The sequence below is a fragment of the Pseudomonas sp. GW821-FHT09D08 genome (assembly GCF_059416305.1).
On record NZ_JBWKOX010000006.1, the window covers coordinates 47,228 to 104,898 of the forward strand.

Here is a 57,671-nt window from a genome sequence, read left to right on the forward strand (position 1 = left end):
TCGCAAGGTCGTGGAAGTTCGAGTCTTCTCCTGGGCACCAAATTCAGATCAAACCCGCGAAAGCGGGTTTTTTCGTTTCAGGCTTCTGATTTTTAACGAGAAAATCGATTTATATTTTTCGAATCAGGGGTTTACAGATTAAAAAGCCCGCCGTATAGTTCGCCCCATCAACAGCGGCAACGCTGCTTGATAATGCCCAGGTGGTGAAATTGGTAGACACGCCAGCTTCAGGTGCTGGTGATCGCAAGGTCGTGGAAGTTCGAGTCTTCTCCTGGGCACCAAATTCAGATCAAACCCGCGAAAGCGGGTTTTTTCGTTTCCGGGGTTTGAAAACTCCACCAGCAATTTCCCTCCTTCGGCGCACTTGAGAAGTTTTATCGTTTATCCTTGCAATGATTTGTTGCACTCAAGTGAGGAAAACCCCGGATGATGATCCGCGATACCCGTCTCAAGACATCCCTTCTGCGTGGCCTGACCATCACTCTGCTCGGCCTGACCCTACTCTCCCCCGCCGCCTATTCCGCCGACAAGGTCTCCCTGACCCTGTACAACGGCCAACACAAAGAAGTCGGCGATGAACTCGCCAAGGCCTTCGAAGCCAGGACCGGCATTCACGTCAACGTACGCAAGGGCAGCAGCAACCAACTGGCCAGCCAAGTCGTGGAGGAAGGCGACCGCTCCCCTGCCGACGTGATCTACACCGAAGAATCGCCGCCATTGAACAAACTTGGCGAGCAAGGCCTGCTGGCCAAGATCGATGCAGGCACGCTCGACGTCCTACCCAAGGATTACGTCGGCCGTAACGGCGACTGGATGGGCGTGACCGCACGCACCCGCGTCGTAGCCTTCAACCCCAAACTGATTGCCGAGAAAGACCTGCCCAAGTCGGTATTGGATTTCGCCGGCCCCGAGTGGCAAGGCAAGGTCGGCTTTGTACCTACCAGCGGCGCCTTCCAGGAACAGGCCGTGGCGATCATCAAGCTGCACGGCCGTGAAGCCGCCGAAGAATGGCTGACCGGTCTGCGCGCCTTCGGCAAGGTGTACAGCAACAACATGGTCGCCCTGAAGGCCGTGGAAAACGGCGAAGTAGCCACCGTACTGGTGAACAACTACTACTGGTTTGCCCTGAAGAAAGAAAAAACCAACCTCGATTCCCAACTGCACTACTTCACCGATGGCGATGCCGGCGGCCTGATCACCGTGTCTTCGGCGGCCGCGCTGAAATCCAGCAAGCATCCCAAAGAAGCCCAGCAACTGCTGGCGTTCATGGCCAGCGAAGAAGGCCAGCGCGTGATTACCACGACCTCGGCCGAGTACCCGCTGCGCAAAGGCATGGAATCCAACCGCGGCCTTAAGCCCTTCAGCGAACTGCAGCCGCCGAAAGTCACACCTGCCGACCTGGGCAACGCAGAAGAAGCCCTGGACCTGGAACGTGAGGTTGGCTTGAACTGATGAACCCATCGCTACCCACACCCGCCCTGCGCGGGGGGTTCAGCCCGCGCCGCAAGCGCCCTTCGATCTGGCTGCTGCTCCCCGTCCTGCTACTGGTTGGCCTGAGCCTATTGCCACTGGTGTATGTCGGGCTGAAGGCCTGGCAAGCGGGCTGGGAGCAGGCGGTGCATCTGCTCTGGCGCCCCTATGTGTTCGGGCTGCTGCGCAATACCTTGGCGCTGATGGTCGGCGTGACGGTGGCGTGCGGCGTGATCGGTCTGTCCCTGGCCTGGCTGCTGGAACGCAGCAATCTGCCAGGGCGCCGCCTCTGGGGTGTGGTCCTGTGCCTGCCGTTCGCGGTGCCGGCGTTTGTCAGCAGCTTCACCTGGGTATCCCTGAGCGCCAACTTCGAAGGGCTCGGCGGCGCGATCCTGGTGATGACCCTGTCCAAATACCCGCTGGTGTTTTTGCCAGTGGCCGCAACCTTGCGCAACCTGGACCCCTCCCTTGAAGAATCGGCCCGCACCCTGGGGCTGAATCGCTGGGGCATATTCCTGCGCATCACCCTGCCCTTGCTATGGCCGTCGCTGCTGGCCGGGGCACTGCTGATTGCCCTGCATATGCTGGTGGAGTTCGGCGCGCTGTCGATCATCGGCCTGCAAACCTTCACCACCGCGATCTACCAGCAATTCGAGTTGGAATTCAGCAATGCCAATGCCGCGATGCTTTCGGCGGTATTGCTGGTAATGTGCCTGACCCTGCTGTGGCTGGAACTGCGCGTGCGCGGCAAGGGCCGGCACGTGCGCATCGGCCAGGGCGCGGCGCGGCATGCGGCGCAGGTTCGCTTGGGCAAGTGGGCGCCACTGGGCCAGCTGTATTGCCTGGCGCTGGCGATCATCGGCAGCGGCATCCCCTTGGGCATGCTCGGCTATTGGCTGGCGGTGGGTTCATCGGCGGCATTTCCAGTGGCCGAGATTGGCGAGGCATTGCTGTCCTCCCTGGCGCTGTCGCTGGGGGGCGCGGCGCTGTGCCTGGCGCTGGCGGTACCGGTGGGGCTGCTGGTGGTGCGCTACAAGGGCCGACTGGCAATCTGGGCCGAGCGCCTGCCGTACCTGCTGCACGCCCTGCCCGGTCTGGTGATTGCGTTGACACTGGTGTATTTCGCCCTGCATTACGTGCCGGCGCTGTACCAGACGTCGGCGTTGCTGCTGATCGCCTATGCCTTGTTGTTTCTTCCATTGGCCCAGGCGCCGATCCGCACGGCCTTGAACAAGGCGGCGCCGCAGCTGGAAGAGGCTGCACGCACGCTGGGGGCATCGTCGCTCAGTGCGTTTTGCCGAGTGACGCTGCCGATTATTTTTCCGGCATTGGGTGCGGCATTTGCGCTGGTGTTCCTAGACGCCATGAAGGAATTGACGGCGACGCTGCTGCTCAGCCCCACCGGGCTGAATACCTTGGCGACTGCCGTGTGGGCGCACACCTCGAATGTGGAGTTTGCGGCGGCGGCGCCTTATGCGGCGCTGTTGATAGTGGTGTCGGGGTTGCCGGTCTATCTGCTGACAACTCGGATGTACCTGAGCCGCTGAGATCGCTATCGGGGGCAAGCCCCCGATGAGACCAGAACAGACGACGCTAAGCCCGGAACTGCCCCAAGCTCGCCTTCAACTGCGCCGCCAACCCATCCAGCACCTTGCCACTGGCGGTAGTCTCCACCACCGCCTGCGCCGCACGCTCGGCCTGGGCATGGATCACCTCGACCCGGCCTCGTACCGCATGGGCGCCCTGGGCCTGATGCTCGGCGGCGCGGGTCGCCAGACCAATCGCTGCATGCACCTGTTCCACCGAGGCCTGCACCGTCTGCTGCAAGCGCACGCTGTCGCGCAGCACCAGCAAACCTTCGTTGGCCTGGCGCCCGGCCTTGCCGATGGTTTCCACCGCCTCCCGCGCGCCCTGCTGCAACGCAACGATATGCGCCTGGATATCGCCGGTAGAACTTTGGGTCTTACTGGCCAACGCACGTACTTCGTCCGCCACCACCGCAAAGCCCCGCCCGGTCTCGCCCGCACGCGCGGCTTCAATGGCCGCGTTGAGCGCCAGCAGGTTGGTCTGCTCGGCGATACCATGGATGACCGTCAGCACCACTTCGATCTGCTCGCTTTGCTGGGCCAGGCGCTCGATAACCTGGGACCCGGCCTGGACCTGCCCCGCCAACGCCTCGATCAAACTGCCAACTTCGGCCGACGTGCGCGAGTTCTCGTCCGTCGCCTGACGAATATCCACCACCTGCTGCAACGCCGCCTGCATGGCGTGGCTTTCGGCCTGGGCCTCGTCGGCCATTTGCGACAGCGCGCGCAAACTCTCCGCCACCTCATCACGCTGCAAGCCAGCGGCCGCATCGGCGCCGGCATTGCGCAAGGTCATGGCGCCGATTTCCACGCCGGTACGCTGGGCCACATCGCCCGCCTCGCGCACGATGGGTTGCAACTTATCCACAAAGCGATTGACCGCCGAGGCCATGTCGCCGATTTCGTCCTTGCTGTTGATCTGCACGCGCTTGGTGAGGTCGCCCTCGCCTGCTGCCAGGTCATCCATGGCCGCGATAAGCAGTTTCAGGCGATTGACCACACGACGACCGAGAACCACGGCGATCAGCAGCAATACGCCGAAACCGACCAGCGCCAGCCCCATACCGATGCGCCAACGCAAGGTGCCGGCAGCCTCCTGCACGGCGCCGGTGGTGTTGACGGTCATCTGGGTCGCAGTGGCTTGCGCCGACTGCAGGCGAGCGCCCATGGCCGCCGCGCTATCCGCCGCCGCACCTTTGAGGCTGTCGCCGACCAACTGATCACCGCTGGCTATCAGTGCGGCAAAACGCTTGTCCAGCGCTTGCAGATCGGCCTCGACGGACGCGGTCGACACCCCCATGAGTACCTTGCCAATCTCCACGCCGTTAGGGCTGATGGACGCCTCGACGTAGAACACCGAAGGATCGTTCTTCGCGGCATTCAGGACCTTGTCCAGGGCGCGATCGCCTTGGCCTTTTTCCAGCAACGCCTTGTTGATCGGATTTTCGCGATTCAGATAACGAGTCAGGTGCTCACCCGCCGCGTCGTCATAGACCACGAACAGCACGTTGGGATTGCGCTGGGCGCGCCGGGCAAACTCGGACAGCGTTGGCACATCGCTGTCCCACATGGCGCGGGGCGCCACCGAGGCCAGCAGTTGCGCCATATCGTTGGCGGAGTCTTGCAGGTCTTTTTCCAGAGTCGCACGCAACTGTTTCTGCTCTGCCTGCAGGCGCTCGGAAAGCCCGGCGGTCAGACGCTGACGGGTACTGGTGGACAAGCTGTCCAGGCTCGACGTGACTTCCTTGCCGGCCTGGGCCAGTTCACCGGACAGCTTCTGGCTGTCGATGCCCAGGCGATTGCCTAAATCGGCCTCCAGCGCCGTGACTGTGCTCCGGGTGAGAGCGACCGCCACCAGCACTTGCACCAAAAGAGCGATACCTAGGGTAACGAACACCGGCCGCAACAGACGGCTTTGTAACAATGAGAGAACGGCAGACATCGGGAATCCCTCCATCACGGGTGCCATTAATTTGATAGCACCGCGAAAGAAAGAAACATAGCAAGGGTCGTGCCGCTTGGCATGCAGATACGACAAAGGGCTCCCGAAGGAGCCCTTTGCTTTTTACATCAATAGCTTATTAAGCGAACGGGTGACGCAGAACGATGGTCTCGTTGCGATCCGGGCCCGTCGAAATAATGTCAATCGGCGCACCGATCAGCTCTTCAACGCGCTTGATGTAGGCACGGGCATTGGCTGGCAACTCTTCCAGGGTCTTGGCACCCACGGTCGACTCGCTCCAGCCCGGCACTTCTTCGTACACAGGCTGCAGGCCCACGTAGCTGTCGGCGTCAACCGGGGCAACGTCCTTGCCTTCGGCATCTTTGTAGCCGACGCAGATGTTGATGGTTTCCAGGCCGTCGAGTACATCCAGCTTGGTGAAGCAGATGCCCGAGATGCTGTTCACATCGATCGCGCGACGCAGGATAACGGCGTCGAACCAGCCACAGCGACGAGCACGGCCGGTGGTCGCGCCGAATTCGTGACCCTGCTTGGCCAGGTGCGCACCGACTTCGTCGAACAGTTCAGTCGGGAACGGGCCCGAACCTACACGGGTGGTGTAGGCCTTGGTGATGCCGAGGATGTAGTCCAGGAACATAGGACCAACGCCCGAACCGGTAGCGACGCCGCCGGCAGTGGTGTTGGAGCTGGTCACGTACGGGTAGGTACCGTGGTCGATGTCCAGCAACGAACCCTGGGCGCCTTCGAACATGATGTCCTTGCCGGCGCGACGCAGGTCGTGCAGCTCGGCGGTCACATCCAGCATCAGCGGCTTGAGCAGCTCAGCGTATTCCTTGCACTCGGCCAGGGTCTTGTCGAATTCGATGGCTGGCTCTTTGTAGTAACCCACCAGCATGAAGTTGTGGTAATCCACCAGTTCACGCAGCTTGTCTTCAAAGCGCGGCATGTTGAGCAGGTCGCCCACACGCAGGCCACGACGCGCGACCTTGTCTTCGTAGGCCGGGCCGATGCCGCGACCGGTGGTGCCGATCTTCAGCTCGCCACGGGCCTTTTCACGGGCCTGGTCCAGCGCAACGTGGAAGGACAGGATCAGCGGGCAGGACGGGCTGATACGCAGGCGCTCGCGCACCGGTACGCCTTTCTCTTCCAGCTTGGTGATCTCACGCAACAGGGCATCCGGCGCAACCACGACGCCGTTGCCGATCAGGCACTGCACGCCTTCGCGCAGGACGCCCGACGGGATCAGGTGCAAGACGGTTTTTTCGCCGTCGATGACCAGGGTGTGGCCAGCGTTGTGGCCGCCTTGGTAGCGCACTACGGCGGCAGCATGTTCGGTCAGCAGATCAACGATCTTGCCTTTGCCCTCATCACCCCATTGGGTGCCCAGGACTACGACATTCTTACCCATAACACTTGTCCTCATTCGCGCAAACTTGGTGCCGGCGATGGCCGGCAGGAAAACTCAAGAAGCCAGTGGCGATACTTGCCAAAGCCCGTTCTGCAGAATCAATTGCCGGTCGCAGTCCGCTTCACGGGCGGCGGCCAATGGCTGCCCAGGCAATGCCTGGACAACACGCTGACCCTCACTGCGCAACTGGCAAACCTGCTGCCAGAGTGCTGCGTCCGTACTGTCGGGCATCCAGATGCCACCAGACGGCAGCTCGACCTCAGCACGCCCCAGGGTCACCAGGGTTTTCAAATCGGTGGAAAAGCCGGTGGCCGGACGCGCACGACCGAAGTCGGCGCCGATGTCGTCGTAACGACCACCTTGGGCGATGGCCTGGCCAACACCCGGCACAAACACCGCGAACACCACACCGGTGTGGTAGTGGTAGCCGCGCAGCTCGCCCAAATCAAAATACAGCGGCAACTGCGGGAACCGCGCCGACAACCGCTCAGCAATCGCCAGCAGGTCATCCAGTGCAGCCAATACCGGCGCCGGCGCCTTGGCCAGGCGTTCACGTGCAGCCACCAGCACTTCACGGCCGCCACACAGGTTGACCAGTGCACGCAGCATCTCGGCCAGATCCGCAGGCACGCCAGCGGTCAGGGCGATGACTTCATCGATCGCCTTGCGCTGCAGGGCATCGAACAGCTGTTGCTCGGCTTCACCGGACAAACCGGCCGCACGGGCCAGGCCACGGTAGATACCCACGTGACCGAGGTCCATGTGGACATCTGGCACATCAGCCAGTTGCAGCATGGCCAGCATCAGGCTGATCACTTCAACGTCGCTGCTCGGGCTGGCATCACCGTACAACTCCGCGCCCAACTGGATCGGGCTGCGGGAGGACGACAAGGCACGCGGTTGAGCGTGCAGCACGCTGCCGGCGTAGCACAGGCGGCTCGGGCCTTCGCGGCGCAGGGTGTGCGCATCGATGCGTGCCACTTGCGGCGTGATGTCGGCACGGAACCCCATTTGCCGGCCCGATTGCGGGTCGATGACCTTGAAGGTGCGCAGATCCAGGTCCTGGCCCGCGCCGGTCAGCAGGGATTCCAGGTACTCGATATGGGGGGTCACGACAAACTCGTAACCCCAGCTCTGGAACAGATCCAACACCTGGCGACGCGCTACTTCAATGCGCGCAGCTTCTGGTGGCAGTACTTCTTCGATGCCATCTGGCAGCAGCCAGCGGTCTACCGTTGCCATTACGCCATTCCCCTATGATCCGGGCGGCCAGCCCTCGGCCGAGCCTTGAGTGAAGCAGAAAATACCCGCCCCCTGCATAAACCACGCGCAAGAGCGACGTGACGAACGACCTGTTAACGGCCTCGTCGGGCACTTTCCTCGAAAAACCTGTCACGCCTGCCGAATCAAACATGCAGACGCAAAAAAGCCGGGAATTTCCCGGCTGCCGCATCATACACCCGTTTTCTGAAAGGATCACCCCGCCAGGCGTTTTAGCCGCCCGACGGAGTGCGCCCTACAAAATCACGGGCTGGTTACTTGGACTTTTCCAGGTAGCGGAAGAAGTCGCTGCTTGGGTCCAGCACCATGACGTCGGTTTTGTTCGCGAAGCTTTCACGGTAGGCACGCAGGCTACGGTAGAACGCGTAGAACTCCTGGTCCTGGCCGTAAGCCTTGGCGTAGATCGCCGCAGCTTGAGCATCACCGTCACCACGAGCCTCTTCAGACTCGCGATAGGCTTCTGCCAGCAGTACACGACGCTGACGGTCGGCATCCGCACGGATACCTTCAGCCAGCTCGTTACCCTTGGCACGGTGCTCACGGGCCTCACGCTCACGCTCGGTGCTCATGCGCTCGAACACGCTGCGGTTCACTTCCTTCGGCAAATCGATGGCCTTGACCCGAACATCGACAACTTCGATGCCCAGCTCTTTTTCCGCCATCGTGTTCAACGAACGGGTGATATCCGCCATCAGCGCATCACGTTCACCAGACACCACCTCGTGCAGGGTGCGCTTACCAAACTGGTCACGCAGGCCCGATTCCAGACGGCGCGACAAACGCTCGTCGGCAATCTGCTTGAGGCCGGAGGTCGCAGTGTAGAAGCGCTCGGCGTCCTTGACGCGCCACTTGGCGTAGGCGTCAACCATCACGGCTTTCTTTTCCAGGGTCAGGAAGCGCTGTGTCGGTGCATCCAGGGTCATCAGGCGGGCGTCGAACTTGCGCACCTGGTTGACGTAGGGGACTTTCACATGCAGGCCCGGCTGGACATCCGCCTGGACCACGCGACCGAATTGCAGCAGCACCGCACGCTCGGTCTGAGCCACGATGTAGAAGCAGTTCCAGGCAGCGATGACCACGACGACGCCCACAATCAGGGCGGTCAGCGATTTATTGCTCATCAACGACTCTCCCTGGTACGTGTTTGCTGTTGCAGCAAGTCAGCGGCCGCACGGGCGCTCGCTTCATTGGCAGCGGCATTGGAACCGGTGGACGGTGCACTGGAGCTGCTGCGACCACCTTCGATCATCTTGTCCAGCGGCAGGTACAGCAGGTTGTTCTGCCCACCCTTGCTGCCGGTCACGAGGACCTTGCTGGTATTGCTGAAGACTTCCTGCATGGTGTCCAGGTACAGACGCTCACGCGTCACTTCAGGCGCCTTGCGATACTCGGCGACCAGCTTGGTAAAGCGATCCGCTTCACCCTTGGCACGGGAGACCACTTCGTCACGGTAACCGTTGGCATCCTCGAGGATACGCTGGGCCTGGCCACGGGCTTCCGGCACGACGCCGTTGGCGTAGGTTTCAGCCTGGTTGCGCGAACGCTGTTCGTCTTCACGGGCGCGGATCACGTCGTCGAAGGCTTCCTGCACTTCACGCGGTGCCGCTGCGCTCTGTACGTTCACCTGGGTGACGGTGATACCGGTGCGATAGGTATCGAGGAACCGTTGCAGACGCTCCTTGATTTCGCTGGCCATCAGCTCACGACCTTCGGTCAGCACCTGGTCCATGGCGGTGGAACCCACCACGTGGCGCAGGGCGCTTTCGGTTGCGTGCTGCAGGCTGATTTCCGGCTGATCGACGTTCAGCACGAAGTCCTGCAGGTTGCTGATCTTGTACTGCACGGTCAGCGGCACTTCGACGATGTTCTCGTCTTCGGTCAGCATCTGGCCCTGCTTGGTGTAGGCACGCTCACGCGTGACGTTCTCCATGTACTTCTTGTCGATCGGCGGGAAATAGATATTCAGGCCAGGACCGACAGTCTCGTAGTACTTGCCGAAGCGCAGCACCACGGCTTGCTCCTGCTCGTCCACGACGTATACGGCGCTGTACAGCCATACGGCCGCCAGCACGACAAGACCCAGGCCCAGCAGGCCGTAGCCGCCGCCCTTACTGGTGCGACCACCTTCGTCACCACCCCGTTTTTTTCCACCACCGAACAACCCATTCAGGCTTTCCTGCAGCTTTCGGAAGGCCTCGTCGAGATCTGGTGGCCCCTTGCGGTCGCCATTATTGCGGCGCTTACCACCCCAAGGATCCTGATTATTCGAGTTGCCACCCGGCTCATTCCAAGCCATAGCGCTCTCCATCTGATAAAGCAAAGACGCACCCACGGCGCGCCGACCAATGCTACAGAATGCCTGCTACTGCGGCACAACCGCTTTCGGAGGCTTTTATTGCAAAGTGTGTTGTTCGATGAACTCTGTCGGTACTACGCCTTCACGGCTGACCAGCCGATTGAGCTCCGAGCGCGGCAATCGAACGGCCAGCAAGCTGACACCTTCTTCGTCGTGTTCTTCTTTCTGTACCGCGCCCAGCTCGAAAAACTGTGCACGCAGTCGAGCAAAACGCTGAGGCAAGCGCAAGGTGCCGACGAACAAATCGCTGCCGAGCAATTCGGCAATGGCTTGTTCAAGCAGCTCCAGACCACTGCCATCGCGCGCCGACAGCCAGACCCGCTGGGGCTTGCCGTTCTCGTCGCGCTGGATTTGTGGCTCAACGCCTTCAAGCAAATCGAGTTTGTTATAGACCTCGAGGATCGGCAAGTCCTGGGCACCAATCTCACCCAGCACGACCATCACCTGTTCAATCTGCAACATACGATCCGGTTCGGCCGCATCGATCACGTGCAACAACAGGTCGGAATTGCTCGACTCTTCGAGCGTAGACCGAAATGCCTCGACCAGCTTGTGGGGCAGGTGCCGAATGAAACCCACGGTGTCGGCCAGGACAATCGGCCCCAGGTCGTCAATATCCAGACGGCGCAAGGTCGGGTCGAGGGTAGCGAACAGTTGGTCAGCCGCGTACACATCCGATTTGGTCACGTTGTTGAACAGCGTGGACTTGCCGGCGTTGGTGTAGCCCACCAGGGACACGGTAGGAATATCGGCACGTGAACGGCCACGTCGCGATTGCTCGCGCTGGCTACGCACCTTCTCCAGCCGGCCCTTGATCTGACGCAGGCGAACCCGCAGCAGGCGGCGGTCGGTTTCCAACTGGGTTTCACCCGGGCCCCGCATGCCGATACCGCCACCCTGACGCTCAAGGTGAGTCCAACCACGAACCAGCCGGGTGCTCATGTGGTCAAGCTGGGCCAGTTCGACCTGGAGCTTGCCCTCATGGGTACGGGCGCGTTGGGCGAAAATATCGAGAATCAGGCCGGTGCGGTCGATCACGCGACACTCGAATACACGTTCGAGGTTACGTTCCTGACTGGGCGTGAGGGTGTGATTGAAGATCACCAGATCGGCTTCTTCGGCATGGACCAGGTCGCGCAGTTCCTCGACCTTGCCGCTGCCAATCAGGAATTTGGCGGTTGGCCGATGACGCGGCACGTTAAAAAACGCAACGGTCTCGGCGCCGGCCGAATTTGCCAACTCCTGAAACTCCTGCGGATCTTCGCGCGCCTCAGGGTCCTGTCCATCCAAGTGAACGAGGATGACTCGCTCACCACCACCGTGGCGCTCAAAGAACAAAGGAGACTCCTATCAGGCGTTACCTGGCTCAGCGTCAGCTGCATCATCACCGGCGGCGCTAGGCAGACGGATTGGACGAACTGGAACCACTGTCGAGATAGCGTGCTTGTAGACCATCTGGCTGACGGTGTTTTTCAGCAGGATCACGAACTGGTCGAACGACTCGATCGTGCCTTGCAGCTTGATACCGTTGACCAGGTAGATGGAAACCCCCACTTTCTCTTTACGTAAAGTATTCAAGTAAGGGTCTTGTAGCGAATGCCCTTTTGACATGTGCCGCACTCCTTTAAGGATCAATAATAAAAAATCGGAAAATAGATAGCTTATGGCCGTCACACCCCCAAGGATAGACGGCAATTGCAAGGACTCAGCTCAATATGGAGACCGTTCCCAAGTATTTCAAGGCGCGTGACAGATTGTCGCTGTCCAGGCTGTCCAACCAGTGCAAATCGCTCCAGCTGCGCAGCCAGGTGAACTGGCGCTTCGCTAATTGGCGCGTGGCAATGATGCCGCGCTCCTGCATTTCGGCTGACGTCAGCTTGCCATCCAGATGATCCCAGACTTGGCGGTAGCCTACAGCACGTATGGAAGGCAACCCTGGATGCAGGTCACCTCTTGAACGCAGTGCTACGACCTCGTCCACAAACCCCTGTTCCAACATAATTGTGAATCTTTGTGCAATTCGTTCATGCAGCACCTGGCGATTTGCCGGAGCGATGGCCAGATTCGCCACAGTATAGGGCAATTGTGACTGTCCAGATGCGCCTGCATCAGCACTTTGCGCAGTTTGTTTCAGCCGCAGTTCAGTCATGGTCTGCCCACTGACCCGCCAGACTTCCAGGGCGCGACTGAGGCGCTGGGGATCATTGGGGTGAATACGCGCGGCAGATACCGGGTCAACCGCTGCCAACTGGTCGTGCAGGGCTTGCCAGCCAAGGCGTGCAGCCTCTTCTTCGAGTTCGGCGCGCACCTGGGCATCGGCGGGTGGCATGTCGGCCAGCCCTTCCTGCAAAGCCTTGTAGTAGAGCATCGTGCCGCCCACCAGCAAGGGGATGTTGCCCCGCGCGGTGATTTGCGCCATGGCGGCCAGGGCGTCGGTGCGGAAATCCGCTGCGGAATAGCTCTCGGCCGGGTCGATGATGTCGATCAACCGATGCGGATACTGCGCCAGCAGCGCTTTGGAAGGCTTGGCGGTGCCGATGTCCATGTCCCGGTAAACCAGGGCAGAGTCGACACTGATCAGCTCGCACGGCAGCACTTTGGTGAGCTCGATGGCCAGGTCGGTCTTGCCGGCGGCCGTGGGGCCCATCAGGAAGATCGCGGGGGGCAAGGCACTCATCAACGGCCGCGCAAGAACAGTTTGTCCAGATCATCCAGGCCCATCTGGGTCCAGGTCGGACGGCCATGGTTGCACTGGCCACTGCGTTCGGTGTTTTCCATGTCGCGCAGCAGGCCGTTCATTTCCGGCAAGGCCAGGCGGCGATTGGCGCGGATAGCGCCGTGGCAGGCCATGGTGCCGAGCAGTTCGTTGATGTGTGCCTGGATACGGTCACTGGTGCCGTACTCCATCAGGTCAGCCAATACATCGGCCACCAGCCGGTTGGCCTCGGCCTGCTTGAGCAGCGCGGGAATCTGGCGAATCGCCAGGGTCTCAGGGCCCAGGCGCTGCAACTCGAAGCCCAGTTTCTGGAACACACCATGATGTTCTTCAGCGCAATCAGCCTCACGCTGGCTGACCGCCAGGGATTCCGGAACCAGCAACGGCTGGCCACTCAGGCCTTCGCTGGCCATGGCGATTTTCAGGCGCTCGTACATGATCCGCTCGTGGGCGGCGTGCATGTCCACCAGCACCAGGCCATGGGCATTTTCCGCGAGGATATAGATGCCCTTGAGCTGCGCCAACGCGTAACCCAGGGGTGGGATATCACCGCCACCTTCCGGCAAGGCCACGGCGCCCGGCTCGGCACTTGGCAGCGGCGCAAAGAATTCACGATAGGCAGCCTGCGCTTCGGCGACCGGCACGGCCGATTGCGGACGCGGTGTGTATTGGTACTGATAACCCGCTCCCGAGCCAGAGCCCGGCGCCGTATAGCTCGGCTGGGGTTGCGGCGATTGCAGCAGGTTTGCCGCCAGGCTCATTTCGCCCTGAGGGCCAAACTCGCCCGCTTCGGGGCCGCTCGGCCGCACCACCGCCGTCACGATGGGCGCAGACAACTGGTCATCCGGGCGCACATCGCCCAGGGCACGGTGCAAGGTGCCATAGAGGAAGTCATGCACCATGCGTCCGTCACGGAAGCGTACTTCGTGCTTGGTCGGGTGCACGTTGACGTCCACTACCGAAGGGTCGACCTCGAAAAACAGCACAAAGGTCGGATGCCGGCCGTTGAACAGCACATCGCGATAAGCCTGGCGCACCGCGTGGGCCACCAGTTTGTCGCGTACCGCGCGGCCATTCACAAAGAAATACTGCAAGTCCGCCTGGCTGCGGGAGAAGGTCGGCAAGCCCACCCAACCCCACAGGCGCAGGCCATTGCGTTCGATCTCAATCGGCAGCGCCTGTTCCAGGAACCCCGCACCGCACACTGCCGCGACACGGCGAGCACGCGCGGCGTCGTCGTTGGCTTCGTGCAGGCTGAGGATGGTCTTGCCGTTGTGGCGCAGGTGAAACGCCACATCGAAACGCGCCAGGGCCAGGCGCTTGATGACTTCTTGCAGGTGATCGAATTCGGTTTTTTCGGCCTTGAGGAATTTGCGCCGCGCCGGGGTGTTGAAGAACAGGTCGCGCACTTCCACCGAGGTGCCCACCGGGTGGGCAGCGGGCTGGACCCGAGGCGCCATGTCGCGGCCTTCGGTTTCCACCTGCCAGGCCTGCTCGGCATCACGGGTGCGCGACGTCAGGGTCAGGCGCGCCACGGAGCTGATGGAAGCCAATGCCTCACCGCGAAAGCCCAGGCTCATCACCCGCTCCAGGTCTTCCAGGTCGCGGATCTTGCTGGTGGCGTGACGGGCCAGGGCCAGCGGCAGGTCATCGGAGGAGATCCCACTGCCATCGTCGCGGACGCGCAGCAGCTTGACGCCGCCCTGCTCCACATCGACATCGATACGCTTGGCGCCGGAGTCGATGCTGTTCTCCAGCAACTCCTTGATCACCGAGGCCGGCCGTTCAACGACCTCGCCCGCCGCAATCTGGTTGGCGAGGCGCGGGCTGAGCAATTCAATGCGCGACCCGCTGTTCAAGACTGATTCGCTCATTACTGTGCCGCCAATTCAGTGCCGGGGATGGTCAATACCTGGCCGATTTTCAACTCATCGCTCTTCAGGTTGTTGGCGCTGCGCAGGGACGCGGCCGAGACCTGGAAACGCACGGCCAGCATGGCCACGGTGTCGCCGGGCTGCACGCGATGGTCGCGCGGGCCCTGGGCGATTTTGCCGGAGTCACGCAGCCAGGCAATGTAGGTGCCCGGCGGCGGGTTCTGCTGGAAGAACTGGCGCACGCCAGCACTGATGGAGCGCGCCAAGGCCTGCTGGTGGCTGGCACTGGCCAGCTTCGAGGCTTCGTTGGCGTTGGAGATAAACCCGGTTTCCACCAGGATCGATGGGATGTCCGGCGATTTCAACACCATGAACCCGGCCTGCTCCACGCGCTGCTTATGCAACGAGGTCACCCGGCCGATGTTGCTCAACACCTTCTGGCCGACGTTCAAGCTGGAGGTCAGCGAGGCCGTCATCGACAGGTCAAGCAGTACACCGGCGAGCATCTTGTCCTTGTCATCGAGGGACACGTTGCCGGCCCCGCCGATCAAGTCGGAACGGTTTTCGCTGTCGGCCAGCCAGCGGGCGGTCTCGGACGTGGCGCCGCGATCCGACAGAGCAAACACCGAGGCACCGAAGGCGGCAGCCGAAGGTGCGGCGTCGGCATGGATCGAGACGAACAGATCGGCGCCCTTCTTACGGGCGATTTCGGTACGGCCGCGCAACGGAATGAAGTAGTCGCCGGTACGGGTCAGTTCGGCGCGGTAGCCTTTCATGCCGTTGACCTGGCGCTGCAGCTCACGGGCGATGGCCAGCACCACATCTTTCTCATGCTGGCCGCGCGAGCCGGAGGCGCCCGGGTCTTCACCGCCGTGGCCGGCATCGATCACCACGATAATGTCGCGCTTGCCGGCCGGTGCTGGCGGCGGTGGTGGCAGCTTGACCTGGGGTTGGGACGGGTTGACCGGTACGGCCGGCACTGTCGCCACGGCCGGGGTTGGCGCCGGCGGCGGCGCGGCATCGGCGGCGTTGTCGAACAGATCGACCACCAGCCGGTTGCCGTATTGGGCATTTGGCGCCAGGGAGAAGCTTTTCGGGGTCACGACCTTTTTCAGGTCGATCACCACCCGCAGGTCGGTCGGCGTGCGCTGCGCCGAGCGCATGGCGGTAATCGGCGTGTTGGCGGTGGACACGTTCAACGGCGCGGCCAAGGTCGCACCATTGATATCGATCACCAGGCGATCGGGCGCCGTGAGGGTAAAGACACTGTGCTGGACCGGGCCAGACAGGTCGAACACCAGTCGCGTGTTATCCGGCGCTCGCCACAGGCGAACACTCTTCACCTGTGAAGCAGCCAGAGCATTGACAGTCATTGCCGCAAGCAACACCCCTACGACAGCAACCAACGCGCGAAAGCGCATACCTAACCCCACCAATTATTTGAATTCCAAAGCCAGAGCGACGCACCACGACTCACCGCGCGCACCCTGGGGCAACAACTTCAGCTGACGTCCGTGACCATGCGGCGTAATGGTAATGGTCAGGTCCGGCTTTGGCAAAAAGCCTGTGCCTTTATCTGGCCACTCGATCAGGCACAGCGCGTCTTCATCGAAGTAATCACGGATGCCCATGAACTCGAGTTCTTCGGGATCCACCAGGCGGTAGAGGTCGAAGTGGAAAGCCCGCACTGCGCCGATCTCGTAGGGTTCAACCAGAGTGAACGTGGGACTCTTGACCGCCCCCGTGTGGCCCAGACCGCGAATGATCCCCCGGGACAGCGTGGTCTTGCCCGCCCCCAGGTCGCCTTCAAGAAAGATCAGGCCTGACCCGGCCGTAACCTGGGCAATACGCTGACCTAACGCCACCATGGCGTCTTCATCGGCCAGGAAAAGAATTACTTCAGACACGGCGACTGTTCCTCCAGCAATTGACGAATGGCGGGTATCAGGTCGCTGGCGGACAGCCCGCGACCAAAGCTGCCCTGACGATCCCCCGCCGTGGCGTGCAACCAGACAGCCAGGCAGCTGGCTTCATAGGCCGGCATGCCCTGGGCCAGCAGCGCACCTACCAGGCCGGCCAAAACGTCACCGAGGCCCGCCGTCGCCATCGCCGGATGGCCTTGGTCACAGCGTGAAACGCGCCCGTCCGGGCTGGCAATCAAACTGCCAGCACCCTTGAGGATAGCCACTGCCTTGAATTTCTGACTCAACGCGCGCGCCACCTTAAGACGGTCGGCCTGAACCTCGGCTGTCGAAATCCCCAACAAGCGCGCCGCTTCCCCCGGATGCGGAGTGATCACGCAATGGGCCGGCAGGCTCACGCTGCCAGTCGCCAGTTGATTGAGCGCATCGGCATCCCAGACCTGCGGCTGCCGTGCATTGGCTGCGACGGACAACAGGCTTTTACCCCAGGCGGCTTCGCCCAGGCCGGGGCCAATGACGATTACCGAGATTTTTTCCAGCAAGCCCATCAACTGGTTGGCCGAACTCACGCCGACGCTCATGACTTCCGGCAAACGCGCCAGCGCGGCCGGCACGTGCTCAAGGCGAGTGGCCAGGGACACCATGCCCGCGCCACTGCGCAGGGCGCTTTCGGCACTCAACAGCGCGGCACCGCCAAAGCCCCGGTCGCCGCCAATCATCAGCAGGTGACCGAACTGGCCTTTATGGGCGTCAGGGGAACGCGCAGCCAGTTGCGGCAAATGGCCGTGCAACAAAGGCTGAACGTCGGTTATTTCGTGTTTTGTCTGCGGCATGCGTCTTCAAGCTCCGATGTCTGGCAGAATTATACGCATCTAACCTGTGGTTTCCCGTGTCTCATGCCCGCTATTACCTCCGATCTGCCCGCCCTCGCCCAATCGATCAAAGACTGGGGCCGCGAGCTGGGCTTTCAACAAGTCGGCATTAGCGGCCTGGACCTGGCCGAGCATGAACACCATCTGCAACGCTGGCTCGACGCGGGCTACCACGGCGAGATGGACTACATGGGCGCCCATGGCAGCAAACGCTCGCACCCGGACGAACTGGTGCCAGGCACCCTGCGCGTGGTGTCGCTGCGCATGGATTACCTGCCCGGCGACACGCAGATGGCGCAACTCCTGGCAAAACCGGAAAAAGCCTACATCTCCCGTTATGCCCTGGGCCGCGACTACCACAAGCTGATCCGCAAGCGCGTGCAGCAGTTGGCCGACCGCATCCAGGCGCAGATCGGCCCTTTCGGCTTTCGCGCCTTTGTCGACAGTGCGCCCGTGCTGGAAAAGGCCATTGCCGAACAAGCCGGCCTTGGCTGGATCGGTAAAAACACCCTGGTGCTCAATCGCAAGGCTGGCAGTTATTTCTTCCTCAGCGAACTGTTTGTCGATTTGCCGCTGCCCGTGGATCCACCCCACGCCACCGAGCACTGCGGGCGCTGCACCGCCTGCCTGGATATCTGCCCCACCAACGCGTTTGTCGGCCCCTATGTGCTGGACGCCCGGCGCTGCATTTCCTACCTGACCATCGAACTCAAGAGCGCGATCCCGGAAGACCTGCGCCCGCTGATCGGCAATCGGGTATTCGGCTGCGATGACTGTCAGATCGTTTGTCCGTGGAATCGTTTCGCGCGACCCACTGCCGAAAGCGATTTCAAGCCACGGCACAACCTGGATAACGCGGAACTGGCGGAGCTGTTCATGTGGGATGAGGATAAATTCCTCAGCAGTACCGAAGGCTCACCGTTGCGCCGTGCCGGTTACGAGCGCTGGCTGCGCAACCTGGCGGTGGGCCTGGGCAATGCGCCGTCGAGCATTCCGGTGCTGGAAGCCTTGAAGGCGCGTCGGGATTACCCGTCGGAGCTGGTGCGCGAGCATGTGGAATGGGCGCTGAACCAGCACGCATCGCGCTAGTGCACGTCGTCGTTGTAGACGAACTTGGGCATTTCCCAGTGAAACCGGATCGCCAGCAGGCGCAATAGAAAGCCGCTGAACAGGGTCAGTAGAATCGCCTGCTCGCTGGGCAGTTCCAGGTAGAGGCACAGCAGGTAGAACCAGGCGGCGAGGAATGACACGCTGGCATACAGTTCACGGCGGAAGATCAGCGGAATGTCGTTGCAGAAGATATCCCGCAGAATGCCGCCGAAGACGCCGGTGATCACCCCGCTGACCGAGGCCACCAGCATGCCGTGGCCCATTTCCAGGGCGGTCATGCAGCCGATCAAGGTGAACGCGACCAGGCCCACGGCATCCAGCGCGAGGAACAGCGAGCGCAGGCGACGCATCAAGGGTGCGATAAAGATCGTCACCAGCGCCGCGATGGAGGTCAGCACCAGGTATTCCGGGTGCTTGACCCACGTCAGCGGGTAGTGGCCGAGCAATACGTCGCGTACCGAGCCGCCGCCCAATGCCGTCACGCAGGCGATCAGCACCACACCAAACCAGTCCATGCCGCGCCGGCCGGCGGACAACGCGCCGGTCATGGCTTCGGCGGTGATGGCGATGAGGTAGAGCATCAGCAGCATGAAGGCGATCCTTGTAGTGAGCGGGCTTGCCCCGCGCTGGGCTGCGCAGCAGCCCCAAATACTTGGCGATGATATCTATAGGGAAAAATGCGGCAACAGCAGTGGGGCCGCTACGCAGCCCAGCGCGGGACAAGCCCGCTCACTACAGAAAGCCCGGACACGGCAAGAAACCGTTTCAAGCCTTGATGAAATGCTTGCGGTAATGCTGCAGCTCGGCGATCGACTCGCGAATATCATCCAGCGCCAGGTGGGTGCTGCCTTTATGGAAGCTGTCCTTGACCTCCGGCGCCCAGCGCGCAGCCAGTTCCTTGAGCGTGGACACATCCAGGTTGCGGTAGTGGAAGTAGCTTTCCAGCGCTTTCATATGGGTATAAAGGAAGCGACGATCCTGGCAGATGCTATTGCCGCAGATCGGCGATTTACCCTTGGGCACCCACTTCTCCAGGAAGGCAATGGTTTCGGCTTCGGCTTCGGCCATGCTGATGCGGCTGTCACGCACACGCTGGGTCAGGCCGGAGTTGCCGTGGGTTCGGGTGTTCCACTCGTCCATGGTGGCGAGCACGGCGTCGCTGTGGTGGATGGCGATCACCGGACCTTCGGCCAAGGTGTTGAGGTTGCTGTCGGTGACAATGGTCGCCATCTCGATGATGACGTCGGTGTCTGGGTTCAGACCGGTCATTTCCAGATCGATCCAAATCAGGTTCTGTGGGTTTTGCATGGCTTGATTCTCTTGGCACCTTGGCGTAGCTGCGCAGTTTAGCAGGCGGGGCCGTGCTAGACTCGCGACCGTTTTACCCAACCTTTGCATTATCGACACGGAACACCAATGGCCAAACGCCAGCTCAATCGTCGCCAAAACTGGCGCATCGAAAAGATTCAAGGTGAACGCGCCGCCCGCGCCGCCAAACGTGAATCCTCCGCCGTGGAAGCGCTCGAGGGCGGCGACCTGGGCCCCGAACAGACGGGCCTGGTAATCGCGCACTTCGGTGTGCAGGTCGAAGTCGAGGCGCTGGAAGGCGAACTCGCGGGCCAGGTGTTCCGCTGCCACTTGCGTGCCAACCTGCCTGCGCTGGTCACCGGCGACAAGGTGGTCTGGCGCGCCGGCAACCAGGGCATCGGCGTGATCGTCGCCCAACTGCCGCGCACCACCGAGCTGCGCCGCCCCGACAGCCGTGGCCAGCTCAAGCCGGTAGCGGCCAACGTCGACATGATCGTGATCGTGTTTGCACCGCTGCCCGAGCCCCATGCCAACCTGATCGACCGCTACCTGGTGGCGGCCGAGCATGCCGGCATTCGCCCGTTATTGCTGCTGAACAAATTCGACCTGATCGACGAGCAGAATGCCCCCGCGCTCAACGCGCTGCTGGCGGTCTACCGCACCCTGGGCTACCCGGTGCTGGAAGTCTCGGCCCATCACGGCAATGGCATGGAACAGCTGCAACAGCAGTTGGACGGACGTATCAGCGTCTTTGTCGGCCAGTCGGGCGTGGGCAAATCCTCGCTGGTCAATAGCCTGCTGCCGGAAGTCGATACCCGCGTGGGCCCGCTGTCGGAGCTGTCCGGCCAGGGCACCCACACCACCACCACGGCGCGGCTGTTCCACTTCCCGGGCGGCGGTGAGTTGATCGACTCCCCGGGCATCCGTGAATTCGGCCTCGGCCACGTCAGCCGCAGCGACGTGGAAGCGGGCTTTATCGAATTCAACGACCTGATCGGCACCTGCCGCTTCCGCGATTGCAAACACGATCGCGAGCCGGGCTGCGCCCTGCTCAAGGCCCTGGAAGACGGCCGCGTGCAGCAGCAGCGAATGAACAGCTATCGGTCGATTATTGCGAGCTTGCCGGAAAGCAGTTACTAAACTGGCGAAACAACAAGGCCGCGATCATCGCGGCCTTGTTGTATATGGCTTAGGAACCCGTCCCCGGCACCGTAGGATCTTTCACCCCACCATCATCAAACAGGTTCAGCTTCTGCCGCAGTTCATGGGCCGGCAATGGCTCCTGCCCTGTCGGGATGGCGTTAGGGTCGGCCGGCACTTCACCTGGCCCGCCCGCTCCCTGGGTTGGCACCGGCGGCGCGACATGTTGGTCACCTTCAATCGCACGCTGGGCCTTTTTGGTCAGCACGACGATATCGATGCGGCGGTTGATCGGGTTGAACGGATCCTTGGGATCAAACAGCTGCGAAGACGCAAAACCCACCACCCGTGCCACTTGCGGGTCCGGATAGCTGCCGGCCACCAGCGCACGACGCGCGGCGTTGGCACGGTTGGCGGAAAGCTCCCAGTTGCCGAAGTCACCCTGGCCCGCGTAAGGCTTGGCATCGGTGTGGCCGCTGATGCTGATCTTGTTCGGCACCGCCTTGATGGTGTCGGCCATGGCCAGCAGGATGTCTTCAAAGTACGGTTTCAAACGCGCGCTGCCAGAGTCGAACATCGGCCGGTTGGCGGCGTCGGTGATCTGGATACGCAAGCCATCCGGGGTGATTTCGAACGAAATCTGATCCTTGAACTTCAGCAGTTGCGGGTTTTCCTCAACCTTGGTCTGCAACTCTTGCAGCAACAGTTCAAGACGCTCCTGCTCGACCTGCTCGGCCATGGCTTCGACGGTATCGCGCTCGATCGGGATTTTTTCCTGCGGTGCTTCGGTCTTGACTTCCGGGTTGATGGTGCGCTCAGGCGCCAACTGCGGCGAACCGCCCAGGTCGATCACGAAGGGCGTGCCGCTTTCCGAGAAGCCAATCGGGTCTTTGAAGTAGCCGGCAATGGCAATCTTCTGTTCGGGCGTGGCGGTGGACATCAGCCACAGCACCAGGAAGAACGCCATCATCGCCGTGGCAAAGTCGGCGAAGGCGATTTTCCAGGCGCCGCCATGGTGCCCCGCAGCGAAGCGCTTGACGCGCTTGATGATTATCGGCTGGTTGTTTTCCATGGCTTAGCGACCGCGAACCGCTTGTTCCAGCTCGGCGAAACTTGGGCGATGCTTCGGGTACAGCACCTTGCGACCGAACTCCACCGCCAACGAAGGCGGCATGCCGGAAGCGGACGCCACCAGGCTGGCCTTGATCGATTCGTACAGGTTGATTTCTTCCTTGGCGTCGTGGGCCAGGGAGGTCGCCAGCGGGCCGAAGAAGCCGTAGGCCGCGAGAATACCGAAGAAGGTACCCACCAGCGCCGCACCTACGTGCATGCCGATAGCCGCCTGGTCACCTTCGCCCAGGGAGGCCATGGTTACCACGATACCCAGTACCGCCGCGACGATACCGAAGCCGGGCATGCCGTCGGCCACACCGGTCACGGCATGGGAAGGATGCTCCAATTCTTCCTTGAGGCTGAACAATTCCATGTCGAACAGGCCTTCAAGCTCATGGGGAGCCATGTTGCCGGAGGACATGATGCGCAGGTAGTCGCAGATGTAGGCGGTCATGCGCTCATCTTTGAGCACGGCCGGGTACTTGGCGAAAATCGGGCTGGCCGCGGCGTCTTCGATGTCGGCCTCGATGGCCATCATGCCTTCGCGGCGGCTCTTGTTGAGGATCTCGTAAACCAGGCCCAGCACTTCCAGGTAGAACGTGTGGGTGAAGCGCGAACCGAACATGCTCAGCGACTTCTTGATCACGTGCATGGTCATGTAGCCGGGGTTCGCCTGCAGGAAGGCACCCAGTGCCGCACCACCGATAATCATCACCTCGAAAGGCTGGATCAGTGCCGCAATTTTACCGTGGGACAGGACGTAGCCGCCGAGCACGCTCGCGAAGACGACGATAATGCCGATAATTTTAGCCATAGGAGATGAGTACTTGCGCCGTCGGGTTCATGGACATATTTGGGGGAACTGGAAAACTCTTGTTCTACTTATCGGCAAAACTGCGCCAGACTATAGCCCGTTAAGGCGAAAAGCCAGTTCGGCCCGCTCCGGGTGTGTTGACCGCAAGTGATGATCGCGCCCCAATCATGGCTAATGAAACGACAGTCCCAACTGCAAAACCTGCTTCTCTAGCCGCTTGGATCAAGCGCCTGGACGAAGTGCTGCTGCCTGTTCCACAGGCCAGCCATGACCGCGTGTGCAAAGCCATCCGCGATAGCCGCAGTTCGTTGCGAGATATTGCCGAGCTGATGCAAAACAGCCCGGCCCTCGTACTCAGCGTCATGCGCGAGGCCAACAGCCACACCCATGGCAGCCTGACGGCGCCAGCGGAAAACCTCGAAGTGGCGCTTAACCGCCTGGGCCTCAAACGCGCCGAGGAACTGCTGGCACGCCTGCCGTCGGTGCCGGCCCCTGAAATTCCCGTAGCGCTGCGCCAGTTGCTGCTGGTCAGCCAGCACGCCTCGCAACAAGCCAATGGATTGTTCGGCAGCCGCCTGGCGCGGCTGTGGCAGGACATTCATTGGGGCAGCCTGCTGTTTCTTTCACCGCTGTGGCCGATGGCCGTTGCCTACCCCAAGCTCCTGGAAGAATGGGAACTGCGGGTCATCCACAAGGGCGAGTCGGCACGCAAGGTCGAACAGGCATTGTTCGGCGTGCGCCTGCTGGACCTGTGCCTCGGCCTGACCGAGACCTGGCACCTGCCGATCTGGGTATCCCAGGGGTATACCTTGCTGCGGACCGAGCAGCGCTTGCTGGTCAAGGCCCTGCACATCGCCCGCGAAGACGACCCTCTTCGTCACCAGCAAATGCTCGACGCCGATCCCAACCTGCGCCGCTGGTTGAATCAGCCGGCCAATACCGTGCTGCTGGCCAACGGCCTGGCGATGTCGGCCCAGGAGTCCTGGACCTGCCCGCACACCCAGCGCTGGCAGTACCTCACCGCGTTGTACCTGCAACAGCCCCTGGGCGAGGTGCAGCAACAGGTGCACCAGCAAGCCGTCACCAGCGCTCGCAGCACCTTGATGCCCGACCTCTGGCACCCGGCGCTGTCGCTGATCTGGCCGTGGCATGTGCACAAGATTCATCGCGGCCTGCTGCCTGCACCACCGCCCACCGCCGAAGCCCTGGCTGTCTGGCGCAAGCGTTGTACCGAACTGCTGGTAGAGCCGAGCCGCTTTGCCAACGCCATGCATTTGACCACGTGCGCCAAGGAGGCCCTGGTGGCCAGCGGCATGCAGCGCGTCATGCTGTTCATGGCCGATCGTGCCCTGAGCACCTTGCGCGTACATCAGGCCGACGGCCTGCCGAAGGACGCCGCCAACCTGAGCCTGGATGTGGTCAACAGCACGCTGCTGCAGCGCCTGCTGGAAAAGTCCGCCCAGGTGCGCCTCACACCGGAAAACCACGCCCAGTTCTCGGCATTGCTGCCGCCGATCCTGCGCCGCCTGTTCACCGGCGAGCACCTGTTGTTGCGGTCCATGAGCTGCAACGGTCGCGTGGTGATGGTGATGGTCGCCGACCAGGGCGGCGGGCCGTTCTCGGAAACCACCGTGCAGGCCTTCGGTAAAACCGCCCAATGCATCGAGAAAGCCCTGCACAGCTTTACCAACCGCAGCGCTTGATGCTTGCGCTACAATCGCCGTCCTTTAATCGCCAACATTCGTGCCCAGGAGACCTCACATGCCTGACTTCTCTGGCTTGCCGCTGGTGATCGAATCCAGTGACCTGCTCGCTCAACTGGATGCCGAACACCTGATTCTGGTGGACCTCACCAGTGCCGCCCGCTACGCCGAAGGGCACATCCCCGGCGCGCACTTCGTTGACCCCAAGCGCACCCAACTGGGCCAGGCGCCGGCGCCCGGCCTGCTGCCCGGCAAGGCCGAGCTTGAGAAACTGTTCGGCGAACTGGGCCACACGCCCGACGCCACCTACGTGGTCTATGACGACGAAGGCGGTGGCTGGGCCGGGCGTTTCATCTGGATGCTCGATGTGATCGGCCACCAGAAATACCACTACCTGGATGGCGGCCTGCTGGCGTGGCTGGAAGGCAAGCACCCGCTCTCCACCGACGTGCCCGCCCCGGCCGGCGGCCCGGTCAGCCTTACGCTGCACGATGGCCCCACCGCCACCCGCGAATACCTGCAAAGCCGTCTTGGGGCTGCCGACCTGGGCATCTGGGATGCGCGTGGCCCGCTGGAATACTCCGGCGAGAAAGTCCTCGCGGCCAAAGGCGGCCACATCCCCGGCGCGGTGAATTTCGAGTGGACTGCCGGCATGGACAAGGCGCGCAACCTGCGCATTCGCCGCGACATGCCGCAGATCCTCGAAGACCTCGGGCTGACCAAAGACAAAGAAATCATCACCCACTGCCAGACTCATCATCGCTCTGGCTTCACCTACCTGGTGGCCAAGGCGCTCGGTTATCCGCGAGTCAAAGGTTATGCCGGTTCCTGGGGCGAATGGGGCAACCACCCCGACACCCCCGTCGAGATTTAAGGTTTAAGGACAGTCAATGAAAAAGCAGTTGTTTATCCTCAGCCAGTACCTGCTGCCGCACCACCTGCTGTCGCGGTTGGCCGGCTGCATCGCCGAGTGCCGCGTGCGCTGGTTCAAGAATGCCTTCACCACGTGGTTCGCCAAGCGCTATCAAGTGGACATGTCCCAGGCCCTGGTGGAAGACGTGACCGCTTACGAGCACTTCAACGCCTTCTTCACCCGCGCCCTGAAAGACGGTGCCCGCCCACTCGACCAGACCCCTGGCGCCGTATTGAGCCCAGCCGATGGCGCGGTCAGCCAGCTTGGCCCCATCGAACACGGTCGTGTGTTCCAGGCCAAAGGCCACAGCTTCAGCGTACTGGAACTGCTGGGCGGTGATGCAGCGGTCGCTGCGCCGTTCATGGGCGGCGATTTCGCCACCATCTACCTGTCGCCGAAGGACTACCACCGGGTGCATATGCCTCTGGCCGGTACCCTGCGTGAAATGGTCTACGTACCTGGGCGGATTTTCTCGGTGAACCAGACCACCGCCGAAAACGTGCCGGAGTTGTTCGCGCGTAACGAGCGCGTTGTCTGCCTGTTCGACACCGAACGCGGCCCGATGGCCGTGGTATTGGTCGGTGCGATGATTGTCGCGTCGATTGAAACCGTATGGGCCGGCCTGGTGACTCCGCCGAAGCGCGAGCTGAAAACCTTCCGCTATGACGAAGCTGCCCGCGCGCCGATTCACCTGGAGAAGGGTGCGGAATTGGGTCGCTTCAAGTTGGGCTCCACTGCGATCGTGCTGTTCGGGCCGGATCAGGTGAAGTGGGCTGAAGAACTGGTAGCGGGTTCGCCGGTGCAGATGGGCCAAGGCATCGCGTTACCTAAAGCCTGACGCCGAACCCAATGTGGGAGAGGGCTTGCCCCCCTCCCACATTTAGTCAGTTACAGCTGACCGTCGCGGTCGCGAAAGCCCAGCAGATACAGCACGCCATCCAACCCGAGGGTAGAAATCGCCTGCTTGGCCGATTGCTTGACCAATGGCTTGGCACGGAATGCCACACCCAAACCGGCAATGGCCAGCATCGGCAGGTCGTTGGCGCCGTCACCGACCGCAATGGTCTGCTCCAGACGCAAACCTTCCTTGTGGGCCAATTCCTTCAGCAGGTCCGCCTTGCGCTGCGCATCGACAATCGGCTCAACCGCGACGCCGGTCACCTTGCCATCCACCACTTCCAATTCGTTGGCGAACACATAGTCGATGCCCAGCTTGGCCTGCAATTGCTTGGCGAAGTAGGTGAAGCCACCCGACAGGATGGCGGTCTTGTAGCCCAGTCGCTTGAGTTCGGCAAACAGGGTTTCGGCGCCTTCGGTCAGGCGCAGCGACGCGCCGATGGAGTCCAGCACGCTGACATCCAGGCCCTTGAGCAAAGCCAGGCGCTCCTTGAAGCTGGCGCGAAAATCCAATTCCCCGGCCATGGCGCGCTCGGTGATTTCGGACACCTGCTCACCCACGCCGGCCGCCTTGGCCAGTTCGTCGATGACTTCGGCTTCGATCAGCGTGGAATCCATGTCGAACACCGCCAAGCGGCGGTTGCGACGGAACAGCGAATCTTCCTGGAAGGCGATATCGACATTCAGTTCCTGGGCCACGCTGAGGAATTCGGCGCGCAGGGCTTGCGGGTCGGCCGGCTCACCGCGCACGGAGAACTCAATGCAGCCCTTGCCCTTGTCGGCCGGGGTGTCCAATGGCATGCGCCCCGACAGACGGTCGATATGGTCGATGTTCAAACCATACTGCGCGGTAATGGAGCTGACGCGCTGCAGCTGTTCGGCGGTGACCTTGCGGGTCAGCAGCGTCACGATATGGCGCTTCTTGCCCTGGCCGGCCACCCACTGCTGGTAATCCGCTTCGGACACCGGGGTGAAACGCACCTGCTGATCGAGCTTATACGCCGTAAACAGGATGTCCTTGAGCACCGATGAGGCCTGCTCGGTGCTGGGGATTTCCACCAGGATGCCGAACGACAGCGTGTCGTGGATCACCGCCTGGCCGATGTCGAGAATGTTCACACCACCCTGGGCCAGAACGCCGGTAATGGCTGCGGTAAGACCTGGGCGGTCTTCACCAGTGATGTTAATCAGGACAATTTCGCGCAAGGCGCACCCCCAGGCTGGAAAAAAACCGCATTCTACCCACTTTCAGTGACCATCGGGCACAGCCAGCGCTTTGCCGGTCTTGGGCCTGTCGCTATACTGCGCGTCAACTTCACGGACCAAGAGCCGAGCTCAAGTGAACCGGCCCACGCCAGTAAAAACCGACAACTTCTTCCTGCTGATCTTCCGGGCACTGCGCCACCGCCGTGTACCGATCGCATTACGCATCGCCAGCCATAACGTGATCCTGGTCGCATTGGCCCTGGTGATCTACGCCTGCGTGATGGGTTTGCAATTCAAGCAGGCCATGCACGAGCAAGCCGACGCCCTGGGCGAGAGCCTGACTACGCAGACCGCCACTTCGGCGACTGAGCTGCTGGTGTCCAACGACATCCTCAGCCTCAACGTGCTGCTCAACAACCTGACCAAGAACCCGTTGGTGGCCCACGCCGCTATTTATAGCGTGGACAACCGCATCATGGCCGAAGCCGGGCAGCGCCCGAAAAACGGCCTGCTGGGCGAAGCCGAAGGCCTGTACCAGAGCAATATCACGTTTCAGGATGTGAAGGCCGGCCAACTGCGTATCAGCCTCGACATGCAGCAGTTCCAGCAGCCGATGACCATCAGCCTGCAAAGCATGGGCATCCTCAGCGCCATCCTGCTGGCATTGGCCCTGGCCCTGAGCCTGCGCCTGGGCCGGCATATCTCCACGCCGCTCATGCAACTGCGCATCTGGCTGCGGGACATCGACGAGCACACCCCGGCTACCGACCGCCAGGATGAAATCGGCGACCTTGCCCGCCAGCTGCACGCCAGCTTCGCCCCGGAACCGGTGGTGCCCGAGGTCGAGCCAGAGCCTGAATACGACGACACCGATTACGACGAAGAGCCCGAGTTCGAAGTGCGCAACCTGCGTGACCCGGGCTTCGACGAGCGTCCGCCGGTGGCGGGCCTCAAGCCTGCACCGCGCCATGCCTTCAAGGCCGAAGAAGACGAGCTGGACGATGAAGACCCCTTCGCCGACCTGCGCGATACGTCAGCCGACAGCCCCGCAATCGCCCCCAAGGCGGCGCCGGTACGCAGCAGCGAGCCGCAGTACAGCGCTGTGCTCGCCGTGCAATTGGGTGCCCAGGACCAATTACGTCGCCTGCCCCGCGCACGCCTGACCGAACTGCTGGAGCGCTACCGCGACTGCCTCGACCAGGCCGCCTCGCTGTACCAGAGCGAACTGCACACCCTCAACGACGGCAGCACGCTGATGCTGTTCCACAGCGAAGACAGCGGCGAAGACTACCTGACCAATGCGATTTGCTGTGGTGAGTTGCTGCGCGCCCTGGGCCATGAATTGCAGATCGAAGTCGCCGACAGCGGCATCACCCTGCAACTGCAACTGGGCCTCACCGTGGGCGACGACCTGTTCGGCATGAGCCAGATCGACCTGCTGCTGACTGAAAACGCCCAGGACGCACTGGCCTTGTCCCAGCACAGCCGCAACCTGCTGCTGGTGGAGCGCAAGATCAGTGAAGACACGCTGATCCGCCAACGCGCGCGTATCCGCCCGATTGCCAGCCCCGAGGGGGCAAGCTGCGTGGAGCGGTTGATGGAACCGTATCCATCGATGCTGGAGCGGCAGTTGGCGCGGATGCATGAGACCCGCACAAAGCCCTGAAGCACACCGCCGGACTAATGTCTCCTGTAGGAGCGAGCTTGCTCGCGAAAAACGTCAACGATAACGCGTTGTTCCTGAATGAACGCGGCGCCTGTGAGTTTTTCGCGAGCAAGCTCGCTCCTACAAAAAGCATTAGGGCTTGCCCCCTCCTACATTTGGATCTCAACAAGCCTCAAGTCAATCGCAGATAAGCAAAAAGGCCCGCTGAATCAGCGGGCCTTTTGCTTGTGTGGCATTCAGATCAGAACCTGAACACTTCCATATCCGTACGGATCGGCGTAGCCATCGGCATCTTCGGCTTTTGCGGCTCTGCCGGCTTGACCTGTACCGGGGCCGACTTACGGGGCGCCTCGGCGATGGGGGGCTGGTTGGCCAGGGGTTTTAGGGCCACCGACAACTGCTGCGCCAATTGCTGCAACAGCACGCCCTGGGCCTGAACCTGGGACGCGGTGGTGCCGGCGTGCTCTTCCTGCAGGTGCACGATGCGGTTATCACGCACCTGGCCGCGACGGTCGATCAAGCGCCATTGCGCATCGAGGATCGCCGGTTGCGATTTACCGGAGTCGAGCCGGGTAATGGTCAGCAACACCTGCACATCCGGGCTGAAGCCGGTGGGCGCAGGTGCCAGGACCACACGCTGGCTGTCCAACTGACCGGCCACCTGCCGTAACATCAACTGGTTGATGTCAGACGATAAACTGCCTGCCCAACGACCATCGGTGGAACCTTGCAGGCTTCCATCGTTCTGACGTTGCAGCAGGGTTTCGCGTTGCAGGTAGTCGGCGACGACCACCGGCCCGAGCAAAACGGCCATGCCAGCGGTCTGGGCTGGCTGAGCTGGACTTCCGCTGTCCAGCTGGTACAGCGACACAGGCTGGTGTGTGCTGCAACCCGCCAACCCCAAAAGGCCAGCGAGCATCAAAAATAGAGGAACGCGTGGAGCAGTCATCATCCCATCCAAGTGGCTGCCACAAGGCGAACCACAATGTAATACTAAAAATAACCTAAACACGCTCGGCCACGCCGGCGCTGGAAAGGCCATATCATCCGTGAATATGCGCCATGACTCCAGCGCCAAAGCGTCGATCTACGCTTTAAATCGTAGATCGAGGGCTCTAATACGCCTTAAACCGGCGTCTCCACCAGCAAAGCATCCACACGCTGGAAGCCGCGAGGCAGTTTATTACCGCGACGACCGCGCTCGCCCTTGTAGTGTTCGAGGTCGTCGGGGCGCAATGACAACGTGCGCTTGCCGGCCTGGAGCACCAGGGTGGAACCTTCCGGGATCACCGCGATGTCGGTCACGTACTCTTCGCGACTGGCCACCCGCTCGCCGGGAATACCAATAATCTTGTTGCCCTTGCCTTTGCCCAACTGCGGCAGATCGCTGATCTTGAACACCAGCAAGCGCCCTTCGGTGGTCACCGACGCCAGCCAGTTGCCTTCGCGGTCTTCCACCGGACGCGGCAGGATGACCTTGGCGTTGTTCGGCAGGCTCAACAATGCCTTGCCCGCCTTGTTCTTGGCCTGCAGGTCTTCACCCTTGACCACGAACCCGTAGCCCGCGTCGGAAGCGATCACATACAGCGAATCGTCATCCGGCAGCAGCACACATTCAAAATTCGCCCCAGGTGGCGGCGTCAGGCGACCGGTCAACGGCTCGCCCTGCCCCCGCGCCGATGGCAAGGTATGGGCCGGCACCGAATAACTGCGCCCGGTGGAGTCAATAAACACCGCAAACTGGTTGGAACGCCCGGCTGCAGCAGTTTTGAAGCCATCACCGGCCTTGTACGACAGGCCAGTGGCGTCAATATCATGCCCTTTGGCTGAACGAACCCAACCCTTTTCCGACAGAACGACGGTAATTTTCTCGTTCGGCAGCAGTTCGGTCTCTGTCAGCGCCTTGGCTTCGGCACGCTGCACGATTGGCGAACGGCGCTCGTCGCCATAGGTTTCGGCGTCCTTGATCAACTCGCTGCGCACCAGCTTCTTCAGCTTGGCTTCGCTGCCCAGCAGCGCTTGCAGCTTGGCTTGCTCCTTGAGCAGCGCGTCCTGTTCGTCGCGCAGCTTCATCTCTTCCAGGCGTGCCAACTGACGCAAGCGGGTGTCGAGGATGTAGTCGGCCTGGATCTCGCTCAGCTCGAAACGCGCGATCAGCTCGGCTTTCGGGTGCTCGGCGGTACGGATGATGTGGATCACTTCATCCAGGTTGAGGTAGGCAATCAGCAAGCCGTCCAACAGGTGCAGGCGGCGTTCGACTTTGTCGAGGCGGAACTGCAGGCGGCGGCGTACGGTTTGTATCCGGAACTCCAGCCACTCGACCAGCAGGTTGCGCAGGTTTTTCAACTGCGGCTTGCCGTCCAGGCCGATGATGTTGACGTTGACTCGGTAGCTGGACTCCAGGTCCGTGCTGGCAAACAGATGCTGCATCAGCACTTCGTGGTCGACCCGGCTGTTGGTCGGGATGATCACGATGCGGCAGGGGTTTTCGTGGTCGGACTCGTCACGCAGGTCAGCGACCTGGGGCAGTTTCGACGGCTTGGCCTGCATCAGCGCGGCAATCTGCTCCAGCACCTTGGCACCGGACACCTGGTGCGGCAGGGCGGTGACGATAATGTCGCCGTCTTCGATGTGATACACGGCACGCATGCGCACCGAGCCCTTGCCGGTTTCGTACATCTTCAGCAGGTCGGCGCGCGGTGTGATGATTTCCGCTTCGGTCGGGTAATCCGGGCCCTGGATATGCTCGCACAGCTGCTCGACCGTGGCCTTGGGCTCATCCAGCAAGCGTACGCAGGCGGTGGCGACTTCGCGCAGGTTATGCGGAGGTACGTCGGTGGCCATGCCGACCGCGATGCCGGTGGTGCCATTGAGCAGGATATTCGGCAAACGTGCGGGCAACACCAGGGGCTCGTCGAGAGTACCGTCAAAGTTCGGCCCCCAGTTCGCGGTACCCTGGCCCAGTTCGCTGAGCAGCACTTCCGAATAGCGCGACAGGCGCGCCTCGGTGTAACGCATGGCCGCGAAGGACTTGGGATCATCCGGCGCACCCCAGTTGCCCTGGCCGTCGACGAGGGTGTAGCGGTAGCTGAACGGCTGGGCCATCAGCACCATGGCTTCGTAGCACGCCGAATCGCCGTGGGGGTGGAACTTACCGAGCACGTCACCGACGGTACGCGCCGACTTCTTGTGCTTGGAATCGGCGTCCAGGCCCAACTCACTCATGGCGTAGATGATGCGCCGCTGTACGGGCTTGAGGCCGTCGCCGATATGCGGCAAGGCACGGTCCATGATCACGTACATGGAGTAGTTGAGGTAGGCATTTTCGGTGAAGTCAGCCAGCGACCGGCGTTCTACGCCATCTAAGCTGTCTGCGAGGATGTCACTCATGCGGGCCTCATCATTGTTTGGTAAGGCGCAGCGGAAATGCCGCCGCGCCGGATCGATTCAAAAAAGTAGCGGCTCATGGCTGGGCGCTCCAGCCGCCGGCGGGGGCGGCAAAACGATAGACCATGGGGCGTTTTTCCCCATCGGCGCGGGGGCCGAAATTATTGTCGATGCCCAGCCAGGCACCGTCTGCGTCCACCACCAGGGCTTCGGCCAGGCCATAGGGCTGGGCGTAACGCCGCTCGGGCGTCAGGGTTTCGTCGGCGAACGACCAGCACAGCTCGACCTTGGCCGTGACCGTGTCGCGCCGGCAGATCTGGAACGCATTGCGCTCCAGGGTAAACAGCTTGCCGTTGAACAGTGACAGATCGGCGAAATCCTTGGACACCGCCTTGGCACCGACGAACTTGGCCGGCTGCATCTCCTGGCCGGCCTCGCTCAGCAACACGCAAGGGCCGTCGCAATCCCACAGGCTTTGCGGGCGCTTGATCGAGATGAGGCCGCGCCGCTCACGCTCCGCAGCCAGCCAGAGCTGATTGCCCTCGGGGTTGACTGCCAGGCCTTCGAACAACGCATTGAAGTGCAGCAACATGCCACTGGCCCGGGCTTCACGCACCATGCCCGGGGCGATCTTCAACCATTCAGGCGCACCGTTCACCGGCACCTGCAGCACCGCCGCATGGGCTTCGCTGACAATGTAGCGATTGCCGGCGGCATCGCAGGTGATGCCTTCGAAATCCAGGTCGCCGCCGCGAATGAACGACGCAGCCTTGGTGCGTGAACGCAGCCCCCAGGGCAACCCGGATTCCGGCACCGGCGGTACATCGATGCTTACCGCTTCGGCTTGCCAGGTCGGCGCACGGGTATCGAGACGGTAGATCTGGTCGTCATCACGATCGGAAACCGTCCACAGCTCCTTGCCACACAGCGCCAGGCCCGACAGGTTCCCGCCGCGCATGCCGTCCACCGGGTGTTCGGACACCAGCTTAAGCTCAGCCACGGGCGCGGCGGCGACCTGAGTCGCCACCAGCCCGCTCAACATCAGGATCGCCAGGGCGAAACCTGTGCGCATCAGCCCAGGACCTCAGCCAGGTTGCCCTTGGATTCCAGCCAGGACTTGCGGTCCGGCGCGCGTTTCTTCGCCAGCAGCATGTCCATCATTTCCGAGGTGGCGGCGAAGTCTTCCAGGGTCAACTGCACCAGGCGCCGGGTGTTGGGGTCCATGGTGGTCTCACGCAGTTGCGGCGGGTTCATTTCACCCAGGCCCTTGAATCGCGTGACCTGCGGCTTGCCACGCTTCTTCTCGGCCACCAGGCGGTCGAGAATGCCATCGCGCTCGGCTTCGTCCAGGGCGTAGAAAATCTCCTTGCCCAGGTCGATCCGGTACAGCGGCGGCATGGCGACGTAGACGTGACCGGCATCCACCAACGGCCGGAAGTGCTGCACGAACAACGCGCACAGCAGGGTCGCGATGTGCAGGCCGTCGGAGTCGGCGTCGGCGAGGATGCAGATCTTGCCGTAGCGCAGCTGGCTCATGTCCGCCGCGCCTGGGTCGACGCCGATGGCCACGGCAATGTTGTGCACTTCCTGGCTGGCAAGGACTTCGCTGCCATCGACTTCCCAGGTATTGAGGATCTTGCCGCGCAACGGCAGGATCGCCTGGAACTCCTTGTCCCGCGCTTGCTTGGCGGAACCACCGGCGGAGTCACCTTCGACCAGGAACAGCTCGGAGCGCATCGGGTCCTGCCCGGCGCAATCGGCCAGCTTGCCCGGCAATGCCGGGCCCTGGGTAATACGCTTGCGCTCGACCTTCTTGCTGGCCTTGAGGCGACGGCCGGCGTTGTTGATCGCCAGTTCCGCCAGGGCCAGGCCCAGCTCCGGGTGCTCGTTGAGCCACAGGCTGAAGGCATCCTTGACCACACCGGAGACAAACGCCGCCGCTTCGCGGGACGACAGGCGCTCCTTGGTCTGGCCGGAGAACTGCGGTTCCTGCATTTTCATCGACAGCACGAACGCAATGCGCTCCCACACGTCTTCCGGCGCCAGCTTCACGCCACGGGGCAGCAGGCTGCGGTATTCACAGAATTCGCGCATGGCATCCAGCAGGCCCTGGCGCAAACCGTTGACGTGGGTGCCGCCCTGGGCGGTGGGGATCAGGTTGACATAGCTTTCCTGCACGCTGTCGCCGCCTTCGGGCAACCACAGCAGCGCCCAGTCGACGGCTTCCTTGTTGCCGGCCAGGCTGCCGCAGAACGGCTCGTTGGGCAGGCGTTCGAAATCACTGACGGAATCTTCCAGGTACGAACGCAGGCCGTCTTCGTAATGCCACTCGACTTTCTCGCCAGTGCCTTTGTCTTCAAAGGTCACCAGCAGGCCCGGGCACAATACGGCCTTGGCCTTGAGCACGTGTTTGAGGCGGCTGATGGAGAATTTCGGCGAATCGAAGTACTTAGGGTCCGGCGCGAAGTACACGCTGGTGCCGGTATTGCGCTTGCCGACGGTACCGATGACCTGCAGGTCGGTGGCTTTGTAGCCATCGGCGAAGGTCATCTCGTACTCGTTGCCGTCACGCTTGACCTTGACCCGCACCAGCGTGGACAGGGCGTTGACCACGGAAATACCCACACCGTGCAAGCCACCGGAGAACTGGTAGTTCTTGTTGGAGAACTTGCCGCCGGCGTGCAGCTTGGTGAGGATCAGCTCGACGCCCGACACGCCCTCTTCCGGGTGAATGTCCACCGGCATGCCGCGACCATCGTCGGACACTTCCAGGGAGTGGTCGGCGTGAAGAATGACGTGCACCGACTTGGCGTGCCCGGCCAAGGCTTCGTCGACGCTGTTGTCGATGACTTCCTGGGCAAGGTGGTTCGGCCGACTGGTGTCGGTGTACATGCCGGGGCGTTTGCGCACCGGGTCGAGGCCCGAGAGGACTTCGATGGCGTCGGCGTTATAAGAGCTAGCGCTGGGAGTGGCCATGGGGTCTCGTCGTGAGTCGTTCGATTAAAAAGTGACCTGCGGCTTTACAGTGCTGCAAAGTCGAAGGATTGATACTGATCTGCGCCAATGCCGGCAAAACTCAACAGCGCCGGCAATTGCCGGGCGAACCCCTGGTAACCATGGTCGCCACCGGCCTGGATGCGCAAGGCACAGGCACGGTAATACCCTTGGGCGAGGCGATAATCCAGTGTTTCATCGCCGGTCTGCAACCACACCTGGTAACGCGCGGCGTCCTGGGGGGCCGGTACTTCCAGCTCGGCCAGCGCCGTGACATGGTCGTGGGTCAGCTCCCAGGTTTCATCGGTGTAGAGGTTCTTCTGGGTGCCCAGGTAACCGTCGAACATCCGATGGGGGCTGACCGCCGGGTTGACCAGCAGTGCCTTGAGGCCATGGCGCTCGGCAAGATGGGTTGCATAGTAGCCGCCGAGCGAGCTGCCGACCAGCAGCGGCCGCCCCAGCTGGGCAATGGCTTCCTCCAATTGAGGAATTGCCTGACGTGGATGGTGATGCAGGGCCGGCACCCGCAGTTGATCGGCCAGGCCGAGGGCATCCATCACGGTCACCAGTTGGCAGGCCTTGTTGGACGCGGGCGCGCTATTGAAACCGTGGATATACAGGATCGAAGCGGACATGCCGGGCTCTCCGTGCTTCAGCCAAAGAGGCGCAGTTTACAGGTAAATCTCAGTAGCCGTTGCTACCGTAATCCACCGTAAACGCGAAGCCGACCAGGCGCTCTACCCCGGTTTCCAGCCGTCCGTCGGCATGCAAATGCAACCAGCGATAACCCGGCGCTTGCTCGCTGACGCTGAAATCCTCACTGCCGGGCGCGAACTGGATGCAGGTGGACGGCGAAGCCAGCAGGCGCACGCCGTTGCGCTCGCGGTCGATCTCCTGGTGCACATGGCCCCAGAGCACGGCCTTTACCTGGGGGAAGCGGTCAAGCACGGCAAACAGGGCCTCGGGATTGCGCAGGCCGATCGGTTCCATCCAGGCACAGCCGATGGGCACGGGGTGATGATGGAAGCACACCAGATGGTGCCGGCTCGGCGCCTCGCTGAGCGCTTGGGCCAACAGTTGCAGTTGCTGGTCCTGCAGGTAGCCGGGCACGGAACCGGGAACGGCGGAGTCCAGCAGGGTAATGCGCCAGTTGCCGACATCCACCACCGGTTCGAGCAAGTCGCTGTGTACGGCGGCATGAGCCATGATCTGCGGCTCGTCGTGGTTGCCGGGAATCCAGCGCATGGGAGCGCCGATGGCCGCGGTCAGAGCGCGAAACTGCTGGTATGACTCCAGCGTGCCGTCCTGGGACAGATCCCCAGTGGCCACCATCAGGTCGATGTGCGGCTGCTGCTGGCGCACCAACTCAACCACCCGCTGCAGGCTCTCGCGGGTGTTCATGCCCAGCAGCGTGCCGTCGGCCTCGGCAAACAGGTGGCTGTCGGACAATTGCACCAGCAACGCCGGCGCATCGGGGTTCACGGTGGATACGCTCGGCAAGGCGCTCTCCCAGGGCAATCACAGGAATAATATGGAGGTGGGGCGATTATGCTGGGGCAGGATACAAAGAGGAAACCCAGGAAGCAGACGCAGTTCACATCTACCGCACGACTTCGAACTCATGGCCCAGGGCCAGGCAATGGCTCAACCATTCACCGAGGAACACATTGAGCTGTGCTTTCTCATCGGGCTGGTGCATGAACACGTTCGGGTAAGGATAGATGCTGCGAAAGCGCCGCGCATGTTCGGCGCTGATCACTTCGGCCATCCGCGCATCGTGGTACACCTGCACTTCCAGCTGCGGCACCGGCAGCCACGGCAGGCTGTGTTCCTGGCGCACCCGCAGGGTGGTGGTGTACGGGCAATTGACGATGACTTCCAGGGCCAGCACGCCCAGCATCTGGTCGCCATGGGTCACGCCGATGCGGCGCGCCTCCGGGGTATGGCGCATGTCGGGCAACAGGCGCATCAGCCGCGCATAGTTGGCCTCGCAGGCGGCTTGCAGCCCGATCAGGTCGACTCGATAACGTTCCCGTGCCTTTACTGCCATAACCCCCTCACTTCCGCGCGATTAAGCGCAAGCCATTGCAGGGCGATAATGCTGGCTGCGTTGGAAATCCTACCGTCGCGCACGGCTTGCAGGGCATCTTCAAAAGCCCAGACCGTGACGCGGATGTCTTCTGCCTCTTCTTCCAGTCCATGGACACCACCGGCCCCCGAGCTGTCGCAGCGACCCAGGTACAAGTGGACAAATTCGGTACTGCCACCGGGCGACGGGAAATACTTGGTGATCGGCCACAGTGCGGAGAACGTCAGCCCAGCTTCCTCCTCGGCCTCGCGGTGTGCAACCTCCTCCGGTTCTTCGTCCTTGTCGATCAGTCCCGCGACCATTTCCACCAGCCAAGGGTTATTGCTGCGGCCCATGGCGCCCACGCGAAACTGCTCGATCAGCACCACTTCATCGCGCTGCGGGTCGTAGGGCAACACGCATACCGCATCATGGCGCACGAACACTTCGCGATTGATCACTCGGCTCATGCCGCCATCGAACTTTTCGTGGCGCAGTTGCACGCGATCGAGCTGGTAGAAGCCCTTGTAGGCATTGTCGCGCTGAACAATCTCGATCGTACTCGGCGTCGATTTCGCAATGTCCGTCATACCCTTCCTCATCATGTCCGGTGCAATTCGCGCCATCCTAACGCGCTCGTGCCCCTTGGTGCAGCCCCTTTGCGGTTGCCGGGCCAGACGGAGGAGGTCAAACTCACGCTCAATCAGCTTAGTGGCGAACTGACTGCCTTGCTGGTAGTCGAAGCTGCACAATTTCGCTCTTATCGATAGACGAAGGACATCCATGTCGCTTTTAAAAATCGCCTCCGTGGCCTGCATCGCCCTGACCCTCGGCGCCTGCCAAAGCCTGTTTCAACCCAGCTACCGCACGCCGCTGGAAGCCACCCGCGACGCCAGCGAGCAGAGCAAGCCGGGCTGCGCCGCCAGCGATTGCCCGCTGGTCAATATCGACACCGTGCACTTTGCCAAGGAGCCCAAGCTGGATGCCTTGATCGAGCAACGCCTGCTGGAAATGACCCGTACCAACGCGGGCGACCCGCTGCCGTCGAGCCTGGAGTCCTATCGCGAGCAATTCCTCGGCACCGCCGCCCCACGCAACAGCATGTACTTGCAGGCCAAGGTACGGGAGCAGCATGACGGTTTGGTAATCATCGAGCTGTCCAGCTACCTGGACCAGGGCGCCACCCACGGCGAGCCTGGCCGCGCGTTCATCAACTATTCGCGCCAGCAGCAAAAGGCCCTGTGGCTGAGCGATATGCTGCTGCCAGGCAAGGAAGACGCGTTCTGGAAAGCCGCCCAGGTGGCCCACAACAGCTGGCTGATCAGCACCCGCCTGAGCCTGGAACCGGAGTTCGTGAAAACCTACCCGTTCCAGAAAACCCCAAACGTGGCGCTGACCTACGGGGGCGTGATCCTCAAGTACCCCACCAGCACCATCGCGCCGTACGCCCTGGGCCATGTCGAGTTGCAGATCCCCTACTCGCGCCTGGAAGGCATCCTCAAGCCTGAGCTGGTGCCCGCGCGCCGCTGAAGGCCCGTCCCAGGATGAACTGCAACAACCCTGCCAGCACCAGCGCCGGCAGGGTTGCGCCGATGTCCGGGTACAGGTTGGCCAACAGGTGATACGTGCCGATGCCACCCAGCCAGGCCAACAGAGCCGGCCAACGCAGGCCGGCGAGCGTGCCATGATGACCACGACGGCGCAGGATGAAATGATCCACCAGCACCACGCCGAACAACGGCGCAAACACTGAGCCGATCAGCAACAGGAAGTTCTGGTATTGCGCCAACGGGGCAAAACAGGCAATCAGGGTGCAGATCACACCAATGGCCAGGGCAAGGTGCTCGACCTTCACACGCAACAGCATCCCACTGGACACCGCCGCCGAGTGAATATCGGCAAAGGCGTTTTCCGACTCGTCCAACAGGATCAGCAGCAGCGGAATCCCCAGGCCGGCCCCGGCCAGCGCCAGCAACAGCGCATTCACTTCACCGCTGGGCGCAAACGCCAGGGTGTAGGCCACGCCCAGGCTCATCAGCCAGAAATTACCGATAAAGAAGCCCAGCGCCGTACCGCCAAACACGTTTTTGGCGCGCTTGCCGAAGCGGGAGTAATCGGCAATCAGCGGCAACCACGACAGCGGCATGGCGATGGCGATATCAAAGCCCGCCGCAAAGGGCATCGAACCGTCACCGGCCTGGGCCCGGAGTGCGCCGAGGTCAGCCTTGGCGAACAGGTTCCAGGTCAGCCACAGGCAGGCCGCCAGCAGCAGCCAGATCCCCCATTTGCGCAGGATCTGCCGTACGAAGGTCAATGGCCCGCTGACCGCCAGCAAGGTCGCCAAACCACCGAAGAACAGTGTCCACAGCAACGGACTGGCCAACAGGCTGCCGTCGCTGAACGCGCGTACGCCCAACAGGCTGGCGGCATCGCGCATCACAATGATCTCGAACGAGCCCCAGCCGATCAGTTGCAGCAGGTTCAGCAACGCCGGCAGGCTCGCGCCTTTGGCCCCGAGGCTGAGCTTGAGCGCGGCCATGGCGGACAGGCCGGTGTCGCTGCCGATTACACCGACGGCGGCCAGCAACAGCACGCCGACCAGGGTGCCGAGGAAAATCGCCAGCAAGGAACCGGACAAGCCCAGGCCCGGCGCGAGCAAGGCGCCGGTCTGCAGGACCATCAGGCCGATACCGAGGGAGAACCACAGGGAGAACAGGTCGCGGGCGCCGAAGACGCGCTTGTCAGCAGGCACCGCGATGTCGGGGGAGTAGGTGCTGGGTTGAATGCTCAAGGGTGTTATCTCTGAGGGGCATTTTTTGTTTGAAAGATTGCTATCGGGGCGGCGCGACGACTCGACAAGCCCCCTCCCACACTTGAATGTGTTCGCAATTCAAAGGTGGGAGGGGGCTTGCTCCCGATGACGGCGGTACAGGCACCGCCGTCTCTGGATCAGACCTTCTTGTACAACTGACTGCCTTCCTGCTTGAACCGCTCCGCCTGCTCCGCCAAGCCCTTGGCGACGTCCACATCCACCGCGTCAATGCGCTGGTTGGCCGCGTACTCGCGCACTTCCTGGGTGATTTTCATCGAGCAGAACTTCGGCCCGCACATGGAGCAGAAGTGCGCGACCTTGGCCGAGTCCTTCGGCAGGGTTTCGTCGTGGTACGAACGCGCGGTGTCCGGGTCCAGGCCGAGGTTGAACTGGTCTTCCCAGCGGAACTCGAAGCGCGCCTTGCTCAAGGCGTTATCGCGGATCTGCGCGCCCGGATGCCCCTTGGCCAAGTCCGCCGCATGGGCGGCGATCTTGTAGGTGATGATCCCGGTCTTCACGTCATCCTTGTTCGGCAGGCCCAGGTGCTCCTTGGGCGTGACGTAGCAGAGCATGGCGCAACCGAACCAGCCGATCATCGCCGCACCGATGCCGGAGGTGATGTGGTCATAGCCCGGCGCGATGTCGGTGGTCAGTGGGCCGAGGGTGTAGAACGGCGCTTCGTCGCAGCATTCCAGCTGCTTGTCCATGTTCTCCTTGATCAACTGCATCGGCACGTGGCCGGGGCCTTCGATCATGGTTTGCACGTCGTGCTTCCAGGCGATCTTGGTCAGCTCGCCAAGGGTTTCCAGTTCGCCGAACTGCGCGGCGTCGTTGGCGTCGGCAATCGAGCCCGGGCGCAGGCCGTCACCGAGGGAGAAGCTGACGTCATAGGCCTTCATGATTTCGCAGATTTCGTCGAAATGCGTGTAGGTGAAGTTCTCTTTGTGGTGCGCCAGGCACCACTTGGCCATGATCGAACCGCCACGGGACACGATGCCGGTGACGCGCTTGGCGGTCAGCGGCACGTAGCGCAGCAGCACGCCGGCGTGGATGGTGAAGTAGTCGACGCCCTGCTCGGCCTGTTCGATCAGGGTGTCGCGGAATAGCTCCCAGGTCAGGTCTTCGGCCGCGCCGCCGACTTTTTCCAGGGCCTGGTAGATCGGCACGGTACCGATCGGCACCGGCGAGTTGCGGATGATCCACTCACGGGTTTCGTGGATGTGCTTGCCGGTGGACAGGTCCATCACCGTGTCCGAGCCCCAGCGAATGCCCCAGGTGAGTTTCGCCACTTCTTCTTCGATGGACGAACCCAGGGCGCTGTTGCCGATGTTGCCGTTGATCTTCACCAGGAAGTTACGGCCGATGATCATCGGTTCCAGTTCGGTGTGGTTGATGTTGGCCGGGATGATCGCGCGGCCACGGGCGATTTCTTCACGCACGAATTCAGGGGTGATGATTTTCGGCACGCTGGCGCCGAAGCTGTGGCCGGCGTGTTGCTGGTCGAGCAGACCACTGGCACGGGCCTCTTCCAACTTCATGTTTTCGCGGATGGCGACGTATTCCATCTCAGCGGTGATGATGCCTTTGCGCGCGTAGTGCATTTGGGTGACGTTGGCCCCGGCCTTGGCGCGGCGCGGGTTTTTCACGTGGGCAAAACGCAGCGCGGTCAGCTCGGCATCGCTCAGGCGCTGTTGGCCAAAGTGCGAACTCAAGCCCGACAGGCGCTCGGTGTCGCCACGCGCTTCGATCCACGGCGAGCGCACATCGCCCAGGCCTTTGCGCACGTCGATGATCACATTCGGGTCGGTGTACGGGCCGGAGGTGTCGTAGACCACCACGGGCGCATTGATTTCGCCGCCGAAGTCGGTGGGGGTCACGTCCAGGCTGATTTCACGCATGGGTACGCGAATGTCCGGGCGAGTGCCCTGCACGTAGATTTTTTGCGAGCGGGTAAACGGCTGCACGGAGCCGGAGTCGACCTTGGCCGATTCACTCAAGTGCACGGTGTTTTTCAGTTTTGTACTTTTTATTTCTGTGCTCATCACGGGCTCTCCAACTATCCAGGCGGTGGATTTTTTGTCGGAGCGAACCTGTGACGGACGGATGCACTGAAACCAGTGCTGTGCTTGGTGCACGAGGGTTGTTCGAAGGTCGAACAACATCCCGGACGAAGCACAAGAGGACTCGCCGGGGGACGAGAAATCTTGTTCCCTACGCAGGCGTTAACCTGATCAGGTTCAACGGGATCCGGTATTTACCGATCTCAGCCTTCCAACAAGGCACCCCGACAAGAACCCGGCCAGTCTAGACCATGCCGTGGGCAAATTGCCAATAGCGGTGCATTCAGCGTGATGAATGGCGTGATTGCGGGATTGTTGCGCCGAGTCAGCGCCACTACACTCGATTGCCGCCACAATGCTTGACGCCAGGAATGGCCCGTCTTAGCCTTGGGCGCTAAATTATCGCCGTAATATTCACTCTAGGGATCGCCTCATGCTGCGCAAACTCTCACTGGCTCTCGCCGTGTCTTGTGCGACCAACGGAATGGTCTGGGCAGCTGAAGCGCCCTTGTCCGCCAAAACCGACCTGGTCAGCGTCTATCAGGAAGCAGTGGACAACAACGCCGACCTGGCCGCCGCCCGCGCCCAATACGGCGCGCAGAAAGAAGTCGTGCCCCAGGCCCGCGCGGGGTTGCTGCCGAACCTGTCGGGCGGTGCCGACATCAATAACGTGCGCACCCAGATCGACACGCCCGCCGCCACCGCCAACCGCGATGCCCACTCCTGGCGCGCGACCCTGAGCCAGCCGCTGTTCCGCGCCGATCGCTGGTTCCAGCTGCAAGCCGCCGAAGCCACCAACGAACAGGCGGCGCTGCAACTCTCGGCCACCGAACAGAACCTGATCCTGCAAAGCGCCGAGAACTACTTCGCGGTGCTGCGCGCCCAGGACAACCTGGCCTCGACCAAGGCCGAGGAAAATGCCTTCAAGCGCCAGCTGGATCAATCCAACGAACGCTTCGACGTGGGCCTGTCGGACAAGACCGATGTGCTGCAATCCCAGGCCAGCTATGACACTGCACGGGCCAACCGGATCCTGGCCCAGCGCCAGGTGGACGATGCCTTTGAAGCGCTGATTACCCTGACCAACCGCCAGTACAACTCGATCCAGGGCATTGTCCACACGCTGCCGGTGTTGCCACCGCTGCCCAACGACGCCAAGGCCTGGGTCGAGACCGCCGGTCGCCAGAACCTGAACCTGCTGGCCAGCAACTACGCCGTCACGGCCGCCGAGGAAACCCTCAAGCAGCGCAAGGCCGGCCACGCGCCGACCCTGGACGCCGTCGCACAGTATGAAAAAGGTGACAACGACGCCCTTGGCTTCAGCAACCCGAATGCCTTCGGCACGCCGTACCGTGGCGATGTGGAGCAGCGCACCATCGGCCTGCGCCTGAACATCCCGATCTACAGCGGCGGCCTGACCAGCTCGCAGGTGCGGGAGTCGTACTCGCGCCTGGGCCAGACCGAGCAGCAACGCGAAGGCCTGCGTCGCCAGGTGGTGGAAAACACACGCAACCTGCACCGCGCGGTGAACACCGACGTGGAACAGGTCCAGGCGCGCCGCCAGTCGATCATCTCCAACCAGAGTGCCGTGGAAGCCACGGAAATCGGTTACCAGGTGGGTACGCGCAATATCGTCGACGTGCTGGACTCACAGCGCCAGCTCTACGCGTCGGTGCGCAACTACAACAACAGCCGCTATGACTACATCCTCGACAACCTGCGCCTGAAACAGGCGGCGGGCACCTTGAACCCAGGGGACCTGCAGGACCTGACGCGCTACCTCAAGGCCGACTACAACCCGGATCGCGACTTCCTGCCGCCGGACCTGGCCAAGGCCGCCGCCGAACAGCTCAAGGCTCGCCCGGGCTACTGAGCGCACCGCGAAACCAGTGTGGGAGGGGGTTTGTTCCCTCCTATATTGGTAACGGTGGTAAGTCAGTGAGCTATCAGTCTATCCAAACCATCCAGCAGACGCTTAAGCGCTCCCTGGTTAGCCTGCATCACCTTGAGCCCCGCCTGCGCCATGCGGCGTGCATCCTGCGGCAGTTCGAACAGCTGGCGTACGGCCTCGGCCAGCCCTTCTGCGTCCTCCACCTCTCGCAACGCCCCCGCTTCGCGCATCATCGCGGTGATTTCAAGGAAGTTGAACACATGGGGCCCCATGATCACCGGTTTGGCCAGCGCCGCCGGTTCCAGCGGGTTGTGCCCGCCGGTCGCGACCAGGCTGCCGCCGACAAAGGCACTGTCCGCCAGGGCATAGAGAAACAACAGCTCGCCCATGGTATCGCCGAGCAGTACCGAGGTTTGCGCGGTCACCGGCTCGCCGCTGGAGCGACGTACCGTGGCAAACCCTTGTTGCGCGCACAACTCGAACATCGGGCCGAAGCGCTCCTGATGACGCGGCACCAGGATCAGCAGCGCGTTGGGATAGCTCTCGAGCAGTTGCCGATGGGCCGCCAGCACCACTTCATCTTCGCCTTCGTGGGTACTGGCAGCGATCCACACCGGGCGCTCAGCGGCGCCCCATTGCTCGCGCAGGGCGGCGGCGCGCAGCGGCAGCTCGGGATCGATGGTCAGGTCGAACTTGATCGAACCGGTGACTTCGACGGTTTCCGGGCGTGCGCCCAGGCTCAGGAAACGCTGGGCCTCGGTCTCGGTCTGTACCGCGAACAGGCTCATTTCCGATAGCATCGGCGCCGTCAGCCTGGCAAAACGCGCATAGCCCTTGGCCGAACGCGCCGACAGCCGCGCATTGGCCAAGGCCACCGGAATACCGCGCCGGGCGCAGGCGTGGATATGGTTGGGCCACAACTCGGTCTCCATGATCACCGCCAGCCTGGGCTGCACACGATCAAGAAAACGCTTGGCCGCACAGGGCAAATCGTAAGGCAGGTAGCAATGCTGGATGCGCGGCTCGTTGGCGAACAACGCCTGGATGCGCTCGGAACCGGTGGGCGTCATGCAGGTGACGGTGACCGGCAGGTGTGGATAACGCGCCAACAAACCGCGGATCATCGGCGCCGCGGCAATGCTCTCGCCCACCGACACCGCATGCACCCAGATCCCGCCCGGTCGCATCACCGGCAAGCCATAGGAAAACCGCTCGCCGACGCGCCGGGCATAGGCCGGCGCCTTGCGTGCACGCAACCAGAGACGTAAGGCCACCAACGGCAGCGCCAGGTAAAACAGACAGCTGTAGAGAGTTCTATTCATGGCGGCGGAGTTTATCGGCTTTTTCAGTCGATCGCCTGCAAGCACTCGGCAAAACGTTTGGCGAGAAAGCGCGCGGCGGGGCCCAAGTGCTCGTCACGCCGCCAGACCAGCTCCACCACCAGGGCCGGTGGCGTCCATTCGCTGTCCAATTCCACCATCTGTTGTTGATAGGTCGGGTACTGCACGATATGCCGTGGCAGCCACGCCCAGCCCAAGCCACTCATCAGCCATTCGGCCAGTACGTAGAAACTGTCGGCACGCCACACCAGCGGGCTGGCCGCTTCGCTGCCGGGGTAGACACTGGTCTGGGTCGACATCAACAACTGGCGAAACTGGGCCAGGTGCTGGCAGGTCACGTACGACTCCTTGGCCAGCGGGTGGTTCACCCCGCACACCGTGACCATTTCCACGCTGCCTACCACTCGCCGCTCCAGGGTTTCGGGGATCTGGTCGTGGTAGAACAACAGGCCCAGGTCGGCCTTGCGCTCCACCAACTTGCGCGCCACATCGCCCTGGGCGGCGCTGGACAGTTGCACTTCAAGCAACGGGTATCGCCCCGCCAGTGCCTCAAGGCTGTCGAGTACCGGCTGGAACAACATGGCTTCATCCTGGGCCAGGCGCAGGCAGGCTTCTTCACCGCGGGTCAGTGACAGTGCCCGGCCATTGAGGCGCTCACATTGGCGCAGCACTTCGCGAGCCTCCTCCAGCAACACACTGCCGGCTTCGGTCAGGCTGGGCTGGCGGCCGCTGCTACGGTCGAACAGGCTCACACCAAGGTCGGTCTCCAGCATCGCGATCGCGTTGCTGACTGCCGATTGCGCCTTGCGCTGCCCGCGCGCCACCGCTGAAAACGAACGCTGCTCGGCGACGCTGACAAACAAACGCATCTGCTCCAGGTTCCATTGCATGCTCACCCCACAACCCATCTTAATTTCGGATAGGTAATGACTTTACCCCATCTGATAAAACTCTAGAATGCCGGCCTTATCAGATTGCTTTACACCGAGGACTCACCCATGAACGCCGCCTACTGCTACCTGGCTATTGCCATCTGCTCGGAAGTGATCGCTACCGTTTCCATGAAAGCCATCAAGGGCTGGAGTACTCCCATCCCGCTGTTGCTGGTGATCGTCGGCTATGGCGTGGCATTCTGGATGCTGACCCTGGTGGTGCGTACCGTGCCCGTCGGCGTGGCCTATGCGGTATGGGCCGGGATGGGCATCGTGATGGTGAGCATTGCCGCGCTGTTTATCTATGGGCAGAAGCTCGATGTGCCGGCGATGCTGGGGATGGGCCTGATTGTGCTGGGCGTGGTGGTCATCCAGCTGTTTTCGAAAACTGCCGGGCATTGAGTGTTCACTTGAGCCTCCATTGCATCCAGGACTCGCCGCCTCGCTAAAGCGCGACAGCGCCTACGGTGTGCATGGTGCGGGATGTATACTTGCGGCCTTGTTTTGAAATGAGGTCGCCCATGCCATCCGTTATTTCCACCGACGTCCTGATTGTCGGCGCCGGAGTTGCCGGCCTCTGGCTGAATGCGCGCCTACGCCGCCAGGGGTTTTCCACGGTGCTGGTGGAAAACGCCACATTAGGTGGCGGGCAAAGCGTGAAATCCCAGGGGATTATCCACGGCGGTGCCAAATACGCCCTGCACGGCGCCCTCACCGGCGCCTCCGAAGCGATTGCCGATATGCCGCGCCGCTGGCGTGAAGCCCTGGCCGGTGACGGCGAGCTGGACCTGTCCGGCGTGCGCGTGCTCTCGCAAGCCCATTACCTGTGGTCCCCAGGCACGATCGCCGGCAACCTCACCAGCTTTTTTGCCAGCAAGGCCGTGCGCGGCCGTGTCGATCAGGTCAAGGGCGACGACCTGCCGCCGGCCCTGCAAGACCGTGGCTTCAAGGGCAAGGTCTATCGCCTGGCCGAACTGGTGGTGGACGTACCCAGCGTGATCGAACGCCTGGCGCAACTGGCCGGTGACGGCTTGCTCGCCGGGCAGCGCATCGAACCACTGCGCGAAGGCGACACCCTGGTGGGCCTGAAGGTCGATGACCGCGAAATCCGCGCCCAGCGCATCGTCCTGAGCGCCGGCGGCGGTACCGCTGAGCTGCTGGCCGCCCTGGGCCTGAGCCAGCCGGCCATGCAGAAACGCCCGTTGCATATGATCATCGCCAAGGGCCCAGGCCTGAAACCGCTGTACGCCCACTGCCTGGGCGGCGGTACCAAGCCGCGCATCACCGTCACCACGCACCCGGCTGCCGATGGCAATTGGGTGTGGTACCTGGGCGGCGACATTGCCGAGGCCGACGGCGTGGCACGCGCGCCCGAAGAGCAGATCGCCACCGCCCAGAAAGAGCTGGCGCACCTGCTGCCCTGGATCGATATGAGCCAGACCCGCTGGGCGACGCTGCGGGTCGACCGTGCAGAACCCCTGCAATCGGGCCTGAGCCGGCCTGACAACGCCTTCGTCGCCGAAGAGGGCCGCCTGCTGGTGGGCTGGCCGACCAAGCTGGCGCTGGCGCCGGATTTCGCCGATCGCGTGCTCAACAGCCTCGAACGCGACGGCATCCGCCCAAGCGCATCGGAGCCTTTGCCCGACCTGCCAAAACCCGCCATCGGCGTACCGGCCTGGGAGCAACTGTTGCCATGAGCCTGCCGACCCTGCACGACCTGCACCGCCCCTTGGGCAGCACCGGCCTGCTGGTGTCGCCGCTCGGCCTCGGCACCGTCAAGCTGGGCCGCGACCAGGGCGTGAAATACCCCAGCGGCTTCACCATTCCCGATGACGACGAAGCACGGATGTTGTTGCGCCAGGCCCGCCAGCTGGGCATCAACCTGATCGATACCGCACCCGCCTACGGGCGCAGTGAAGAACGCCTGGGGCCACTGCTGCGCGGCCAGCGCAAGGACTGGGTGATTGTCAGCAAGGTCGGCGAGGAGTTCGAAGCAGGCCTGTCCCGCCATGATTTCAGCGCTGCCCATACACGGATGTCGATCGAGCGCAGCTTGAAACGACTTGAAACGGATTTTATCGATCTGGTGCTGGTGCACTCCGATGGCAACGACCTGCACATCCTCAACGACTGTGAGGTGTACCAGACTCTCGCGCAGCTGAAACAAGAGGGCAAGATTCGCGGTTTCGGCTTCTCCGGCAAAACCGTCGAAGGTGGCGTGAGGGCTCTGGAACAAGGTGATTGCGCGATGGTCACCTACAATCTGAACGAACAGGCGGAAAAAGCCGTCATTGAGCATGCGGCGGCCCATGGCAAGGGCATCCTGGTCAAAAAGGCGCTGGCCAGCGGCCACGTCTGCCTGGAACCGGGAATGGATCCAATACACGCCAGTTTCATGCTGTTGTTTGCGCAAACGGGCGTCGCCAGTGCTATTGTCGGGACCATCAATCCGCTGCACCTGGCCCATAACGTGGCGACCGCTGCCAAGGTCATTCGTCAACTCTGATGCCGCCGACGCGGCCGACCCCGTCGCAAGAAGGAGCCGACATGCCGCGAACGCTCATAAGAAAAAACCCCAGCAACTTCAAGACACTGCCGCTGCACGTCGAAGCCACCCCGGAAGGCCTGAGCTACCAGAGCGTGGGTATGCCGCTCAACTTCGCCCAGACCCTGCAACGGCGCAAGCCGGTTGACGTGCCGGATGCCGAACGCTTCGCCCTGGAACTGGCCAACCTCGGCGTATCGGTGCGCCTGACACTGCACTGGCAAAACAAGGATTACTGGGTGTTGGTGCGCCAGCGTCGCCAGGACCGTGGCGATGTGGTGCTCAAGCTGATCTCCGGCTACGTGCCCGCCCATGAACTGAACCTGCCGCTGCACACCGCCATCCAGGAGATTGCCGAGGAGTGCCTGCTGGAGACCCCGGAAGGCTGGCTCGGCGGGCGCTTCAACGACACCTGGTTGCCGGCCCCCTACTCCGCCGCGCTGCATTACCGCGAAGCCTTGCCGTTTCGCTTGAGCCCTTTGTCAGGCGCTGCACGCCCGGTGCGCTGCGCAACCACCCAACTGATCGAGCGCCCGCGGGCCTATGTGCATGTGCCGACCGCTTCGCTGCAACTGATTTATGACTTGCGCCTGGAAGTGCCGAAGGAAGCCAAATCCCTGAGCCTGTTCCATGTGGATGAGCGGCTTGAAGGCGACCAGCTGGTGGCACGCCTGGACCGCCAGCGCCCGGACCTGTACCTGATGCCATTGAAAGACGGCCAACCGCTCGCCGAGCTCTACACCGTCAAGAAAGACCAGCTCTACCCCGCCAGCACCCGCGGTCTGTACCTGGCGGAAAGCTTCGCCCAGCAGGAAGGTTGGCTGGTGCGCGACGAACGCATTCGCTGGAAGGATTGGCTGCGGCAGCAAGGCCTGGCGGAGCCTGAGAAAGAATCGAAATTGAAGCGCTTGACCGGCAAGGCGCGCCAGATGCTGCGCAAGATCGTGCCAAAGAAAAAAACCAGCCGCTGAGGGCTGGCTTCGATAACTGTAGGAGCGAGCTTGCTCGCGAAAAACGCAAGGGCACCGCTTTTAATCAGGATACCTGCGTTATCGTTGACGAGCTTCGCGAGCAAGCTCGCTCCTACAGGTGAACAGTCAGCCTCGGAGCAACCGCGCCAGGCCAACCGTCAACGGGGTCGGCTCAGGCAGCTTGAAGCTGGCCAGCAAACGCTGGTTATTTGCCCGCGAATGGCGAATGTCTCCCGAGCGTGCCGGGCCGTAAGTCACGGCAGGCAACGTACCAATGGCCTCTTCCAGCGCCTGCAGCACCTGCTTGAGGGTAGTCGTGCGGTTCCAGCCGACGTTGATCGCCCCCAACGGCGCGTCCGGGGCTTCGATGGCCTGCACCAGCACGTCCACCAGGTCTTCCACGTACATGAAGTCGCGGGTCTGCTCGCCATCGCCGAACACGGTAATCGGCAGGCCTTGCTGAGCCCGTTCGCTGAAGATACTGATCACGCCGGAGTACGGCGATGACGGATCCTGGCGCGGGCCGAAGATATTGAAGAAGCGGAAAATCACCGGTTCCAGGCCATGCTGGCGCCGGTAGAAGTCGAAGTAATGCTCGCCGGCCAACTTGTCCGAGGCATAGGGCGTCAACGGCGCCTTGGTGGTCTCTTCGTCAATGGAAGCGCCTTCGCCGTTGTTGCCATACACCGCCGCGCTGGAAGCGAATACCACCCGCTTCACACCGGCTTTGCGCATGGCTTCGCAGACATTCAGGGTACCGACGAAATTACTCTGGTGCGTGCTGACCGGGTCATCCACCGAAGCCTGCACCGAAGCGACCGCCGCCAAGTGCACCACCGCCGTCGCGCCGACAGCGGCACGCGCCACCATCCCGGCGTCGGCGACATCCCCCTCGAGCAATTCGACGCGCGGGTTGTCCAGCGGCAGGTTGCTGCGCTTGCCCGTGGACAGGTTATCCAGCACACGTACCGCATAGCCCTTGGCAAGCAGCGCATCGACCAGGTGCGAGCCAATGAAGCCCGCGCCACCGGTGATCAGGACCAACGGATCAGCCTTACTCATTGTTGCGGATCTTCTCGACAATGGCGGTGGTCGAGCTGTTCTCAACCAGGCCCAGCACTTTGACCTTGCCGCCGTAGGCGCTGACGATGTCGGCACCGACCACCTGGTCGACGGAGTAGTCGCCGCCCTTGACCAGCACGTCCGGCTTGACCTGGGCCAGCAGGTTTTCCGGGGTGGCTTCAGGGAAGCTGATCACCCAGTCCACCGCGCCCAACCCGGCCAATACCGCCATGCGTCGGTCGACGCTGTTGATCGGCCGGCCAGGGCCTTTCAGGCGGCTGACCGACGCATCATCGTTGACCGCGACGATCAGGCGATCACCTTGGGCGCGAGCCTGCTCCAGGTAGGTCACATGGCCGGCGTGGAGGATGTCGAAACAGCCATTGGTGAACACAATGCTTTCGTTGTGGGCACGGGCATCGTCAATCGCCAGCAGCAATTGCTCGATGCTCAGCACACCACGTTCCGAACCTTCGGAGCGCTGGATCGCACGGCGCAGTTCAGGCGCGCTGATCGCGGCCGTCCCCAGCTTGCCGACCACAATGCCCGCCGCCAGGTTGGCCAGGGCTACGGCGTGGGGCAACTCTTCGCCGGCCGCAATGGAGGCCGCCAGGGTGGAAATCACGGTGTCACCGGCACCGGTGACGTCAAACACTTCACGGGCACGCGCCGGCAGGTGCATCGCCGGGTGACCGGGACGCAGCAGGGTCATGCCGTGCTCGCCACGGGTCACCAGCAAGGCGCCGAGGTCAAGGTCGGCCATGAGTGCCGCGCCTTTGCTCACCAGGTCGTGCTCATCGGCGCAACCGCCGACGATGGCTTCGAACTCGCTGAGGTTCGGCGTGATCAGGCTGGCACCTCGATAAATCGAGAAGTCCTTGCCCTTGGGATCGGCCAGTACCGGAATGTTCCGCGCCTTGGCGGCCTGGATCAGTTCCTGGTGGTTCTTCAGGGCGCCTTTGCCGTAGTCGGACAACACCAGCACCTTGATACCTTCGAGCAACGCGTCGACCTGGCCACTGAGGGCCAGGGCGTCGGTGGCGAAGGGTTCTTCGAAATCGATACGCAGCAATTGCTGGTGACGGCTCATCACCCGCAACTTGACGATGGTCGGCTGATGGGCAATACGCTGGAACAGCGCGCGCACGCCGGCGCCGCGCAGGCTGTTGGCCAGGCTGTCGGCGGCTTCGTCGTCGCCGGTCACACCGACCAGGGAGGCCGGGGCGCCGAGGGCGGCAATATTGAGGGCAACGTTGGCAGCGCCGCCTGGACGGTCTTCGATTTGCTCGACCTTGACTACCGGTACCGGCGCCTCAGGGGAAATCCGTGAGGTACCACCATGCCAGTAACGGTCGAGCATGACATCGCCGACCACCAAGACTGGGGCTTGATCGAATCGCGGCATGGACAACTTCATGGAGCAACCCACATACAAAATGAACAGGGGCGCGATATTAGCACAGGGTGAGCGCCGCCTAGTTCGAGAGCTTTATCCGCGATGCATCAGGCACTGAAACTGATCACTTTTTAAACAGTGCCGCCAGGATCTGCTCCACGGCTTCGGCCAACTCGACCTCATCGGTATTGATTTCGCAGTCGGCCGCAAGCGGCGCCTCATAGGGGCTGTCCAACCCGGTGAAGGCCTTGATGCGCCCGTCCAGTGCCGCACGGTACAAGCCCTTGGGGTCGCGCCGGGCGCATACGTCAAAGGGCGTGCTGACATAAATCTCAAAGAACTGCTCCGGCCCGAACAGCGCCCTGGCGCTCGCCCGATCGACGCTGAACGGCGAGATCGCCGACACAATGACAATCAAGCCGGCGTCCACCATCAGGCGCGCCACTTCGCCGATACGCCGGATATTTTCCTTGCGCGCCGCATCGCTCATGCCCAGGTCATTGCACAGCCCCGCGCGCAAATTATCGCCATCGAGCACGAAGGTGTGCCGCCCCTGCTCGTTGAGTTGCACTTCCAGGGCATTGGCCAGGGTCGACTTGCCGGACCCGGACAGCCCCGTCAGCCATACGCAGCAGGGCTGCTGATGCTTGAGCGCCGCCCGCGCGGCCACCGACAGCGATAGGGCAAAGGGACGGATGGCAGCGCAACCGCCGGCCAGCAACTGGCTATTCATAACCCAACACCTCGTAGTCACGTTGATAGGCACGCCTGACCAATCGGCGCGTGCGCGAGGAGCAAAAGTCCCTGACCGGCCCGTGACGACGCCCCAGTGAAACATTCAGATGCGGCAGGGATGAGTCCACCCCGAGGCGTTCGCACAGGTGCTGGAAGTCTTGCTGCAAAGACTCCTGGCGCCCGAGAAAGTCCATGGCCATCTGACCCATGTGGTCGACCAGGAAGTCGGTCTGGGGAGCGAAGTGCAATTGGCGTCGCAGATTGTCCGGGTGCAGCCAGCCGGCAACGAAATGTTCGAAGTCACGGTAGCTGGAAACCAGCGCCTGGGCTTGCAGGTCGCGAGGGCCCATGGCGTTGCCGCGCAAATAGGTGTAGGCCGAGTAGGCCCGCTCGAGCGGGTCACGCACGAACGCAAATTTGAAGCTGCGCTCGCAGTGCTGGGGAAATTGCTGCTCATACCAGTAATACGGCAAATGCCCCGGCCAGCGCCCCTCGAGAAGTGCCGAGCACACACTGCTGCCGGCGCATTTGGGCACATGGATAAACACGCACCGGTGGCGCTCGAAAGCCGGGTTGAGCGTTGCGACCCCAGACAGGGATTTGTTTACCGCCTGACGATCCACCACCGACAAACGCCCCAGCAGAAACACCCTCTGGTGTTTGGGCAGCAGTTTCCACAGTAGATGTTGCAGCATTCCAATACCCACGCAAGAAGGTTAGCCCTCTCGTTCGTCATTCGAATCGAGAAGGCCAACATAACAAACGACAGGCAGTGGATTATTTGGCTTTGGTCAAGCCCTGTAACGGGCCGGATACAAACACCGGGGCGCATTGCACGCCCCGGCGGGTCAGGTGATGTTTGCCGTGGCCGGCTCGTCCAGCCCCATGGCGTGCAGGCGCGAGTAATAGCCGCCCATGGCCAGCAGTTCGAGATGTGTCCCGCGCTCGACAATTTCACCGTGGTCCATCACCAGAATCAGGTCGGCTTTCTCGATGGTGGACAAACGGTGTGCAATCACCAGGGTGGTGCGACCTTTCATGACCTTGTCCAGTGCAGCCTGGATATGCCGCTCGGACTCGGTATCCAGGGCCGAAGTGGCCTCATCGAGGATCAGCAGCGGGGCATTTTTCAGCAGAGCCCGGGCGATCGCCAGGCGCTGACGTTGACCACCGGAAAGCAGCACGCCGTTTTCACCGACTTCGGTGTCCAGGCCTTTTGGCAGCTCGGAAATGAAGTCCATGGCGTAGGCGTCGGCGGCGGCTTTCTCGATGTCGGCACGGGGTGCATCCGCGAGGTCGCCGTAGGCGATGTTGTTGGCCACGGTGTCGTTGAACAAGGTCACATGCTGGGTCACCTGGGCCACGTGACGACGCAGGTTACGCAAGCGATAGTCTTCGATCTCGACCTCGTCCAGCAGGATTTCCCCGGTTTCGTGATGGTAGAAACGCGGGATCAGGCCGGCCAGGGTCGACTTGCCGCTGCCCGAGCGGCCGACCAGGGCGATCATCTGCCCAGGGGCTGCGCTAAAGCTGATGTTCTTGAGCACCTCACGCTCCGTACCCGGGTAGGTGAAGCTCAGGTTGCGCACGTCCAGGCGCCCGCTGACGCGATCACGCTCCACAGTGCCGCTGTCGACTTCGGGCTCTTCATCCAGTTGTTCGAAGATGCTCTCGGCACCGGCCACGCCTTTCTGGATCGTCGAGCTGACTTCCGACAGCTGGCGAATCGGCTTGGGCAGCAGGCCCGCCGCAGTAATGTAGGCCACCAGGTCACCCGCCGTGGCTTCACCGCGCAACAGCAGCACCAGGAACATCAACGCGGCCATGGCCGTGTAGATCACCAGTTGCAGCATCGGCGTATAGACCGCACCGGTCTTGTTCATGCGCAGTTGCTTGTCGGTATTGCCCTGGCTGGCGGCGGCAAAGCGACGCTCCTCGTAGCTTTCGCCACCGAAGCTGCGCACCACGCGGTAACCCTGGATGGTTTCCGAAGCGACGTGCGTCACATCGCCCATTGCCACCTGGATCTTCTTGCTCTGCTTGCGGAATTTCTTGCTGGTGCTGCCGACCATGATCGCGATCAGCGGCAGGATCGCCAGCATCACCAGGGTCAGCTTCCAGTTCATCCACAGCAGGTAGCCGAAGAGGAACACCACCGTCAGGCCTTCGCGGATCACCACCTTGATTGCATCGGTGGCCGCACCGGTGACCATGGTCACGTTGAAGGTGATACGGGAAATCAGGTGCCCGGAGTTGTGGGTATCGAAATAGCGGTTAGGCAACACCAGCAGCTTGTTGAACAGCTGGACCCGCAGGTCATGCACCAGCCCCAGGGAAACCTTGGCCAGGTAGTAGTTGCCCAGGAACGACCCCAGCCCCTGCCACGCGGCGATCAGGATGATCAGCAGCGGCACGGCCATCAGCAACTTCAGGTCCTTGAACAACGGGATCTTGGGCAGGAACACCACATCGGGGTTGCTCAAGCCATCGACGAAGTACTTGAGAATCCCGGCGAGCATTGGCTGGGTCGAAGCGAAGATCACGAAGCCCACGATACTCAGCAGGAACATGCCGAGGTACGGTTTCACATAGCCCAGCAGCCGGAAATAGATTTTCAGGCTGGATTCCTGGTCCGCTTTGGGCGGTGCGTCACTCATGTGTCGAGCTCACTGATTGGGTAGGACGCGAACTTTATCACACGCGTCGGGTTTGGCCCGAGCCCAGACCAAAACACTGGCCAGGGCAATCGGCAACCAGGAGATAAACCACTCGGCCCGCGGCGTGCCGGTCAGGCTGGCGGCATCGAATTGCATGGCCAGGAACGAAAACACCCACATGCCGATGATGCCCTTGCCATAGAGCGTGTCGCGGGCCTTCCAGGCCTGCCACAGCACCCCGAACCACAGGCCGCACCACAGCAGCAGGCCCGGCAGGCCCAACTCGATGCTCACGTGGGTGAACAGGTTGTGGGAGTGATCGAAAAAGAGGTTGTCGGCAAATACCTTGTAGTCCCCGCCCAGCCCCAGGCCGGTCCACGGGCGCTCGCTGATCATCTGCACGGCGGCCATGAAGATCTGCGGGCGGTAAGACACGCCACGGGCCAGCATCAGGGATTGCATGGCGAAGAACACCGCCAGCGCCGCAATGACCGCGCCGATCGCAATCACCGTGCTACGGCGGTCTCGGCACCAGGCGGGCATCGCCACCACAGTCAGCAACAAGGCCAGTGCGGCACCACGACTTTGGCTCAATACCACGAAAAGTCCGAGAAAACCGATAGACAGCACCCACGCCACTTGCATCCAACGACCACGGGGCAACCAGTGCAACAGCCAAACCGCAGCCAGGCCAATCACGTAGGCGCCCAGGATCGGGTGGGCCAACTGCCCTAAACCTTCGAGGCGGGCAGTCCAGGCATTCTGCTCAACACCATAGAACCTGACGATCGCCACCAGCGACGACAAGGCAAGCCCGAAACCGCCCCACTGCATCACACGAATGACGCGTTCGGTTCGACCACACGCAAACACCGGGAAAAACAGCAGGAACACACCGATATACAGCAGGCGCTTGGCCTCGCGCGACGGGTCTTCGACGTTGGTCCACGACAGACTGACCAGCCCCCAGACGGCGAGCGCAGCGACCAGCAGGCACAGCCAGCGCTGTTCGCGCCAGACTTCCTTGAGACGCTCACGCGCCGACCAGGCAAACACCATTGCCGGCAACCACAAAAACAGCGTCAAGCCTTGTTGATAGATCTTATTGGTCGGCGCGAAGGCAATCGCCAACAAAAACCAAAGTAACCCGAAAACCATCCATACCTGCGCCCAACGACTTGCTTGCATCACCCGCTCCTGAATACGTTCAACCCACCAACCCGGCATGGTTAAAACCCAAAACTTTCGGCATTATTACCGATCACTGTGCCCGCGACTCCCACAAGGCTTTCCGACGATGCAATGTTCAAGGCTTTCCCAAGCCGATTTAACCGCGATGATTGAAGGTGCCAAAATCCTGGAACAGGACAGCTATGGCCCCAAAGTCTACCTGCTGACCGACGGGAATATCCTCAAACTGTTTCGCCGCAAGCGCCTGCTGTCGTCCGCGCTGTTTCGCCCGTACTCCAAGCGTTTCATCGACAATGTGGCGCAGTTGCAACA

Annotated in this window: 50 protein-coding genes, 2 tRNA genes and 1 riboswitch (2 of these 53 running past the window's edge); of the genes, 17 read left to right on the forward strand and 35 right to left on the reverse strand. The window is 62.1% G+C overall.

The window, feature by feature from the left end; all coding sequences use genetic code 11:
* From AC07OP_RS13240 to AC07OP_RS13255, 4 genes are all read left to right on the forward strand, one after another.
* Nucleotides 1-40 (forward strand) — tRNA-Leu (locus tag AC07OP_RS13240); it begins 147 nt to the left of the window's first position.
* A 154-nt stretch (nt 41-194) separates the two neighbouring features.
* A tRNA-Leu gene (locus AC07OP_RS13245) sits at nt 195-281 on the forward strand.
* A gap of 145 nt (nt 282-426) precedes the next feature.
* Nucleotides 427-1,452, forward strand: a complete 1,026-nt coding sequence (locus AC07OP_RS13250) for an iron ABC transporter substrate-binding protein (RefSeq protein ID WP_065925621.1) — start codon at nt 427-429, stop codon at nt 1,450-1,452.
* Nucleotides 1,452-3,017 carry an ABC transporter permease gene (locus AC07OP_RS13255; protein ID WP_495101326.1) on the forward strand — a complete coding sequence of 522 codons (1,566 nt, stop codon included), beginning with the start codon at nt 1,452-1,454 and terminating at the stop codon, nt 3,015-3,017. The genes AC07OP_RS13250 and AC07OP_RS13255 overlap by 1 nt, the downstream gene beginning before the upstream one ends.
* A gap of 46 nt (nt 3,018-3,063) precedes the next feature.
* Here the strand turns inward: AC07OP_RS13255 and AC07OP_RS13260 are convergent, their stop codons facing one another.
* The 12 genes from AC07OP_RS13260 to AC07OP_RS13315 form a co-directional block, all read right to left on the reverse strand.
* On the reverse strand, nt 3,064-4,998 hold the full coding sequence (locus tag AC07OP_RS13260; protein ID WP_115486399.1) for a methyl-accepting chemotaxis protein: 1,935 nt from the start codon (nt 4,996-4,998) through the stop codon (nt 3,064-3,066).
* A 139-nt stretch (nt 4,999-5,137) separates the two neighbouring features.
* Entirely contained in the window at nt 5,138-6,427 is a 1,290-nt protein-coding gene (locus AC07OP_RS13265; protein WP_027604896.1) for an adenylosuccinate synthase, read from the reverse strand.
* Nucleotides 6,428-6,481: 54 nt separating this feature from the next.
* Nucleotides 6,482-7,669 (reverse strand): ATP phosphoribosyltransferase regulatory subunit, encoded by a 1,188-nt coding sequence (locus tag AC07OP_RS13270; protein ID WP_092359361.1) that lies wholly within the window; start codon nt 7,667-7,669, stop codon nt 6,482-6,484.
* A 293-nt stretch (nt 7,670-7,962) separates the two neighbouring features.
* The gene (gene hflC / locus AC07OP_RS13275; protein WP_010213607.1) at nt 7,963-8,829 is read right to left on the reverse strand and encodes a protease modulator HflC; all 867 of its coding nucleotides are present in this window, start codon (nt 8,827-8,829) and stop codon (nt 7,963-7,965) included.
* Complete coding sequence (gene hflK, locus AC07OP_RS13280; protein WP_065925625.1) at nt 8,829-10,004, reverse strand: FtsH protease activity modulator HflK; 1,176 nt, start codon at nt 10,002-10,004, stop codon at nt 8,829-8,831. Before hflK ends, hflC begins: the two co-directional genes overlap by 1 nt.
* Before the next feature lie 96 nt (nt 10,005-10,100).
* Complete coding sequence (gene hflX / locus AC07OP_RS13285) at nt 10,101-11,402, reverse strand: ribosome rescue GTPase HflX (RefSeq protein ID WP_027604899.1); 1,302 nt, start codon at nt 11,400-11,402, stop codon at nt 10,101-10,103.
* A gap of 12 nt (nt 11,403-11,414) precedes the next feature.
* On the reverse strand, nt 11,415-11,675 hold the full coding sequence (hfq, locus tag AC07OP_RS13290) for an RNA chaperone Hfq (protein ID WP_003171355.1): 261 nt from the start codon (nt 11,673-11,675) through the stop codon (nt 11,415-11,417).
* A 94-nt stretch (nt 11,676-11,769) separates the two neighbouring features.
* Nucleotides 11,770-12,741 (reverse strand): tRNA (adenosine(37)-N6)-dimethylallyltransferase MiaA, encoded by a 972-nt coding sequence (gene miaA, locus AC07OP_RS13295; protein ID WP_108573628.1) that lies wholly within the window; start codon nt 12,739-12,741, stop codon nt 11,770-11,772.
* Nucleotides 12,741-14,654 (reverse strand): DNA mismatch repair endonuclease MutL, encoded by a 1,914-nt coding sequence (mutL, locus tag AC07OP_RS13300; protein ID WP_495101327.1) that lies wholly within the window; start codon nt 14,652-14,654, stop codon nt 12,741-12,743. The genes miaA and mutL overlap by 1 nt, the downstream gene beginning before the upstream one ends.
* Nucleotides 14,654-16,075 (reverse strand): N-acetylmuramoyl-L-alanine amidase, encoded by a 1,422-nt coding sequence (locus tag AC07OP_RS13305; protein WP_092489328.1) that lies wholly within the window; start codon nt 16,073-16,075, stop codon nt 14,654-14,656. The genes mutL and AC07OP_RS13305 overlap by 1 nt, the downstream gene beginning before the upstream one ends.
* Before the next feature lie 15 nt (nt 16,076-16,090).
* A complete protein-coding gene (gene tsaE, locus AC07OP_RS13310) occupies nt 16,091-16,561 on the reverse strand; it encodes a tRNA (adenosine(37)-N6)-threonylcarbamoyltransferase complex ATPase subunit type 1 TsaE (RefSeq protein WP_141156599.1) in 471 nt (156 codons plus the stop codon).
* Nucleotides 16,549-17,409, reverse strand: a complete 861-nt coding sequence (locus AC07OP_RS13315; protein ID WP_495101328.1) for an NAD(P)H-hydrate dehydratase — start codon at nt 17,407-17,409, stop codon at nt 16,549-16,551. Before AC07OP_RS13315 ends, tsaE begins: the two co-directional genes overlap by 13 nt.
* A 63-nt stretch (nt 17,410-17,472) precedes the next feature.
* On the opposite strand from AC07OP_RS13315, the gene queG reads away from it, so the two are divergent.
* Nucleotides 17,473-18,537, forward strand: coding sequence for a tRNA epoxyqueuosine(34) reductase QueG (gene queG, locus AC07OP_RS13320; protein WP_027604905.1), 1,065 nt, complete (start codon nt 17,473-17,475; stop codon nt 18,535-18,537).
* Here queG and AC07OP_RS13325 read toward each other — a convergent pair.
* Nucleotides 18,534-19,148, reverse strand: coding sequence for a trimeric intracellular cation channel family protein (locus tag AC07OP_RS13325; RefSeq protein WP_027604906.1), 615 nt, complete (start codon nt 19,146-19,148; stop codon nt 18,534-18,536). The two genes, queG and AC07OP_RS13325, sit on opposite strands and share 4 nt — an antisense overlap.
* Before the next feature lie 175 nt (nt 19,149-19,323).
* Entirely contained in the window at nt 19,324-19,866 is a 543-nt protein-coding gene (orn, locus tag AC07OP_RS13330) for an oligoribonuclease (protein WP_010213620.1), read from the reverse strand.
* 108 nt (nt 19,867-19,974) lie between these two features.
* Here orn and rsgA point away from each other — a divergent pair, with 108 nt between their 5' ends.
* The gene (rsgA, locus tag AC07OP_RS13335) at nt 19,975-21,006 is read left to right on the forward strand and encodes a small ribosomal subunit biogenesis GTPase RsgA (protein ID WP_017734951.1); all 1,032 of its coding nucleotides are present in this window, start codon (nt 19,975-19,977) and stop codon (nt 21,004-21,006) included.
* Nucleotides 21,007-21,055: 49 nt separating this feature from the next.
* On the opposite strand, the gene motB is transcribed toward rsgA, so the two are convergent.
* Nucleotides 21,056-22,078, reverse strand: a complete 1,023-nt coding sequence (motB, locus tag AC07OP_RS13340) for a flagellar motor protein MotB (protein ID WP_495101329.1) — start codon at nt 22,076-22,078, stop codon at nt 21,056-21,058.
* A 3-nt stretch (nt 22,079-22,081) separates the two neighbouring features.
* Complete coding sequence (gene motA / locus AC07OP_RS13345; RefSeq protein ID WP_003171338.1) at nt 22,082-22,933, reverse strand: flagellar motor stator protein MotA; 852 nt, start codon at nt 22,931-22,933, stop codon at nt 22,082-22,084.
* Nucleotides 22,934-23,100: 167 nt separating this feature from the next.
* Between motA and AC07OP_RS13350 the strand changes: the two genes are divergently transcribed.
* The 3 genes from AC07OP_RS13350 to asd are packed head-to-tail and all read left to right on the forward strand — an operon-like array spanning nt 23,101 to nt 26,387.
* Entirely contained in the window at nt 23,101-24,636 is a 1,536-nt protein-coding gene (locus AC07OP_RS13350) for an HDOD domain-containing protein (protein WP_495101330.1), read from the forward strand.
* A gap of 58 nt (nt 24,637-24,694) precedes the next feature.
* Nucleotides 24,695-25,510 (forward strand): rhodanese-like domain-containing protein, encoded by an 816-nt coding sequence (locus AC07OP_RS13355; RefSeq protein ID WP_027604911.1) that lies wholly within the window; start codon nt 24,695-24,697, stop codon nt 25,508-25,510.
* A 16-nt stretch (nt 25,511-25,526) separates the two neighbouring features.
* Nucleotides 25,527-26,387, forward strand: a complete 861-nt coding sequence (asd, locus tag AC07OP_RS13360; protein ID WP_003171334.1) for an archaetidylserine decarboxylase — start codon at nt 25,527-25,529, stop codon at nt 26,385-26,387.
* Between the two features lie 50 nt (nt 26,388-26,437).
* On the opposite strand, the gene serB is transcribed toward asd, so the two are convergent.
* The gene (serB, locus tag AC07OP_RS13365) at nt 26,438-27,652 is read right to left on the reverse strand and encodes a phosphoserine phosphatase SerB (protein WP_027604912.1); all 1,215 of its coding nucleotides are present in this window, start codon (nt 27,650-27,652) and stop codon (nt 26,438-26,440) included.
* A gap of 133 nt (nt 27,653-27,785) precedes the next feature.
* Here serB and AC07OP_RS13370 point away from each other — a divergent pair, with 133 nt between their 5' ends.
* A complete protein-coding gene (locus AC07OP_RS13370; RefSeq protein WP_115486407.1) occupies nt 27,786-29,318 on the forward strand; it encodes an AhpA/YtjB family protein in 1,533 nt (510 codons plus the stop codon).
* A gap of 241 nt (nt 29,319-29,559) precedes the next feature.
* On the opposite strand, the gene AC07OP_RS13375 is transcribed toward AC07OP_RS13370, so the two are convergent.
* From AC07OP_RS13375 to AC07OP_RS13410, 8 genes are all read right to left on the reverse strand, one after another.
* On the reverse strand, nt 29,560-30,270 hold the full coding sequence (locus AC07OP_RS13375; protein WP_495101331.1) for a PqiC family protein: 711 nt from the start codon (nt 30,268-30,270) through the stop codon (nt 29,560-29,562).
* A gap of 173 nt (nt 30,271-30,443) precedes the next feature.
* Nucleotides 30,444-32,708: a DNA topoisomerase IV subunit A gene (parC, locus tag AC07OP_RS13380; protein ID WP_495101332.1), complete on the reverse strand. Its 2,265-nt coding sequence runs from the start codon at nt 32,706-32,708 to the stop codon at nt 30,444-30,446.
* Between the two features lie 73 nt (nt 32,709-32,781).
* Nucleotides 32,782-33,777 (reverse strand): esterase-like activity of phytase family protein, encoded by a 996-nt coding sequence (locus AC07OP_RS13385; RefSeq protein WP_495101333.1) that lies wholly within the window; start codon nt 33,775-33,777, stop codon nt 32,782-32,784.
* Nucleotides 33,777-35,681 (reverse strand): DNA topoisomerase IV subunit B, encoded by a 1,905-nt coding sequence (parE, locus tag AC07OP_RS13390; RefSeq protein ID WP_027604917.1) that lies wholly within the window; start codon nt 35,679-35,681, stop codon nt 33,777-33,779. Before parE ends, AC07OP_RS13385 begins: the two co-directional genes overlap by 1 nt.
* 44 nt (nt 35,682-35,725) lie before the next feature.
* On the reverse strand, nt 35,726-36,334 hold the full coding sequence (locus tag AC07OP_RS13395; protein WP_092359380.1) for a YqiA/YcfP family alpha/beta fold hydrolase: 609 nt from the start codon (nt 36,332-36,334) through the stop codon (nt 35,726-35,728).
* A 49-nt stretch (nt 36,335-36,383) separates the two neighbouring features.
* Complete coding sequence (gene cpdA / locus AC07OP_RS13400; RefSeq protein ID WP_495101334.1) at nt 36,384-37,199, reverse strand: 3',5'-cyclic-AMP phosphodiesterase; 816 nt, start codon at nt 37,197-37,199, stop codon at nt 36,384-36,386.
* 100 nt (nt 37,200-37,299) lie between these two features.
* Entirely contained in the window at nt 37,300-37,749 is a 450-nt protein-coding gene (locus AC07OP_RS13405; RefSeq protein ID WP_017526444.1) for a DUF1249 domain-containing protein, read from the reverse strand.
* Entirely contained in the window at nt 37,740-38,357 is a 618-nt protein-coding gene (locus tag AC07OP_RS13410; RefSeq protein ID WP_495101335.1) for an NUDIX domain-containing protein, read from the reverse strand. Before AC07OP_RS13410 ends, AC07OP_RS13405 begins: the two co-directional genes overlap by 10 nt.
* A gap of 193 nt (nt 38,358-38,550) precedes the next feature.
* Here AC07OP_RS13410 and AC07OP_RS13415 point away from each other — a divergent pair, with 193 nt between their 5' ends.
* A complete protein-coding gene (locus AC07OP_RS13415) occupies nt 38,551-39,297 on the forward strand; it encodes an RsiV family protein (RefSeq protein ID WP_027604921.1) in 747 nt (248 codons plus the stop codon).
* Here the strand turns inward: AC07OP_RS13415 and cytX are convergent.
* Together cytX and thiC are read right to left on the reverse strand one after the other, a co-directional pair.
* Nucleotides 39,266-40,558, reverse strand: a complete 1,293-nt coding sequence (cytX, locus tag AC07OP_RS13420; RefSeq protein ID WP_108573631.1) for a putative hydroxymethylpyrimidine transporter CytX — start codon at nt 40,556-40,558, stop codon at nt 39,266-39,268. The genes AC07OP_RS13415 and cytX overlap by 32 nt on opposite strands.
* Nucleotides 40,559-40,716: 158 nt before the next feature.
* Entirely contained in the window at nt 40,717-42,621 is a 1,905-nt protein-coding gene (thiC, locus tag AC07OP_RS13425; protein ID WP_027604923.1) for a phosphomethylpyrimidine synthase ThiC, read from the reverse strand.
* A 149-nt stretch (nt 42,622-42,770) separates the two neighbouring features.
* Nucleotides 42,771-42,876, reverse strand: a riboswitch (TPP riboswitch).
* Nucleotides 42,877-43,072: 196 nt separating this feature from the next.
* Here thiC and AC07OP_RS13430 point away from each other — a divergent pair.
* Nucleotides 43,073-44,512 (forward strand): TolC family outer membrane protein, encoded by a 1,440-nt coding sequence (locus tag AC07OP_RS13430; RefSeq protein ID WP_495101336.1) that lies wholly within the window; start codon nt 43,073-43,075, stop codon nt 44,510-44,512.
* 62 nt (nt 44,513-44,574) lie between these two features.
* Here AC07OP_RS13430 and waaA read toward each other — a convergent pair whose 3' ends face one another.
* Complete coding sequence (gene waaA, locus AC07OP_RS13435; protein WP_495101337.1) at nt 44,575-45,852, reverse strand: lipid IV(A) 3-deoxy-D-manno-octulosonic acid transferase; 1,278 nt, start codon at nt 45,850-45,852, stop codon at nt 44,575-44,577.
* Between the two features lie 23 nt (nt 45,853-45,875).
* Nucleotides 45,876-46,766 (reverse strand): LysR family transcriptional regulator, encoded by an 891-nt coding sequence (locus AC07OP_RS13440; RefSeq protein WP_495101338.1) that lies wholly within the window; start codon nt 46,764-46,766, stop codon nt 45,876-45,878.
* A gap of 102 nt (nt 46,767-46,868) precedes the next feature.
* Here AC07OP_RS13440 and AC07OP_RS13445 point away from each other — a divergent pair, with 102 nt between their 5' ends.
* From AC07OP_RS13445 to AC07OP_RS13460, 4 genes are all read left to right on the forward strand, one after another.
* Complete coding sequence (locus AC07OP_RS13445; RefSeq protein WP_027604927.1) at nt 46,869-47,204, forward strand: DMT family transporter; 336 nt, start codon at nt 46,869-46,871, stop codon at nt 47,202-47,204.
* A gap of 119 nt (nt 47,205-47,323) precedes the next feature.
* Nucleotides 47,324-48,499 (forward strand): NAD(P)/FAD-dependent oxidoreductase, encoded by a 1,176-nt coding sequence (locus tag AC07OP_RS13450; protein ID WP_115486416.1) that lies wholly within the window; start codon nt 47,324-47,326, stop codon nt 48,497-48,499.
* Entirely contained in the window at nt 48,496-49,308 is an 813-nt protein-coding gene (locus AC07OP_RS13455) for an aldo/keto reductase (protein WP_495101339.1), read from the forward strand. Before AC07OP_RS13450 ends, AC07OP_RS13455 begins: the two co-directional genes overlap by 4 nt.
* Before the next feature lie 41 nt (nt 49,309-49,349).
* Complete coding sequence (locus tag AC07OP_RS13460) at nt 49,350-50,318, forward strand: metal ABC transporter ATPase (protein ID WP_065940854.1); 969 nt, start codon at nt 49,350-49,352, stop codon at nt 50,316-50,318.
* 126 nt (nt 50,319-50,444) lie between these two features.
* Here the strand turns inward: AC07OP_RS13460 and AC07OP_RS13465 are convergent, their stop codons facing one another.
* From AC07OP_RS13465 to AC07OP_RS13490, 6 genes are all read right to left on the reverse strand, one after another.
* Nucleotides 50,445-51,380 carry an NAD-dependent epimerase/dehydratase family protein gene (locus AC07OP_RS13465; protein ID WP_115486418.1) on the reverse strand — a complete coding sequence of 312 codons (936 nt, stop codon included), beginning with the start codon at nt 51,378-51,380 and terminating at the stop codon, nt 50,445-50,447.
* Nucleotides 51,373-52,797, reverse strand: a complete 1,425-nt coding sequence (gene hldE, locus AC07OP_RS13470) for a bifunctional D-glycero-beta-D-manno-heptose-7-phosphate kinase/D-glycero-beta-D-manno-heptose 1-phosphate adenylyltransferase HldE (RefSeq protein WP_065925651.1) — start codon at nt 52,795-52,797, stop codon at nt 51,373-51,375. Before hldE ends, AC07OP_RS13465 begins: the two co-directional genes overlap by 8 nt.
* Before the next feature lie 103 nt (nt 52,798-52,900).
* Nucleotides 52,901-53,509, reverse strand: coding sequence for an adenylyl-sulfate kinase (gene cysC / locus AC07OP_RS13475; RefSeq protein WP_141156587.1), 609 nt, complete (start codon nt 53,507-53,509; stop codon nt 52,901-52,903).
* Nucleotides 53,502-54,206, reverse strand: coding sequence for a sulfotransferase family 2 domain-containing protein (locus tag AC07OP_RS13480; RefSeq protein WP_495101340.1), 705 nt, complete (start codon nt 54,204-54,206; stop codon nt 53,502-53,504). The genes cysC and AC07OP_RS13480 overlap by 8 nt, the downstream gene beginning before the upstream one ends.
* 153 nt (nt 54,207-54,359) lie before the next feature.
* Complete coding sequence (msbA, locus tag AC07OP_RS13485) at nt 54,360-56,168, reverse strand: lipid A export permease/ATP-binding protein MsbA (RefSeq protein WP_065940849.1); 1,809 nt, start codon at nt 56,166-56,168, stop codon at nt 54,360-54,362.
* Between the two features lie 9 nt (nt 56,169-56,177).
* Complete coding sequence (locus AC07OP_RS13490; RefSeq protein ID WP_495101341.1) at nt 56,178-57,356, reverse strand: O-antigen ligase family protein; 1,179 nt, start codon at nt 57,354-57,356, stop codon at nt 56,178-56,180.
* 148 nt (nt 57,357-57,504) lie between these two features.
* Between AC07OP_RS13490 and AC07OP_RS13495 the strand changes: the two genes are divergently transcribed.
* Nucleotides 57,505-57,671, forward strand: the 5' portion of a protein-coding gene (locus tag AC07OP_RS13495) for a BUD32 family EKC/KEOPS complex subunit (RefSeq protein ID WP_495101408.1). Its footprint extends 400 nt past the window's final position; only the first 167 of its 567 coding nucleotides appear in the window; the start codon lies at nt 57,505-57,507; the stop codon falls past the right edge of the window.

What these genes read in the sequence shown, in the direction of transcription:
- miaA (WP_108573628.1), bottom strand. Translation starts at nt 12,741, where the DNA reads ATGAGTGCCTTGCCCCCCGCGATCTTCCTGATGGGCCCCACGGCCGCC.
- AC07OP_RS13395 (WP_092359380.1), bottom strand. Translation starts at nt 36,334, where the DNA reads ATGTCCGCTTCGATCCTGTATATCCACGGTTTCAATAGCGCGCCCGCG.
- AC07OP_RS13325 (WP_027604906.1), bottom strand. Translation starts at nt 19,148, where the DNA reads ATGCTGCTGATGCTCTACCTCATCGCCATCACCGCCGAAGCCATGACC.
- AC07OP_RS13450 (WP_115486416.1), top strand. Translation starts at nt 47,324, where the DNA reads ATGCCATCCGTTATTTCCACCGACGTCCTGATTGTCGGCGCCGGAGTT.
- AC07OP_RS13490 (WP_495101341.1), bottom strand. Translation starts at nt 57,356, where the DNA reads ATGCAAGCAAGTCGTTGGGCGCAGGTATGGATGGTTTTCGGGTTACTT.
- AC07OP_RS13405 (WP_017526444.1), bottom strand. Translation starts at nt 37,749, where the DNA reads ATGGCAGTAAAGGCACGGGAACGTTATCGAGTCGACCTGATCGGGCTG.
- AC07OP_RS13385 (WP_495101333.1), bottom strand. Translation starts at nt 33,777, where the DNA reads ATGCGCACAGGTTTCGCCCTGGCGATCCTGATGTTGAGCGGGCTGGTG.
- hfq (WP_003171355.1), bottom strand. Translation starts at nt 11,675, where the DNA reads ATGTCAAAAGGGCATTCGCTACAAGACCCTTACTTGAATACTTTACGT.
- AC07OP_RS13270 (WP_092359361.1), bottom strand. Translation starts at nt 7,669, where the DNA reads ATGGCAACGGTAGACCGCTGGCTGCTGCCAGATGGCATCGAAGAAGTA.
- AC07OP_RS13265 (WP_027604896.1), bottom strand. Translation starts at nt 6,427, where the DNA reads ATGGGTAAGAATGTCGTAGTCCTGGGCACCCAATGGGGTGATGAGGGC.
- AC07OP_RS13350 (WP_495101330.1), top strand. Translation starts at nt 23,101, where the DNA reads ATGGCTAATGAAACGACAGTCCCAACTGCAAAACCTGCTTCTCTAGCC.
- AC07OP_RS13255 (WP_495101326.1), top strand. Translation starts at nt 1,452, where the DNA reads ATGAACCCATCGCTACCCACACCCGCCCTGCGCGGGGGGTTCAGCCCG.
- parC (WP_495101332.1), bottom strand. Translation starts at nt 32,708, where the DNA reads ATGAGTGACATCCTCGCAGACAGCTTAGATGGCGTAGAACGCCGGTCG.
- rsgA (WP_017734951.1), top strand. Translation starts at nt 19,975, where the DNA reads ATGGCCAAACGCCAGCTCAATCGTCGCCAAAACTGGCGCATCGAAAAG.
- motB (WP_495101329.1), bottom strand. Translation starts at nt 22,078, where the DNA reads ATGGAAAACAACCAGCCGATAATCATCAAGCGCGTCAAGCGCTTCGCT.
- AC07OP_RS13355 (WP_027604911.1), top strand. Translation starts at nt 24,695, where the DNA reads ATGCCTGACTTCTCTGGCTTGCCGCTGGTGATCGAATCCAGTGACCTG.
- orn (WP_010213620.1), bottom strand. Translation starts at nt 19,866, where the DNA reads ATGCAAAACCCACAGAACCTGATTTGGATCGATCTGGAAATGACCGGT.
- hflK (WP_065925625.1), bottom strand. Translation starts at nt 10,004, where the DNA reads ATGGCTTGGAATGAGCCGGGTGGCAACTCGAATAATCAGGATCCTTGG.
- AC07OP_RS13480 (WP_495101340.1), bottom strand. Translation starts at nt 54,206, where the DNA reads ATGCTGCAACATCTACTGTGGAAACTGCTGCCCAAACACCAGAGGGTG.
- msbA (WP_065940849.1), bottom strand. Translation starts at nt 56,168, where the DNA reads ATGAGTGACGCACCGCCCAAAGCGGACCAGGAATCCAGCCTGAAAATC.
- AC07OP_RS13410 (WP_495101335.1), bottom strand. Translation starts at nt 38,357, where the DNA reads ATGACGGACATTGCGAAATCGACGCCGAGTACGATCGAGATTGTTCAG.
- waaA (WP_495101337.1), bottom strand. Translation starts at nt 45,852, where the DNA reads ATGAATAGAACTCTCTACAGCTGTCTGTTTTACCTGGCGCTGCCGTTG.
- AC07OP_RS13460 (WP_065940854.1), top strand. Translation starts at nt 49,350, where the DNA reads ATGCCGCGAACGCTCATAAGAAAAAACCCCAGCAACTTCAAGACACTG.
- hflC (WP_010213607.1), bottom strand. Translation starts at nt 8,829, where the DNA reads ATGAGCAATAAATCGCTGACCGCCCTGATTGTGGGCGTCGTCGTGGTC.
- AC07OP_RS13250 (WP_065925621.1), top strand. Translation starts at nt 427, where the DNA reads ATGATGATCCGCGATACCCGTCTCAAGACATCCCTTCTGCGTGGCCTG.
- AC07OP_RS13305 (WP_092489328.1), bottom strand. Translation starts at nt 16,075, where the DNA reads ATGCGCTTTCGCGCGTTGGTTGCTGTCGTAGGGGTGTTGCTTGCGGCA.
- thiC (WP_027604923.1), bottom strand. Translation starts at nt 42,621, where the DNA reads ATGAGCACAGAAATAAAAAGTACAAAACTGAAAAACACCGTGCACTTG.
- hldE (WP_065925651.1), bottom strand. Translation starts at nt 52,797, where the DNA reads ATGAAGTTGTCCATGCCGCGATTCGATCAAGCCCCAGTCTTGGTGGTC.
- AC07OP_RS13455 (WP_495101339.1), top strand. Translation starts at nt 48,496, where the DNA reads ATGAGCCTGCCGACCCTGCACGACCTGCACCGCCCCTTGGGCAGCACC.
- asd (WP_003171334.1), top strand. Translation starts at nt 25,527, where the DNA reads ATGAAAAAGCAGTTGTTTATCCTCAGCCAGTACCTGCTGCCGCACCAC.
- queG (WP_027604905.1), top strand. Translation starts at nt 17,473, where the DNA reads ATGCCCGCTATTACCTCCGATCTGCCCGCCCTCGCCCAATCGATCAAA.
- AC07OP_RS13415 (WP_027604921.1), top strand. Translation starts at nt 38,551, where the DNA reads ATGTCGCTTTTAAAAATCGCCTCCGTGGCCTGCATCGCCCTGACCCTC.
- mutL (WP_495101327.1), bottom strand. Translation starts at nt 14,654, where the DNA reads ATGAGCGAATCAGTCTTGAACAGCGGGTCGCGCATTGAATTGCTCAGC.
- cysC (WP_141156587.1), bottom strand. Translation starts at nt 53,509, where the DNA reads ATGAATAGCCAGTTGCTGGCCGGCGGTTGCGCTGCCATCCGTCCCTTT.
- AC07OP_RS13465 (WP_115486418.1), bottom strand. Translation starts at nt 51,380, where the DNA reads ATGAGTAAGGCTGATCCGTTGGTCCTGATCACCGGTGGCGCGGGCTTC.
- AC07OP_RS13445 (WP_027604927.1), top strand. Translation starts at nt 46,869, where the DNA reads ATGAACGCCGCCTACTGCTACCTGGCTATTGCCATCTGCTCGGAAGTG.
- AC07OP_RS13430 (WP_495101336.1), top strand. Translation starts at nt 43,073, where the DNA reads ATGCTGCGCAAACTCTCACTGGCTCTCGCCGTGTCTTGTGCGACCAAC.
- motA (WP_003171338.1), bottom strand. Translation starts at nt 22,933, where the DNA reads ATGGCTAAAATTATCGGCATTATCGTCGTCTTCGCGAGCGTGCTCGGC.
- AC07OP_RS13375 (WP_495101331.1), bottom strand. Translation starts at nt 30,270, where the DNA reads ATGATGACTGCTCCACGCGTTCCTCTATTTTTGATGCTCGCTGGCCTT.
- AC07OP_RS13260 (WP_115486399.1), bottom strand. Translation starts at nt 4,998, where the DNA reads ATGTCTGCCGTTCTCTCATTGTTACAAAGCCGTCTGTTGCGGCCGGTG.
- AC07OP_RS13315 (WP_495101328.1), bottom strand. Translation starts at nt 17,409, where the DNA reads ATGCCGCAGACAAAACACGAAATAACCGACGTTCAGCCTTTGTTGCAC.
- parE (WP_027604917.1), bottom strand. Translation starts at nt 35,681, where the DNA reads ATGGCCACTCCCAGCGCTAGCTCTTATAACGCCGACGCCATCGAAGTC.